We start from the raw sequence: 57,671 nt of genomic DNA on the forward strand, positions 1-57,671 counted from the left end.
TGCCTTCTGATTGTTTAAATACAGTGTCGTTACGACCTACAAGTACAGTACCAGCGGCGCTCTTAAGGCCTAGGAAAGTGTTACGCGCCTTAAATACATCACCTTTAGATGAAGTGTTCTCTACTTGGAATTCCATTTGGTAAACAACGTCGAAGCCGTCTGCAATCTTCTCGCTACCCTTAACACCTAGGTTGGAAAAGTTGTTTTCTAGAATGGTGCCTTTTTTACCTTCTTGTGTAGTTAGACCCGTGTCTGAGTTTGTCACGGTTAGGTCTAAACGACCGTAAAAGTTAGGGCCATCGGCTAGCGCACCGAATGAAGCCAAAGTGAGTACTGAGGCGATTGATGCAGAGATTAAAGATTTTTTCATGTGTTGTGCTCCCAAGAACTGAGTTCTGTTCCATTTTGTAATGGTTATTAACATCGTTTCCATATTTTGTTACGAGCATCCCTACTCGCAACAAGATGGTCTGCAGTGTACCTTTTTGTGGTTTTAAAATTGTGGCTTAGATCAAACTTTTACCGATTGAGAAAGCTTTTTAGTCAAGTTTTGCAAACAATTTGCTCATCTTGTGTAAAAAGTAATCGCTAGGCGTAAGCCGCATTTGTTCTCCTGCTGACACACTCAAGCGACTAATTAACAAGGTTAATTAAGTTTTTCTGAATAAGTAGCAGCTAACATTGTAGTTTATTTACAGAGTAATGCAGCCTAGTGGTGTGATAATTCTGTTGAACAGTTGTATTTTGATCAACAAAGTGTGTTTTTCTTAGTATCAAGTCGAATAAATGCGGTTGAAAAGGCACCATGTAATACATGGTGAGTAAGAGTTTTGGCTGTGTACGTAGTAAATATAAGGTTAATCGCCTGCATTGAGTTAAGGTTAACTCAGCGTATATTGCACGGGTTTCGTTTTCGCTTTGCTAGGGTTTAGGATAAAATCGACACGTTTTTTAATCTCTATTTTGGAGTACAGCTTGAGCTTGCCAACACATACAGATGCATACTTAAATCGATTCGCCGGCATAGGTCGCCTTTATGGTGCTAAGGCATTAACCCTGTTTGCACAGTCCCATGTGGCAGTGGTGGGAATTGGTGGGGTAGGCACCTGGGCTGCAGAGTCATTAGCACGCAGCGGTATAGGTGAAATTACCTTAATCGATCTCGATGATATCTGCGTGACTAATACCAACAGACAGTTGCATGCACTAAAAGAGACTGTTGGTGAGTCTAAGGTTGCGGTGATGGCAGAGCGTATTCGGCAGATAAACCCTGAGTGTCGAGTTAATGAGGTGGAAGACTTCATCACTCTCGATAATCTTGCTGAGTATTTTAACGGTAAAAAGGCCGGTGGCTCGCTCGATTACGTCATCGATTGTATTGATGCGGTAAAACCTAAGGCGGCGCTTATTGCTTGGTGCAAGCGGCAAAAACTCCCCATCGTTACAGTCGGTGGTGCGGGAGGGCAAACGGACCCCACTCAAATACAGGTAACTGATTTAGCAAAGACCTACCAAGATCCCTTGCTGGCTAAAGTCAGAAATATACTGCGCCGTGAGTACCATTTTTCCAAAAACCTGCAGCGGCGCTTTAGTATTGAAGCCGTGTTCTCGACTGAGCAATTGGTTTATCCTCAAGGTGATGGTAGCGTTTGTAATACCAAGGCGACGGCCGAAGGTAGTATGCGTATGGACTGCGCATCAGGTTTTGGTGCAGTAACGGTAGTGACTGGCACCTTTGGTTTTGTCGCCGTCAGTAGAGTGCTGAGCAAGCTTGCGGCTAAAGCTTATAACAAGTAAAGCCTGCAATATGAGCTGATAAGTGACTGGTCGGTGTTAGTTAGTGGTGACGCAAGCAAACTGGTTTAACTGCGACTGTCAGTATATTGGCTCAAATGATGGCGATTAAGAGCGCCTATCGATGCCAATGGCATCCCATTGTGCGATTCGCCTTTAATGATTGACCCTTGGGTTGCTAGTTGAGCTGCTTAAAGGGATAAGGCATTTGTCTTTGAGCTATAGATCTCTATAAATGATAGATAAGCTCAGATCCAACGGCGTTCTATTTCGCTCACCATCGCATACACTTCATATAAAGCCGATAAAGTACATCTCTTTTAGGCTCTCGCTACATTACGTAATATAGCGTTGAAACCAGTCTATTTTTAGTGAGTTACCTTTATTTTATCTTAGGCGTAATTCAACTCATTTTTGGTATCTAATTTGCATTATTTAACTACTGCAGATTTTTTGACACTGGATAATACAATGGAAAAGTTGAATTTAACTCTTTTTAAACATGCAACGCCAAAGCAAGTGATGTTTAACTTAATCCTATGGCTGACATTAGTTAGTGCGGCTTTGATGTTCGCGCCGCTATCGGTGATTAGTACGCTTAAGTTAGAAGGGTTGGTTAATCAGCACGCACATATTATTGGATTAGGGCTGCTGCTTGGTATGGCTTATCTGTTGATGAAAGTCGCGAACTACTTTATCGACGAGGCGATTACACACCTCAAAGGGAAGCGCACCCTTGAAGTCATTGAAAAGAAGGTGCTGTTACTCGATCCGACGGAGCGGGCATTACTGCGCGAGTTTTTCTTACAAGGTGAAACCATTTTGACCCTGCCTGAAAATGAGGCGGCAGTAAAAAGCTTACTCGAGAGTAATATTTTAGAGTATTTAGGTAATAAGAAACATTATGCAATTCAAGGGCCCACTGCCGATTATAAAATCTCAATGGCAGCAAGGAGTCACCTTAATCGTCAAGTTCTACGCTTGCCGCAAGGTGAGCCTAATCAAGAGCAGATCCAGTTGTTGATGAAAGCTAGACCGCACTTTATTCATAGTATGGTGCCAAGCCGCAAACACGCTGCTTGAGTGATGTTGAGATAAAAAGAGGGGGCGTAAGCCCCCTTTGCATTAGAAATGTGTATTAACACTGAGCCTTAAAAGACCCTATCTATTCTGGTTTTGACTTCGATATAAACAGCCACATGATGTATGACATTATTCCAATGGTGGTGAAGATAACTAACATAGACATTAAACCAATGGGGTTACCGAACATTAAATCTAACCAAAATGCCATTTGAGAAGTCCTCTTTCGCAGATGTTTATAAAGATGTCACAGCTAAATTAGCGCTATTAGATATGCAGTATGCTGATCTTGATCAATTAATGATGCCAAAGCGTTTCTGATCTGCATTAATTTGGTTAAATCTGTGCTGGTGATCGTGTTGTTATTTATTCGCAAGGTTGATGTTGGGTTTATCCACTTCCCAGGCGAGTGAAATTTGCTCATTCGATAATTAATCGTGTTCAAAAGACTTGCCATTGGCTAAAGCGAAGGTATAATTCTGTTCACTTGCTAAGGAGATGTTGTTTAGCAAAGTCTATTTGATAAGCCGGAGTGGTGGAATTGGTAGACACGACGGATTCAAAATCCGTTTCCTTCGGGAGTGACGGTTCAAGTCCGTCCTTCGGTACCATTATCAAATACTCTCATAGAGAGATAATTAACCTGCTCTATAGCAGGTTTTTTTGTTGATGACATTGCAGATGTGGTGGAATTGGTAGACACGCTAGCTTCAGGTGCTAGTGGCCTAACGGCCGTGCGAGTTCAAGTCTCGCCATCTGTACCAAATCGCTTGATGAGAGACACTTGCCTGCTTTTTAGCAGGTTTTTTTATGCCTGTAATTTGCTCTTATCATGGCCATGCATAAGAAAGCAGGGCTAGGCCTACTTTCTTATTGCCGATTTCAGTGGCTTAACTTTGTAGTATTTTCAATGGCAGGCCGAGCATGTCGTCGCCGCTACCCGCGAAATACCAGATGATAGCTACCAAGGCCCCAACCGTTAGCAGATACCAAATCGCCGAGAAGAGTTGTCCGTATCTGTCTAATGGCAATAGATGACTCTGATGACGCGTTTTCCATTCAAACACTATCTCCATGCTGCCGATTAAGAGTAAGAAACCCAGTAGTGCTAACCCTAGTGTATAGCTGATAAACACACCCACTGCGGCGCCAGCGATACAGGCCATAAGCCCCAGCGTACTATTCATCGAAAAACTGATGCTTTTAAGAATATGGCCGCCATCTAAGGGTAAAATTGGCAATAGGTTAAATAGGTTTAGTAGTGCGTTAAAGGTGGCTAATCCGGCAAAAAAGATATTGCCAGTGGCCCAGTAAGCCAATAATGCCGCCAGCGACATCAATAGGCCGAAGGTGGGCCCCATGATAGAGATCACCACATCTTGCCAACGGGTATTGATTTTTTCGTCACTAAGCGCCAAGCCGCCCATGAAAGGGATAAGGTAAATCCCTTTTGTTTTCATACCGAAATATTGCATGGCGCGGATATGACCATATTCATGAAACACTAAGCAGGCGATAAGCGCTAAAGCAAATTGCAGCGAAAAGAGCCAAGAGTATGCGGCCACACTGGCACCAGCAAGTACCACCTTGATCACCTTGGCACTCTTAAATAACTTAAATCCCAATGAGCCTAAACCAACCCAGCTAAATTGTGGCTTGGCTGCTATCGGTTGTACCGGTGTTTGTTGTTCTATGTCTTTGCTGTTACGGCTGCCTTGAGTGATGATGTCATCGTCTTTTAATAGGCTGTATTCTAAATGAAAAGGTTGCCATGCTAGGTCAATAGATAGGGTGATTATGATGCTCGGCTGGCCATCAGCTAATGGATTTTTTAGTTCAAACTGATGCTGTTTTAAGCCCTCATTATTGGCAGATGCCGGTAGCGCCGACACTAATTGTCCGCCCCAATACAGTTGTTGCCAGCCCGCCATTGAGCCCTCTAATCTTAGCTCTTTACCTAAACAGTCTATCTTAAGGAGTTCCACGTCATATCTCTTGTTGATTGGGCATCATATGGGCGAATTATGCCTGTAAATATGCTAAATATGAAACAGGTATAACACTAAGTTATACCTGAGAATATTGAGACAGAGATGACACTGGTCAATGACGGCTATAGTCGAAGCTGATCTCATGATTATGATTGTTCACAATGCAGGGGCCATGTTCGCGCTGGGTTCGCTGGTGAGCTGGGCCTATATGCAGCTCAACATTGGCAAAAATATGTTTACTGGCTTCGATCCGATATTGCTGATAATAATCTTCCACTTCTCGTTGCAGTAAGGTGTATTCCACCTCCTCACGGGCGCATTCGGCGGTAATACGATGTTTCTCTTCGAGCATTCCTTTGACTTGTTCAACCATCAACTCATCATCTTGCCAACTGGCTTTTGGTGGCAACTTGTTTAACCTTGACTCAATATTGAGCCTAGCGACCACCATCTGTTTGATACCTTGATCCAGCTGTTTTAATGCCTCTTTCAGCTCACCTAAGTGCATGGCGCAATAGGTTTCTGTTTTGGTGCCCGCGGTGGCACCGATGATCACCGCCTTGATGCCTTTATTCGCTTTGGCTATGCCACCAACTAAATCGCCTCGACGACCATTGGCATCACTGACGGTGAGCCGAGATTGAGTTTCGGTGTGACTGTGCAGCAGTTGTTTGGTGATCAGGATATCTTTGTCGGCCGTAACATTTGAATACTGTACAAATTGTGCCGAGATCTGCCCCTTCGCCTCTAAAGTGGTCGACAGTCGCTCATCTTTTAGCTGGCGGCCGATCACCCCTTTACTGACGGTGATATCCCCTTGCGCAATAAGGTGGGCCGAATCGACAAAGCCCATGACGGTAATATCGCCACTGCTTTTAACGACCATTCCTTCATGGACGTCACCTGTGATTAAGATGCTGCCTTTAAAATCGACATTACCATAACCGATATCGACATTTTTTATTTGCAGTACATCGTCAACCTGCATGCCGTTAGTGGTTTCGACAGGCTGGCCAGCTTTACTGGCGATAAGCGTGTTGTGGCAATCTCTTAAGAAGTGAGTTCCATTGCCAGCGACCATTTTTATATCTTTGCCTATCACTGGGGTGAGCTTTTCGCCGTTGACTTTATAACCCTCAGAGCCATGAGTTGCAGGTGTTTTAATCATTAAAACGTCATTCGGTTTGACCATGATGACCTCACCGAGATTGCGCATATCGACGGTGCCATCTTCGCGCTTTTGTGGCTGCAGTAAACGTTCTCTCGCCAGGGGCACTTTACGTTCAATGCTGGCGTGGACACCGTTAATTGCTGCTTTGCCGTGGGCTATCACTTCGGTGCACTGCTCACCCGGACGCAGCTGGGTTAATTGCTGCAGTGCTGATTGAATTTTTAACTTGCTTAACCCCATACAGATAGCTTGTTGCTTTAATGCGTTAAGAATATTGGGCAAGCTGATCTCCTTGCCACCCCATGCTGCGGTGAGGGTCATTGCAGCGCTCATCTTGTCTTCGGCAAGCTTAAATTCAAGCTTGCCATCACGGCGCTCTGCAATGTTAAACAGTTGGGGGCTGTGGCCGTCATCTTGATCGATAAGTTGGTTGACTTGTATGACGGCTTTATCGATAACAGGTTTCAGTGGATATAGCTGACAAAATTCGCTCAACGAAAGTAGTTGGTTAATCATCTCGACGGAAATGGGGCCGTGGATAGCCGGGGTCACTTTGAGTTGAGCTAATGTACCATCACTGCTTAGTTCGATTAGTTCAGGGGACAGCATAAGTGTTTCCACAAGTTGACTCTTATTATTAGTCACTCGAGTATAACAGCATAAAGTTTAGCCAATGAAGCCTTAATTTGCTAAGTGTTGAGCTGGGTCTCGCAATACTAATCAAATTAAATCATTAAATTATTTATCAATACGCCATGATAACAGCAGTGGGTGTTAAGGCTTGATGGGGGGCGGTTGAATTCACTTTTCCGCCAGTGGGCTACAGTGAAAAAAGCTAGGCGACAGGGGGGCGGCTAGCTAATCTCTTCATCCTAGCGTTAACAATAGGTCATTTGCGTTGCGAGTAAACCTTGTACTTATTGTTTTCAGCGCTGACATTGACGCCCTTAAAAGTGCCAGCGATAGCCTCACTATAGGGCAGGTGGCGATTGGCGACGATATGCCATTGTCCACCGCGAGTGAGTTTTTGTGCGCTATCTTGTACAAATTGGGTGGCGATATTCGTGGTGCGATGTAAGCCATCATGAAACGGCGGGTTAGAGATAATCGCGTCAAATTGCCCCTGGGTTTGTGCTAAGCCGTCTGATGGATAGATTTTAGCGGTCATATTATTGGCCGCGAGCGTCAGCTCACATGAGGCTAGTGCCATGGCGTTAATATCGACACACTCCATTGTGATAGCGGGGTCTGCTTTGAGTAAGGCGGCGCTAATCACGCCGGCGCCGCAGCCAAAATCGAGCACTCTACCCGAGAGTTTCGGCAAATGTTCAAGCAGTAACTTCGTGCCTTCATCTAAACGTTTTTCGCTAAATACTCCCACCAAATTACAGATGGTTAATGCGCCTTGTGGAGTATCGAGTGTATAGCGGCTGACCCAGTCATTGAGATTCATTTGCGGTGCGGCTTCTATTAGCTCGGCGCTAAATAACAAACAGTGGCGAGCGTTATCCAGTTTGCTAACTGCATCAAAGTAGTTTGGTAGCTGTTTAGTTAGTGAGCGCACTCCACCCTTATTTTCACCCACTACCAGCAGTTGCCCACCTGGTTTAAGGTGCAGACCGGCTAAATTCAGTAGGTAGGGCGCTAAGCTTTTAGACTTAGGATAAAACAGCACGACACAATCGAATCGCTCATCATTGGTCATTTGATGGCCAAAATTCAGTTGTAGCCGCTCAGAGCCGTAGGGTAATAGTGGTAAATGGTGGTTGAAATCCAGTGCTAAGGTGCTGACCTTATTCGCGACGCTCAGTAGCTCTTTTGCTAATAAGTCGCCTTCGATGTTGAGCAGTAAAACATCTTTTGATTCAAGTAGATGACTGTTTCTTACGATCAGTTGTGATGGATTAGATAGCACGAATAACCAATATCATAGGGAAAATTTGCAGGGATTATATCCCATGGGCAGAGATTATAAATAATCATTTTATTCTGCTGCTGAGCTGATTTTTGGCTAACCTATTAATTATATGGAGTTAAGTCTCTTTTTAGTCTGGAGACGCCATGTGTTAACGCTTCACATCTTACAGCTTCACCATCATCTTTATATTGTGCTTGGAGCATAAATTGAAGGTGACGATTCATCATCACTAGCTAATGTTAAGCGCATCTGGCGTGCAGCTTTAACCATACAGCACGCCAGAGTGAAGTCGCCAACGCCTATAGGTCAAAACTAAGTTCAGCACTTAAGCCCCTCATGTATTTTGCCAACTTAAACTGAAAAGTTAAGCACATTAGGGACTAATCACGCTGTGGTAAGTGCCTGTTACTGGACGAGTGTGACGTTAGCGGCGTTAGGCTTTTGTGTTGGTGATTGCACTTTGTCCTCTACGGTTGCTGGCGTTATCACCGCCGCTTTTGGGGCGTCTTGAGTATGCGATTGCTGAGCTGGCATCACCTTGGGTAATAGGCTTATTATTTTGTTGGCAATATCAGTATTATCTTGATGCCCAGCAAATATCGTAGCCGCAGGGCCTGTGGCAAAGACTTGCACATCCATGCCAGTATGGCCATCGGTTGTCCAGCCAGTGTTAGAGCGGGTATCGATAAGGCGTTTAATGGCGTTATCGAGCACCTTGTGTCCTTGCATTCGAGCGTTGGCCAGTTGGCGTGTTTCAGGCTCATTCAGTGATAAACCTAAGCGACTTTCAACCACGGTGCGCCAGTCATCGGCGGCTATCGCTTCGGTGGCAATCGTCGCAGGGTTGGCACTGATGTTACGCAATACTTGGCTGTCCCAGCGATAGTCGCCATTGGCACCTATCGATAATCCGCCCGTGTTGTGATCAGCCGTCACCACTAACAAGGTGTCGTTGTGGTGACGAATGTACTGCTCAACCACCTCGATGGCTTTGGCAAATTCATGCATCTCCGCCATTGCGCTTGCAATATCCTTGTTATGGCCGGCCCAGTCGATAAGGCTACCTTCGACTAATAAGACAAAACCTTGCTGGTTAGTTGAGAGTAATTCAAGGGCTTTACTGGTCATCTCACTAAGGCGGTTGGCATCTGGCTCATCAATCGCCCAAGGCAATTGCACCTCGGCAAAGAGCCCGATAACCTTAGGTTGCGTCACCTGTGATAGCTGGCTGAAATCGGCAAGATAATGATAACCCTTGGCCTCAAACTCTTTAATCAGCGCGGCGGGGAAATACTTTTGCCCACCACCGAGCATGACATCGGCATCGGTATTGAGGTAGCTTTTGGCTAATGCTTCGTAGTTACGGCGACTCTCATTATGGCTTAAAAAAGCCGCGGGAGTGGCGTGATTGATTTGTGAGGTGACCGCTACACCAGTACTCATATGGCGTTTTTTAGCTAGCTCCATGATGGTCGCTATCGGTTGCTTATCGGTATCGACCGACACGGCGCCATTATAACTTTTGACCCCAGTCGCCAGTGCGGTGGCGGCTGCGGCGGAATCGGTTACTACGCCGCTAACCGCTGCCGGATAAGTACTGGCATTGCCGATGGCGAGACGATCGAACACCGTCTGCTCAACCTCTTGAGTGCTAGGGTTATCCTGATAATAACGGTAGGCGCTGGTATAAGCGGGCCCCATACCATCACCCACCATGATCACGATATTTTTGGGACGGCTAGGGGCCGCCTCTGGCGATAATGGATTAGCACTTATCACGCTGCTGTGCAGCAGCACTGTAGCAAGTGAGCAGGTGGCTATAAGCGTTGATAACTTCATCATGGCTCCAGATTATGACTTTATACGGGCTTCGATAGCGTCCATCAACATGCCGGTAATATCGACGTCATAGGCTGCCTGGATCTCTTTAATACAGGTTGGGCTAGTGACATTAATTTCGGTTAGTTTGTCGCCAATCACATCTAAACCGACGAAGATCAGTCCACGTTTTTTCAACTCAGGGCCAATCGCATTGGCAATGGCCCAATCGCTTGCAGACAAAGGCTGCGCCACGCCTCTACCGCCAGCCGCTAAGTTGCCACGGGTTTCCCCATTTTGTGGGATCCGCGCCAAGCTATAGGGCACAGGTTGGCCATCGACTACTAAGATCCGTTTGTCACCCGAGGTGATATCCGGGATAAAGGCTTGTGCCATGGCATATTGCTGACCATGGTTAGTTAAGGTTTCGATGATCACCCCAAGGTTAGGATCGTTTTGCTTCACGCGGAAAATCGAGCTCCCACCCATACCATCCAATGGCTTTAAGATGATATCGCCTTTTTGTTGATAAAAAGCACGAATACGCGCAGCATCGCGCGTGACTATGGTTTCTGGAGTAAACTCGCTAAACCAAGCGGTAAACAGTTTCTCATTGGCATCACGCAAGCTTTGCGGTTTGTTGACGATTAACACGCCTTGCTCTTCGGCGCGCTCCAGCATATAAGTGGCGTAGATGAATTCAGTATCAAACGGCGGATCTTTGCGCATTAAGATGACATCGAGCTCAGCCATTGGGGTGTCGACGGCGTCACCTAACTGATACCAGTTTTGCTCATCTTGCTGCACTGTTAATGGGCGCATAGTCGCCATGGCGTCGCCATTGACCATGGCAAGATCATGCATCTCCATATAGAACAGCTGATAACCTCGAGATTGGGCCGCCATCAGCATGGCGAAACTAGAGTCTTTCTTGATGTTGATGTCGCTGATGGGGTCCATCACGATGCCAAGCTTAATCATCTCTCTTTCCTTATTCAATTGTGACGCATTCGTTATGGCGAGTGGGTTAGCCCAAGTCGCCGAAATTAAGTTGTAGTGCACTAATGGCGGTTAAGGCTGCGGTTTCGGTGCGCAGTACTCGTGGGGTCCTAGCAGTACATCAGTAAAATTATCTTGTTCCGTCATCGCGATCTCCTGCTCCGACAGTCCGCCTTCGGGACCAATCAGCAGGCGTACACGCGTGGTATTCAGTGCTAAGCCTTTGATACCGTGCGAGGCTCTTGGATGTAAATTGAGCTTAATGGCGGTGCTGCTTTCATGGCTCCAGTCTGCTAATGCCATGGCGGGGCGTACGATGGGGACCACGCTACGGCCTGACTGCTCGCAAGCACTGATCACAATTTTCTGCCATTGTTGAATCTTTTTCTCTAAGCGTTCACCCGCTAATTTAACGCCGCAACGCTCTGAAAATAGCGGTGTAATGGTATTCACGCCCAGTTCAACTGACTTTTGTATGGTGAAGTCCATCCTATCGCCGCGGGAGATCACTTGCCCAAGATGCAGGTGCAGTGGTGATTCATTGTCGTTAACCGTTTTAGTTAAGACCTTCACTTCGACATTTTTCTTACTGGCACTGACGATCTCGGCGACATAATTGTGACCATCACCATTGAACAGTTCAAGCTGTTCACCTGGGCCCATTCGTAGTACGCGGCCTACATGCCCAGCCGCTTCAGCATCGAGCATGACGCTAGAGGCTAGGTCTAAGGAGCCTGCTTGGTAAATTCTGGGTATTCTCATCTGCTACTCCGCAGTTTGCTGTATCTTGGCTTGTTGCTGACACTGGCTTTGCACAAATGGGTTATGGTTGCCCTGACGTGTGGCAATGGCGTTATCGCGTCGGCACTCAATAGTATCAACTGGATAGGTTTTATCCCATGCTTTAAATAGCTTTAGCTGACTTTTGGCAATTTGTAAGCCGTAAGTTTGCTGCATATAAAGGTAAGTGCGCGCGATCTGTCCACGGGTATGGGGTGGTGGTTCCACTTTACGAGACTTGAAATCGACGACCATGGCACATTGACCATACTGCTCAGGCGTAGCATTCCACTGGCTAAAGCGGTAGTTGCTGCGATCGCCATTGACTTCGCCGATAGCGGGCACCAAATTATGCAGGTCACTTTCCATTTTTTTAAACAGGTTATCGCTTTTGCCGCAATATTTACGGCCACCTTGTTGCCAACATTGGCGTTGATGACCAAACTCCCAAGCGGGGACTATGTGCTCCCATTCAATTCTGCTGGCGCGCTTTTGTTGCTTGCGCACCTGATAACCGCAGCGATTAAAGTCCGGTTGCCACAACTTGCCATTGATGGTGATGTCGCAGCCGCAATAAAAGCTAGTGGTGTTAAGGTCTTGGCTGTAAATCGTGCGCGCAATGTTTTTGGCTTGGTTAAAACTCGTGGGGTGCGAGGCAAGTGTATTGGCCGACGCCAGCGATAATGCCAGCAACGCCATTGCCCTCAGCGCCACAAGGCGCCGAGTATAGATATTCTTTAACACATTTAATCCCTAAAAAAGATAACAAAGCTTGCGTAGACACCGTGGCGATTAACACGAAAGCGGTCTGGGCAAGCTTACTAACAGCACTTTGGCCGTTTGGTGCCGATTTTACGGGATGGGACGCAGCTTAAGCAAGGGGCGAGATGAACAGGTGTTGGTTGCCTCTTAGTCCAACTGTCGAGTAGGTATGCTACCTCGTGGCTGGCTATGCTAAGGTGAGGGTCTGTTTGCAGCGTCGGCAGCGATAGTGAGTTTGCTCTCGCATGACTTTATTATGGCGGCGAACACTCAAAGCTATCGGACCACAAGCACATTGATAAGCGAAGGTTTTTCCTTGTACTGAGCGGGTATCTAAGCTGTGAGTCGTACTCGGAGTCAGCTTAAACAGGGTTATCATCAGGGTTTGCCACTCAATGCCGTGGGGTTTGACTCGACCATAAAGCTGGTGGGCGAGCAGGTGACATACCTCATGGGGGACGACTTGAGTTAAAAACGCCTCTGGATTTTCTTCGAGTAAAACGGCATTAAATCTCAATTTATTGAGTTGTAAATGCGCTGTGCCAGCGCTTTTACCCCTGAGTTTAAAGTTAACTTGTGGGCGAGGGAATCGGCGCTGTAATTGATGCTCAGCCTGTTGATAACAAAGGTCAACTTGGGCCAGTATTCGTGCTTGGTTGTCTGTCTGTGGCAATGGTGTTACAGCAGGTGATAAGGGAGCCTTGAGCATCATAGCTTTATTAATCAGTCTTTTAATACGTTGATACATCTAACATCTTATATTTGCGCCCCTATTTGATTGTCGGGGCGCTGTTGAGTGTGCTGATTATAACCGAGTTGCTGCGGCTTCGACCATAGTGGTTATCTGGTTGACAATAGCCATCTCGGTGGCGGCGTCGTAGCGGCTGACGCGCGGGGTGTGTATATGGCCAACCTTAATGCCACTATTAAATTGCAGCCCTAAGAGCACTGCACGGTAGGAGATCTCATTGGAGAGATAACCGCCGCCGGAACCCTCAACCGAAGTAGCGTTTTGCAGCTCCAGCAATGAATCGGCGCTAAAAGTCCCTCTTGCCAAAGTGGCCACAGTGCGATTGTCATTAATAGGCCATTGTTTTTCGATGTTTTGCATCGCACCCACAGGCAGTGAAAATTCAACAAATTCTGGGCCGTTTAAGGTGTTGCCCTCTAGTAATGGTGCTTTAGGTGCGGTTGGTGTGGCTCCGGTCAGGACGTTGAGGTTGTCGGGAGCGTCGGCACTGCGGTTACGGCCTGGAAAGCGTTCTAAATCGAAGTTCTCTCGACCCATGCTGACGGTAACAATGGCATCGACGCTATTATCGCGATAAATCGGTGTGAGCAGTGATTCAATGATCCCTTGGTCAAAGTCGGCAAATCTAACTGGTATCATGACGGTCTCAATTTGAGCTTGCTTGCCATTAACCGTGAAACTGTAGCCATCGAGAGCTAAAGCGGCTAAGCCCGAAGGGTTACTTTGGTCAATATTGCGATCGAGAAAGAAGGGGTCGAAGCCAGTTAATAATATGCGGATTTGGCTTTGCTTATTGAAGTTGATATCGCTAAAACCACGTGAGGATTTCTCAACAGCATTGAGTAATATGGTGCGCTGCCAAGGGGCAATGTTAAATGCAGGCTGATGTTGTTTTAACTGAATTTTCATTGCTAGGCGACTCCAGTAGAGTGGTCTATCATCTTGACCGCCAGATTGTACGTCTCTGACTGCTTGCTGCCATAAGCGCTCGCCTTGACGAGCGACCATTTGGGTCATCACCAACTCATCTGATTGACGCCGAAATTTTTGTTGTAAATCCTCTACCATCGCCTGATATCGGTTGACCACATTCGGCATGGCAGCACTCGCTTTGGGTAATCGCGCCTCTTCAATATCCGTTTTAGCAGCTACGGGCAAAGCGATAATGTGGGTTGCAAGCAGAGTACATAACAGTGCCGAGCGCAAGTGAGTCATTGCCATATCCTTTCAATTGTTAACTGTACGGTAAACATACGCAATATCAGGTGACTAAGCACCAACATGGGGCGTATTTTTGGGCTTCAGTATGCACCAGAATAGTGGTGATGGAAAGTTGCCTAAACTTGACGCTGATAATGGATAAAGTAAATAACAATCACTCGTTTTAGTTAGCTTTTTCAAGTAGGTGGCTATTATATAGCAGATGGATGACGAATAATTTAATCGCTCGCTCCGTCTAATCGGTTTTTTATTACTATACTTTCTTACTCTAAATTATGCGTGAAATCGTTTTGTTATGGTTATATCGATAATTAACTTTGATAGAAAAAGTTAATTATCTAAACACTCGTTTAATAAGGAGTGGTCATAGGGTTGTGGCCCTTAAAGGGAGTTTCGATATGAGATGTCTTAGCATTATCGGTCATGATTATGACGATGTGTTATGTCGTGGTTTAAAAAAGTACGATATTTATTCAGAGTTTTATGTGGCTGAAAATTTACAAAGCTTTAGCATTAATACCGATATATTACTACTCGACTTAAGGGGCGGGGATAAAATTGCTTGGGCTGAATTGATTTTGAATCGATTAAATAAAAATACTTTAGTGTTGATGATGGTTGAAAAGGAGCAACTTCAAGTTGATGATATTCAAATGCTTATTGCTCAATATGCTTGGGATTATCATACTGCACCATTTGAGTTAGAGCGATTGGCTCGCATTCTAGGGCATGCATTAGGCTTGATTAGAATGCGCTTAAGGTGTGCGACTCAAGCCGATAGTGCAAAGCTGTTGCAGCCCAAAACCATCATGTGCTCACGGATAATGAAGGCCTTGGGTAAGCAAATTTATCGTGCGGCACCAACCGACATCCCTATTCTGATCCGTGGGGAAAGTGGCACGGGTAAAGAGCTGATCGCAAGAGATATTCATCAAAAATCCCAGCGAGCATCAGGGGCATTTGTGGCGGTTAATTGTGGCTCATTAATTTCAGGTGTAGTGCAATCTGAGTTATTTGGCCATGAAAAAGGGGCCTTTACAGGCGCAGTGAATCGCCATAAAGGTAAGATCAGCCAAGCCCATGGCGGCACGCTATTTTTAGATGAAGTGGGTGACTTACCATTAGATCAGCAGGTTAATCTGCTGCGTTTTTTACAGGAAGGCACTTTTGACGCTGTCGGTGGCAGTAAGCCAACCTCTGTCGATGTACGAATTGTGGCTGCAACACATATCGATTTAGACGCAGCGATTAAACGCGGTGAGTTTCGTTTAGATCTGTTTTATCGGTTAAATGGACTAACGCTTGAGTTGCCAGCGCTGCGTGATCGCAAGGAGGATATTATCTCGCTTGCGGAGCACTTTTGTCATAAATATGCCTCAGAGTATGCTGTAGGAGTTTGTCATTTTAGCGAGCAAGCTAAAGTCGCTATGTTAGAGCACCAGTGGACAGGTAATGTGCGTGAATTAATCAATCGTATTCGTCGGGCGGTATTACTATGCGAAACTGGAATTATACAAGCCTCTGATTTAGAGCTTGATAATTCAATGAATAGTGATTGTTTTGCTAGAGGATTGAAGAAAATTAAAGATGAAGTGGAAAAGAATACGCTTATCCAAGTGATGGAAAAACACAGTGGAAAAATGGATGTTGTCGCAAATGACCTGCAAATATCAAGAGCGACACTATACCGCCTAATTGATAAGCATGACATTTATGCAATCGATTCTTAATGTCTCATAATTAAGACTCGATAATCAATTTTGAAAAATAACAAGATCAAGGTCTTGTTATTTTTTTGTCTTAATATTGAGATTGTTTTTATTATGAAAAATATAAGTTCTTGATATTTATCTTTTCAATTATTGGCCTGTTGTTTGCCTTATTCATTGAACGCTGATGATTAATCTTAAATGAAGAGGGCTAAATGAGACTACGTTATGGACAACGGTGTTTATGTTTATTGTTTGGCACAATTGCCTTTACCGTTGCAGCCGATGGTAACGGCTCTGATAAGGAGAGCCCTAACGACGGTAGTTTAAATGGGGGCTATCAGAGTTATAGCCTTAGTTCGCCTAGTAATATCGCTATTGTTGCGCCTCAGGCTTTTTTTAATGTTCAGGGCCGAGTGGCAATTAATCAGTCCGCAGGTGAAATAAACCTGCAAACCAATAGTCACGCTATTGGTGGGCAAGTGGTCATCCTTTCTCATCAGAAAAACCCTTACATAGCCGACAGCACTTACGGTGACGCTATCAATCAAACGTCAATCGAAGAGTTAGCGTTCGAAAATAGCCAAGGATTGATCAGTATCAATCAGGTCAGTGGACAAGGAAACATGCAAGCCAATCTTGGGGCCATTGGGCTCCAAGCGGTTGTCGGTCTTGGATTGGATGATAAGTCCCTTGAAAACGTGACCAGCCTAAGTGCCTTACCTATGGGTCATCTTGATAATCATCAGTCTTTTATCGCGCCTGATAGCTTTGAAAATGTGCAAGGCATAGTGCAAATCAACCAAATTTCTGGCGATGGTAACACCGCCATAAATCAGTTCTCGCTGCAGTTACCAAGTGGGAATTAAATCATCCTAATGGAGAAATGGAAAATGGAAATGAAAATGAAGAAATTAACCTTAGTAATGTGTATTAGTGCAGCAATTAGTGCCAATGCGTTCGCTAACGGTGAAACAGATTCAGATAGTTCTGTTGAGCTTAAAAAGGAAGTGAGTGTCACTAAAGAACTTGAGTATAAAGGTAAAGTTAAAATCTCAGGTGATATTGGGGTCAACGGACTAGGTATGGCAGTGATTGAGAACAATCAAGAAACCGGAGCTAATTTAGTTGGTAATTCTTACGTTGATAATGCCGCTTCAGTTTCAGATTCCGCCTTTAGTAATGCCAGCGGTAATATTGGCGTCAACCAGGCGGCAGGCGATCATAATGTGCAAGGGAATTCAGCTGCGCTTGCATCGATAGATGCCTCATTTGCATTTGGTTCTGGCGATGCTGAAATTTTCAGTAGCCAACGTGGCACCTTTAATGTAACGGGTAATTATGCCTCCACCAATAGTGCCAGCATTAGCGGCTCAGCATTCAGTGGGGCTTCGGGTAACATAGGAGTCAATATCGCCTCTGGTGCTAACAATGTTCAAGCCAATAATATGGCGGCATCTGCACACACGGGTAGCTTAGGTGAAGCGACAGTCTCAAACACCCAAGTTTCAGGTCATAATATGACCTTGAATGAAAGTGTTGTGCAGAATTCGGTTGAGTATGCAGATGTGACGTTATCAATGGGGGCGACGGGCACTTATGATGGCAATATCGATCAAGATGGCCCATTCTATCCAACGATTTGGCAAGATGATGGTACTCATGACAACGGTGATGATGCCTTTTTGTGGGGGCATATTGATATGGACGGTGAAAACCCTGACGGAGATACCCATGCTTTCACTGAGACCGGTACGCAGACTTTAGCCGGCACAGTGTCTGGTCAGTTGCCTTTCTTTATTGAAACCGTCACCCAGAAAACCACTAATACAGTGGCCATAGCGAGTGGTGCTTTCCAAAATGCGTCAGGTAATATTGGCGTAAATATGGCATCGGGTAATGGTAACCTGCAGTCAAATAACTTGTCTCTTACAAGCATGACTGGAGGCGCGATCCTTTCTGAACAATAATTATTCACTGCATTCTTTTTGTATCGCAGCGGTTCAAGATGCTTTGAGCTGCTGCATCACTAAGGACAACTAGATGAAATATTTATTGTTATGCCTGTGCTTAAGCATTCATCAACATGCGATTTCAGCCGAAATAATGTTAACCGGCATGATCCCCGGCATGGGGAATTACACTAAAAATATCCAAAGTATCAGAGAACGTAAGTTTGAGTTTGTGGTACCGCAGAGAACAGACTTTTCATGTGGCGCCGCGAGTTTAGCAAGCATTCTTAAGTATGGTTATGGTCAGGAAGAGATAACCGAAGAACATGTACTGTTAGGAATGCTAGAGGTTGCCGATATTAACATCGTGCAAGAACAAGGTTTTTCTTTGTTAGATATGAAACGCTATTTAGCGACGCAGAACATGCGTGGCAGAGGATATAGGGTAGGAATTAAAGAGCTTCTACAGTTAAAAATACCGGCGATAGTGCTGTTAAATGATGGTGGATACAGCCATTTTGTTGTAATGAGGCGGTTTGCTGATAACCAAGTTTTTCTTGGCGATCCCGCACTTGGAAATCGTATTCTAGAGTATGAAGAGTTTGCTAATAAATGGAACGGAATTGTCTTTGTCGTTATCGGTAATCAATACATTAAAGACAATCCATTGATGACGCCTAGAAATAGATTAACTTACAACGTATTAAGTCCTATGCAGCCATTAACCGATGCTGAACTTTTAGAGTTTGGTTTTCAATATGCAGACATGCTTTAGGAGGCAAAATGAAATTTTGCTTAGTAACAGGGATCTTGTTGGTCAATTCTGCTTTAGCATCTGATTTGCCATTAGATGCTTTTGATGAAAAAGCGCCATTGTCTGATCATGAATTGGCCCAGCAAAGGGGTAAGTATACCCAGAACGGTCAAGATTTTTATTTTGGTTTATTGATGCAGACTCAATATCTCAATGCTCAAGGAGTCGCTCAGCAGGTGAGTATGCAAATTGAGATGTCGGCGTCAAATGATCGTCCTAGGCTCGTCATTACTATTGCTGATGACGGGGCATTAACCGACAACTCACTAGGGTTGTCTTCGTCTGGGCAGGCGAGTGGTTTACAGCAAAAAATTCAGATCACAGGTGATTTTAATAATGTTAATAATCAACTTGATATTACACAGGGTGCGTTAGATCCATTAGCTAACGGCGTCGAAATCATTTTAGGACAAACCTTAGTAAATAGCAGTGGTAACGTGCTCTATTCTGCTAAAAGTGGTGAATTGGGTTATCGGGTCGATTTGCAATCAGCATCGTTTGCGCAGGGGGTCTTATCCCAGGAGGGGAATGGCCAGTTGATGCAATCAATCAATATTATTGGTGGGTTTAATCAAATCACTAATAGTTCATTAATACGCTATCAAGGAATTGATATTGGAATAAAAGAACGTCAATTAATGGGCTTGCAGGTACGCGACATCATGGGTATTGGTCTATAGTTTTTAGGGCTAATGCTTTGCCTAAGATCACACAAGTTTATCAAGGATATCTATCAATGGACGTCAAATGGACTGAGATTGCCCTGCTAGTATCGATTGCGTGTATGCCCCCCCTAAGTTTTGCTGCCGATAATGACCCTAATCAAGCGGCCATGACCGAAGCTGAAGAGCTTCAATTGTTAAAAAAGCAGCTTATCTTACTCAATAAACAAGCACAGATGCAGCAGCAAGCCATTAACCAGATGGCGCAAAAAATATTAGCTAAAGAAGCAACGCTTAAGCAACCTCAGCCTAATCACAGCGATGCGCAGGAACAAGCAGCGCAATCTATTGAGCGCCAATCGCAATCCCCTCGCGTTCAAGAGTCAGATGCGGTTGCACAGGTAAAAAAGGAGCCTGATCGCTCTCGCAGCACAGATGACGTGTTGCAAGAAGCCCATAATGTGTTTGATCGTAAGTTAACCGTCGAATCCTCTATAACCTACAGTTATTATGGGCGTAAAGACTTAGTTTTACGTGGTTTTCTTGCCTTGGATGCCATATTTTTAGGTAACTTAAACCTCGACAGAATACGCTCTAATACGGTTCAACTTGATTTAACTACGCGCTATACACTCAATGACCAATGGCAGTTCGAAATGGGTTTTCCCTATGTGTATCGCCTTAATAAATATGAGTCGGTAGGTGAGGGGAATTCGAGCCAGTTATATGAGTCTGCCAAGGTTGAAGGTGGGCAAATTGGAGATATGAGTTTAGCCGCTTACTATCGGGTGATGACCGAAGGCAACGGTTGGCCCGATTGGGTTTGGAATGTCAGAGTACGCCTGCCCACCGGAACAGATCCTTATGGTATCGAGCTAGAGTCGTCAGAGTCGGGCAATTTAACCTACCCTGTTGATATCGCCACGGGTGCTGGCGTGGTAGGGCTTTCAACCGGCTTTAGTTTAGCTAAAACCTACGATCCCGCGATTGTATTTTTTAATCTCAACTACGGCACCTTTATCCCTGAAGAATATGGCGATCTATCAGGGCTACCTGGATTATCGCCCGGTGATATCGATTTGGGGGACTACATTGATTACAGTTTGGGGTTTGCATTTGCGGTGTCAGAAAGAATGAGTATTGGCATGAGCTTTAACCAGAGGTTTTTCGCTAAAACTCAGCAGCGTCCTAAAGGCAGTGATTGGCAAGATATCACGAGGACAGATACCAATACCGCATCGCTTGGCCTTGGCGCGACATTGGCGCTAACTGAGAACTTGTCTATGGTCACAAGCATTGGTGCTGGCTTAACCGAAGACTCGCCCGATTATCAATTAAGCTTACGTTTCCCGTATCGTTTCTAACGGTTAAGACTTTATCGAGATAATATTGTTTAAGGGATGACCATAGTGATGGCAAGGCTATGGTCATTATTTTGTTGTGCACTTGAGTTAAGCGGCAGGCTAATCTTAGGTGGGCTAGTAACTAAAAGCGCTAGCCATTTTGCTGTTAGTTATCAATGAGTCTATTATTTTATAGAACAAGGCATCGCTGCGGTTGAGAGAAGGTTGGTTGTTCTGATGACCCTCTAGCGATGAATCGTCGGCGATGCTACATCATTAACGATTGTAATGATTCATGGCTACTAAAGCGTTTGGTAAAAAAATCTAAAAATACGCTAATGTTCGTCGCTAATTGCCGTCTGCTCGAATAGACCCCGTATACTTTAAAGGGTTCGATGGGCCAGTCTTGTAAAAGTGGCACTAGGCTGCCGCTAGCTAATTCCGTTTTACACACAGAATTAGACAGCATGGCAATACCAAAATCATCCAATACTAATTGTTTGACCATTACGGCACTGTTGACTCTGACTTTACGTTTAAAGTTAACCATGGTCTTACGTTGACCTTTACCTAGCGGCCAAATAGGGGCTGAGCGCGAGGTGCCAAGCAAAATACCATGATGGTCGCTCAGTTCCTGTGGCGTGGCAGGAGTGCCTTTGGCTTTTAAATATGCTGGACTGGCTACTAATATAGGTTGGCGCTCTAACAGTAAGCGGGCCACCAAGTCAGAGGATTGCAGTGGGCCGTATTTGATGGCGATGTCATAGCCTTCACCCACTAAGCCGACATCATTGTCGGTAAATTGGACGTCGAGTGCCACGTTGGGATATAAGCGCATAAAGCTACTGCATAGGTTGGCGATGAGCTCTTGGCTAAACGAAACCGGAATAGCGATACGCAGTGAACCAGATACATCATTATGAGTATTTTCAATGGTTGCCTTGGCAGCTTCGACTTCATCGTTAATACTACTGCAGTGTTGATAAAATAATGCACCCACTTGAGTAAGGCTTAAATTACGCGTATCACGCTGCAATAAACGCACGCCTAACTGCTCTTCGAGTTGGGCGACTTTACGACTGATGGTCGACTTTGGCATGCCGATATCGCGAGCCGCTTGAGAGAAACTCTTAGCTCTCACTACCGCTGCGAATAGCATCATACCGTTCAAATCTGGCATTATTTTATCACTGTCTCAAAAATGGAACATAGCGTCTAAGCCAGTTTAATAGCATTTGACCCTATAACAAAGTTATATTTATTGGCTAAAAATTTTAGAGGCTAAAGCAGAGGATCAATTGATGACCAGCACCAATCAGCCCACAAACACGACTCAGGTTCAAACTGCCGATCCGCTTTTTCTTCAAGCGGAGCATTTGGCACAAGATTTTTCTTTGTTTCCAAAACACAGTAAGCAGAGTCTGTCAGAGCAGATTAACGGTTTATTAAGTGAAGAGACTATTCAGTCTAATCTTAAGGAATTGGAACAATTAGACGTAGATGGTTATGTCGCTAAAGTGATTCAACCCACCTTAGATAAAAACCGTCTTGGTGCCAAGCGCGTTATTGCCGATCTCAAAGGCAAGCTGATCACCGATAAACACTTAGGCCCATTTTACAGTGCTGAGGTTGAACTCAATTTTGGTACTCGCACTCGCCGTATCGGTTTTATTGCCCAAGAGCGTACCACCAGTAATGGTGCATGGATGCCTGAGCATCATCTAGCCGCTTGTGCTGCTATTCGCCATTTTGCTGAATTAGCTATGCCTATCGTTTACCTTATCGACACCCCAGGTGCCGATGCGGGTGAAGTGGCTAACAGTCAAAACCAAGCGCACACAATTTCTAAAGCCATTGCCGAAAGTGCCAACGTCGATGTCCCTACGGTGGGTATCGTGATTGGCGCTGGCTACTCTGGTGGTGCCATCCCCTTAGCTGCGGCTAACATTTTGTTGTCACTGCGTGATGGTATTTTTAACACCATTCAGCCTCAAGGGCTGCAAAGCATTGCGCGTAAGTACAACTTATCATGGCAAGAGTGTGCTAAGTCGGTAGGTGTATCGCCAGAAGAGCTTTACACCTCGGGTTGTATTGATGGCATTATCGATTTTTCTCCGTCAGATAAAGATGAGCGTCAGCATAATCTTCGCCGTGCGATCATTAGTAGTATTGAAGCGGTTGAGAATGCCGCAGTGCAGTTTGTGCGCGAGTCGAAAGATTTACGTGAACATTATGACCGCAGCTTAAATCGTTTCTTGCACCCGTCAAAGAACCTTTCTGCTCTAGAAGAGCAGGCGGGGTTATCGGTTGCTGATAATCCAACGATGCACCTTAATTTATTCGGTAGTTCATACCGTTACCTACGTTACTTAACCTTACGTAGCCGTATTCATTCTATTTCTCAAGAGCAATATGGCCGTTTATCTAAGGTGAGCGTGCCTGAAGGCGATCTGCTGGCGCGTATCCAGCAAGAGCAAGATAAGGTATTCCAGTCTTGGTTATCTAGCCCAGATAAACTGGTTTACGACGAAGATCTCAATAAGTTATGGAGCAACTTTACCGCCAAGCGCGATGATGTGTCTACCGAACGTAACATGCTGACGCGGTTTATTTTAGGTGAGCCTAAAGAGAATTATAAAAAGGCGCGTAAGGCACTGTTATTCAATATCGGTTGGTCGTTATACCATCGCTGGAAAGGCAACGCCGAAAACAATTTCAAAGGCTTGATCCACTATCTAGAAAGCTTGCCTGATGAAGTGACGCAAGCTGACTGGCCAGAGCTTAATCAACTGACAGTTCTGGATGTGATCGTCCATGACGAGCTACGCGAAGATTTTATTTGGCAATGTTATAACATCTTAATTTTCAATGCGCTGTATGACAACGTGGTGGGCAACCTCGCCTCAATCGCGAAAGAAGCCATGATGACGAAGAGTTTATCGCGCGCCTCTGTCGACAAGCTGCTGCATGACTCAATCGATCGCGCTATCTCTAAGCAAGATACCGCTAACGATAAGAACAAGTTCTATAAGTGGCTGAAGTATTTTATGTCGCAGTCAAACCGTGCCGATCTACTGACCAAAACTGAACAGTGGAAGAGCGTTGGTTTCCCGCAACTTAACGACAGTCTATTCGTTATCTTGACCTATTTCTTCGAGCGTCTACTGCCTGAGTATTTTGCCAGCGAAGAGAAGAGCAGCGATTACACTGGTGCCATCAACCCTGTGCGTATTGGTCGTCGTAAAGACTTCTGGAACCGTTTGACCATGGGTTATCAAGATCTGCTTATCCAGAAAGTGCTTCGCGATGAGAAGCGCAAGGGTAAGATGACTTGGGAAAATGTCATTGCTAAATTCTTCAGTGATTTTGATGAGCTAAATGGCGACAAAATGTCGGCTAACCTACTCAATTTCCCAGGTTTCCGTTTATCAATTGAAGATGCACTCGATAAAGGCATTCGTCCGTGTGGCTTGATCACCGGTACCGCTAACGTTGAGTACAAGGGACAAACCATTCGCGCAGGTGTGGCGGTATCCAATACCGCATTCCAAGCGGGTGCGTTCGATATGGCTAGCGCCGAGAAATTCAGCGCGCTGTTGATCGAATGTGCTAAACGCAGACTGCCGGTTATCTGTTTCATCAGTTCTGGTGGTATGCAGACTAAAGAAGGGGCGGCAGCGCTGTTCTCTATGGCCGTGGTAAACGATCGTATTACCCGTTTCATTCGTGATAATGAACTGCCAGTGTTGATGTTTGGTTTCGGTGACTGTACCGGTGGGGCTCAAGCCAGTTTTGTGACCCATCCTTTGGTGCAAACATATTACCTGTCTGGCACTAACATGCCATTTGCAGGTCAGATGGTGGTACCCGCCTACTTGCCATCGACCTCGACACTGTCGAACTACCTATCTAAGGTTCCGGGCGCAATGAACGCCTTGGTCACTAATCCATTTAGTGACACCATAGATGACCAACTCAGCGGTATCGATCCACTAATGCCTAAACCGACGGCTAAAATTGAAGATGTGATCGGCAATGCTATTTCGACCTTAGTGCCTGAAATGCAAGTGGCGGTGGAAGAGATTGTTCAAGACGATCCTCGTCAGTTGATGAAGCCGATTGAAAAGGTACTGGTGCATGCGCGTGGTTGTACCGCGGTTAAACTTATCCGTAAGGCCCACGACAACAACATCAATGTAGTCTTGGTGGCATCAGATCCTGATATGACCTCGGTGCCGGCCGACATGCTTAATGAAAATGATAAGCTGGTCTGTATCGGTGGTAATACTTCAGATGAAAGTTACCTTAACGCCTATTCAGTGCTGAAAGTGGCTGAATATGAGAACGTTGATGCGCTGCACCCTGGTATTGGCTTCCTGTCTGAAAGCCCACAGTTTGCCGCATTGTGTGTCAACAACGGCGTTAACTTCATCGGTCCTAGCGTACACAGCATGACCACCATGGGTAACAAGTCGAATGCGATTAAAACCTCGCAATCGCAAAATGTCCCCGTGGTCCCTGGTAGTCACGGTATCTTGACCAACGCAGAGCAAGCGGTCAACGTGGCCAGTGAAATTGGTTACCCAGTGCTGCTCAAAGCGGTACAAGGTGGTGGCGGTAAGGGTATTCAAGTTGTTGAACGCCCAGAAGATATGATCTCTCTATTCCAAAAGACCTCTACCGAAGCGGCTGCGGCATTTGGTAATGGAGACCTTTACCTAGAGAAATACGTTACCTCTTTGCGTCATATTGAAGTGCAGTTACTGCGAGATCAGTTTGGTAATACTAAGGTACTGGGCTTACGAGATTGTTCGGTACAACGTAACAACCAGAAAGTGATTGAAGAGTCTGGCTCAACGATGTTGCCAGATGAGCTTAAGCAAAAGGTGATGGAATACACCCGTGCATTAGGCGATGCTACCGATTACATGGGCGCAGGTACGGTAGAATTTATCTACAACCTCGATACCAATGAAGTGTACTTCATGGAGATGAATACTCGTCTGCAGGTTGAGCATCCTGTCACCGAAGCCACCTCAGGCATTGATATTGTCAGCGCCGGTTTCGACATTGCCGCAGGTCGCTCTATTGAGCACCTTGAGCCACAAGAGATTGGTTATGCTATCGAAGTGCGTGTCACCGCCGAGAAAGCGGCATTAGACAGCAATGGCATATTGCAGTTATTACCGCACCCAGGGGTGATCACCGAATATGCGATGCCTGAGCGCGATGATATCGAGATCATCTCAATTGCCGGCGAAGGCAAAGAGGTATCACCATACTATGACAGCTTGATCGCCCAGATCATCTGCCGTGGTGAGTCGCGCGAAGATGTGATCAACAAGCTGCATGACTATCTTGCCAACGAAGTGGTCATTAAAGGTATTGCGACCAATATTCCGTTGCTTACACGTATCTTAAAAGATGGCACCTTCAACGAAGGCGTGTATGACACTAACTATCTACCACGCTTCATGGCTGAGCTGGATATTCCTGAGCTGATTGCCGAAATGGAAGCTGCAGCGGAAACCGTGGGTGTCGATACCGAATCGCTACGAGTTGGTGAGAGCAATGAGCTAAAAGTATTAGCACAAGGCGCGGGTATCTTCTATACCTCGCCAGCACCGGGTGAAGCTGACTTCGTTAAAGAGGGTGACATTGTCACGGTCGATCAAACGCTTGCGTTAACCGAAGCGATGAAGATGTTCTCTCAGGTGACGCTGGCAGGCTTTAATCGCCAAGGAGCAGTGTTGTACCCAGAAGATAAGCAATATCGCATTGAGCGTATTCTTAACAGCAATGGGCAGCAGGTCTCACAAGGCGAACTCCTGTTTGTAGTATCACCCGTTAACTGATGCCATTGAGCGCCAGCTAAGCTAATTAAAATACCCATCGTTTGATGGGTATTTTTTTAGCTGTTGTTTAGTCACGTGCTACAAGGTATCAGTTAGAGGAGCCTTTGGACGTCGCCTGAGGGGAAGATTGCAGCGCCCATTTGAGTAACAAGGGGCCAACAATGGTGGTAATGGCGATCACTAATACCAGTTCGGTAAAAAGCTTTGCGCTGATGATGTTCATCTGAAGCCCCATCTCGGCAAACACCAGCCCCACTTCTCCCCTTGGCACCATAGCACTACCAACAATCAATTTAGACCGCATAGGGCCATTGATAAAGGCGCCGGCTGCGACTTTTGCGACAATGGCTAAAAGTGACAGTGTGATTAGAATTAACATACCACTGACACTGCTATCGACTTGGCTTAAGTCGAGACTGATCCCCACATAGACAAAGAAGATAGGCGCAAATACATCGACCAAGGGTTTCGATGCCTCTTCCATCTTATGGGTAAACGGGAAGGGATTTTTTAAATAACGCTGCAGCGGCGACACAAATTGACGGCTTAATGCCAAGCCAACGGCGAACCCGCCGAGCAGCGCTGGTGCGCCAAACGCATGGGCTATCCAAGCAAATAGACAGATAAGGCTTAAGGTAATTATCGCCTCATAGCCGCTGTGATGGTCGGTGGGTCTGATGGCTCTGAACAGGTACAAGAGTCCGCGCGCTAGTGGGGGGGCTAACAGTAAAAAACCGACCACTTTGATAATAAGCAGCAAGGTCGCCGCGAGACTAAGTTCGCCAGAGGTGGCGAATTTAAACAGTATGCTGAGTAAAATCACCCCAGCAATATCATCGATCACCGCCGCCCCCAAAATAATATGACCCTCGCGGGTTTGGGCCTGTTTAGCCTGCGCCAGTACGCGCACCGAGATACCAATACTGGTCGCCGTGAGGGCGCAGCCTAAGTAAATGGCGGTAAAACTGGGTTGATTAAGCCAGAGTACGGCGCAGATCCCTACAACGACGGCGGGCAGGATGATACCGATGAAGGCGACGCCAATGGCGCTGCCGCCGGCTTGATAAAGGTGCTTTATTGAGGTTTCGCAGCCGATAGAAAACAGCAGTAGTATCACCCCCAGCTCAGCCATAATCGCCAAGGTGTCATTGGGAGAGATCCAGTTAAGCAAGGTTGGACCAATTAGAATGCCTGCCAGCATTTCGCCCACCACAGCAGGCAATTGCCAGCGCTTAAACAGTTCACCCAGTAGGCGACCACAGAGCAAGATTAAAAAGAGTGACAGCACAAAGCTATCTATGGCCATATTGGCCTCCTGCCGCAATGGTGTATATGATAGTGAGCTTGGTCAATTTTATGACCAAGATCAAGGCACAAGTCACAAACCGTGACTAAGCTCAACTTAAGGTTTAGCGGTAGGAGAGAACCATGGATAAGGTGTTTATCATTTCGCAAAAAGAGCAGCAACAAGCCGATGCAATCGCCACAGGAGTGGAGCTTGCGAGGGCCTTGGACAAAACGGCCGAGGTGTTTGCCTATAGTTATGAGTCTTTTAGTGGCAAAGAGCACTATAACCCTCGGCTTGCTGCCGTGGCGAAGCAGCATATTATGAAGCAACGTAACAGCGACATTGAAGCGCAGCTGCAATCGCTTAAAGCCGATGATATCCCCGTCAATACGGTGTGGACTAAAGATCTGTTCGAACATGCTTGTCATCACTCTATTCGCCATGGCTTTGATTTAATGGTTAAAGCGGTTCATGATGCCGAGCACTATTTACCTGTGGATTGGCACCTGATCCGCCATGTTAAAATTCCGCTGATGTTACTGACCGATAATCCGGTTAACCGCGCCAACAGTGTGCTAATGGCCGTCGATTTAGGGAGCGATAAAGCCATAAAACAGCAGCTTAACCATAGTGTAATTACACATGCCCGCCAACTGGCTAAGGCTACAGGTTGCGCCTTGCATCTGGCTTATGTGGTACGGGTGCCGAAGATCCTCAGAGATATGGATCTCATCAATACTCGCACTCTGATTAAAGAGGCTTATCAGCGTTATCAGTCGCAGCTCGATGAGCTTGGCTTGCCGCAAGATAATATTCATATCTTAGCGGGCGAGCCCGATCTCTGTTTATATGAGCTTGCCTGCCGTTTACGGGCTCGTTATGTGGTGCTTGGGGCGCGCCAGCGTCGCGGCCTACTGGGTTATGTTATCGGTAATACTGCTGAAGCCATGTTGAGCCGTATCCGCAGTAATGTATTGGTGATCCCCGCGGATGACCAGTTACTGTCCTCGCCAGCTTAACGCCTATGTGATGGGCAGTAGTTGACGTTGACGGCGCCAATGGCGTTTATGCCATTCATCTATCAGTAATAGTGTAAGTGCAGTGGTTAAGAGTATTAGCCACTGCGATACACTGATAGGGCTGATTCCAAGTGCTTGGCTAATACCGGGTAAATAGCCGGCGCTAATATGAATGCTCTGAGCAAGCACAATCCCCAGTAACAGCAGTGGATTACTGAGCCAAGGCATAGCAAATAGTGAGTTATGCTCCGAGCGACTGTTAAGGGCATGCACATTTTCAAATAAGACCATCAACATTAAGGTGAGGTTACGCGCGGCTTCTTCGCTAGCGCCCATTTTTAAGTTTAAGGCAAACAAGCCAAAAGCGATTATCCCCATCCATAAAGCACTCACTAACACACGCTCTAGCATAAGACGATCGAATATCGGCTCAGTAGGTTTTCGTGGCGGTTGTTCTATCTCATGGCCTTCGGCGGGTTCAAACGCCAGCGCCACATCTTGCACGCCGTTGGTAACTAGGTTGAGCCATAAAATTTGCAGAGGAAACAGCGGGATGGGCAGGGCAAACAGGACACTCAAAATAAACAGCAGTAGCTCTGCGGCGCCAGTACTGATCAGCAGATAGATCACCTTGCGGATATTGTTGTAAACGATGCGCCCCTCAATAATGCCTTTAACAATGGAGCTAAATTTATCATCGGTTAACACTAAGTCGGCACTCTCGCGCGCCACATCGGTGCCTTTACGTCCCATGGCAATGCCCACATGGGCATGTTTAAGCGCTGGAGCATCGTTGACGCCATCGCCTGTCATGGCGACGAATTCTCCTTGGCGAATCAGTGATTCAGTGATCTCCATCTTCTGCTTAGGCTGCACCCGTGCAAACACGCGGTGGCGCGCTACCAAGGCATCAAACTGAGCTATGCCAGCTTGTTGTGCCTGGCTGAGTTGCTCACCCGTGACAACGTCATCATTCTTGCCTGATACCAATTTAAGTTGATGGGATAGGGCAAGGGCGGTCACGGGATGATCGCCAGTGATCATCGCCACCTTGATGTGGGCCCGCTGGCAAAGATCAACTGCCGCTATCGCATCATCCCTCAGCGGATCGCTCATGGCGACCAGTCCCAAAAATGACAGCTCAGTAAAAGGGTGACCGGGATGTTTCAGTTTAGCCGACGCCACCGCCAATACCCGATAGCCATGCTGAGCCATATAGTGAGTTTGCTGATGGATCTGGGCAAGCTGCGCTTCGGTCAGGCTGCACATGGGGAGCAGTTTCTCCACCGCCCCCTTTACCGATACCACCAGTTCGCTTTCTATTAGATTAATGCTGGCACTAAATTGGTTTTCAGACTCATAGGGAAACAGCTGCTCTTGCTGTGGCTGCAGCGAAGGCGCCATAGGTAAATTGAGCTTATAACCCAAGGCGAGAAATGCCAGATCGACCCCATCGCCATCGGCGTGGATGGTGTTATGGTCAAACTCAAGGTGGGCTTCGTTGGCTAATATGCCGCTCAATCCAAGTTGGCACAGTGCTGGTGCGTTATCAAGATTGATGGGATCTGTGTCATCCCCCTTATGGATCAAGCCGCTGGGAGATAAGCCCGCGCCCGCTACGTGATATTTATCGCCATTGAGTAGCCACACTTGGTTAATGGTCATCTCGTTAACCGTCAATGTGCCTGTCTTGTCTGAGGCGATATAAGTGCACGAACCTAATGATTCGACCGCGACTAATTTGCGCACAATGACATTGGCTTTCGACATGCGTTTCATGCCTATGGCTAAAGCCACGGTGATCGCCGCAGGCAGACCTTCGGGGATCGCCGAAACTGCCAGTGCCACCCCAAGCAGGAATACCTGCGACAGATCGGCGCCACGCAGCAGGGTGAGACCAAAGATCAGCGCAATAATCACCAAGGTGGCGACGGCGATTATCAAAGTAAAGCGCTCAATACGCTGCATCAGTGGCGGTTTGGTGTGACCGCCGCTGTGAACCATATCGGCAATTTGACCAATTTGAGTTTGCTGTCCAGTGGCAATGACCTCGCCTTCAGCGCGCCCATGGGTGACTAAGGTGCCAGCAAAGGCTAAATCGTTCTTGCTAACCGCTACCGACTCGCCAGTTAACGCCGACTCATCCACCTTAAATTGGTCTTGTTTTTCAATGCGAATATCGGCGCCAATGCGATCGCCATTGCCAAGCATCACATAGTCTCCGGGGACTAAGGTGCTGCTGTTGATGGTCACTGGGTGGCCGTCGCGGTAGACACGGCTTTGCTGCGGCACCATATTGCCTAGGGCATCGGCCGCTTGCTGGGCTGAGTATTCTTGCAGCGTCCCTATGATGGCGTTGAGCAGCAGCACGGCAAAAATAAAGATGGCATTAATGAATTGGCCTAATAGTAAACAGACTAAAAAAGCCGCCAATAGCACATAGATAAAGGCGCTCTTAAACTGGGTCACAAACAGTTGTAAGAAGCTTAATTTGGGCGGTTTAGGCAGGCAGTTTTCACCGTATTGTTGTAAGAGTGTCTGTGCTTGCTGACTGGTGAGTCCGCGCAGTGCCACTGCAGATCCTTAAGTTAAGAGCGGGGGATATGCTTGATCTATAGCTGATCTTTATCCACTTTGCAGGGAATTACTTTGCTTGTTGATGGAGATCAAATGGTCAATATGCCGCCCACCAAGCTTGGCGGCGGTCAGCTGTGACCCAGTCAGTTGGTGGAACGAGAGATGGGGCAAGTGGAGGTTCGAGAGAATAGGCATCAGCTTAGTTATCCAGACAATGCCTAGGATCGGGCTTAGTTAAGCAGCGGATGATCTTCAGGTAGTTGACGACTGATCCATAAGATCAATTTGTGCTTCATATTAGGGCCATCTTCTTTGTCTGTGGCCAAGGGCTGGATCAGTTTATCTTGCACTAACAGTCGGTAGATACATTCGACTTTATCTTTAGGGGAGATGCCTTTGCCAAAATCGGCAAAGCCACGTTTTTTTGCGTAACCTACACCAATATCCATGGCGAGTTTTAACAGTTGGGCGTCGTGCTTACCTTGTTTCATAAAAGGCTCCATCAAAGCTGATAATCACAAGCTACCCTAAATCACATCAATAACAAAATAGCTAAGCCCCATTTTTGAATCATAGGGGCTATTTGTGTTTAACTGGGCAATCAACTGGTTACTCTTTCAGCAACCAGCAATGAATAACGGCACCAAAACATAGGAGGTTAACGCGCATGATAGAGGTTAACGGAGTGGATCATGTGGTTTTTCGTACCACCAAGCTTGAGGCTATGCTGCATTTTTATACCCAGGTACTTGGCTGCCATCTGGAGCGGCAGCTGGCAGAAGAGGGCTTAACTCAGCTGCGCGCAGGCACCGCCCTCATTGATATTGTCACCTGCGATAGTGAACTCGGCCGCCTCGGTGGTAAAGCACCGCAGCAAGATGGCCGTAATGTCGACCATGTATGCCTGCTCATCACCTCAATGGATGAGCAGGCATTACTGGATTATCTCGCAAAATTTGGTATCACCACCGAGGGATTTGCCAAGCGTTATGGCGCCCAAGGTTTCGGACGCTCGGTTTATATCAACGACCCAGAGGGTAATGTCATCGAACTCAAGTTTTCGAATTAGTGCTGTCGAAAGGGCAGCTTACAGCATTTTGCCTTCGGCTAAGTGGGTGTTGGTGATTGTTTTGTGAACCATAGCTTCATGGTTTATCAATTGCCTTCGAATGAAGGTGTTGGCATTTTTGGCTTGTAGCATTTAGTCGAGTTAGTTTTTATTTATTGATGGTAGCGTTAACCTTCATGGCAACCAATTGCCTGCAGCATGCCTTTCGTGCAGGTATTTCGGTGGGGCGCTGCAAGTATATCCCTATACGTTCGACGGTGGCATCCATGCCACCAACCCCCACCGCCATACCTACACCGACTTATCACTCTCTTCGATTTGACCGTAATTGGTATCCACAGAACCGTTAAAAGCTAAATTATTTTTGGACAAAAGTGTGCTTGCCTTCGAATGAAGGTGTTGGCATTTTTGGTTGGTAGCATTTAGTCGAGTTAGGTTTTATTGATTGATGGTAGCGTTAACCTTCTATGGCAACCCATTGCCTGCAGCATGCCTTCCGTGCAGGTATTTCGGTGGGGCGCTGCAAGTATATCCCTATACGCTCGACGGTGGCATCCATGCCACCAACCCCCACCGCCATACCTACACCGACTTATCTATCACTTGGGCAATCAAAAAGTTTTCACTGACGCCAAATACTCAAGCATCCTATTAAATTTGTGTGGGGGGGGGAGCTCGTGGGCTCCTTCATCAAATTAGCTAGTTTAATAAACAACCAAAACTGTCTAAAATCTCCTCTTCAGTAGTTAAGAGATTATTGATGTAACATAAATCTTCCTCAGGAAAATTTATATCATTGGCTTTTAAGGATTTAATTGCATTGTGAATAATCTTGAGTGGCATAGCTATAACTGCGTGGTCTTTATCATATGTATATAGATTTTGAAGGTCGTTAACATAACTACATAACATATTTCGGGCTGATATCGAGGTGGACGTGAAAATTCTTAAATGCTCTGGAGGAGTGGGTTCACAATGTTTTGGTTCTTTATAATTGGCTTGTTCTCTAAGAATTGTTAACCAATCAAATGGTAACTCTAGATCAATTTTTTGGGTATGCTCGTCGGCCGATGAGTAATACTTTTTATGTGCATTAATTATACATTTATGTGTATTTCCAGCTTCTTTAACAGGATTTTCATTGTGATTAGCTTTAATAGAATATGGCTTATTTCCTACATAAAAAATGCAAATATTACGAAATGCCAACTGAGCTCTTAGTGCATAAAACGCGGAGTAATATAATTTAACCGTTGGCCATGAGTAAAAGCCCTGCTCGATACTATTAAGAGCACTGACAAACGTTACAATAGACGAATAGAGGTAGTCTAGACCATCTTTATAAAGCTCTTGTTTTAGTCTGCTAGCTTGCACCATTGTCAATGAGTGTTGAAGCACATCCTCCTTACTTAAGCTTTCACCGATAATAATATGATCACGTAAATATACATTGGCTTTATGCATAACTAGAAACTTAGCTCAGATGTATTATCCTCCACTGGGATAAATGCAGAATCTATACGATTATAGATAATTTTCATTGATTCCTTACCGCCTTGACCTGAAACTTCATCTTGTTTAATTAGGCCATTTTCTTTGATATTAAGAGCTTCACTGATAGTTTCTGACTTAAATGAGTTCTTCATTTTGCAATAAGGTAATAGTTTTAGCTTGAAAAATTCACATGCAGCGGAGAATCCAGCGGAATACTGAAAAGCGTTCGTATTTAAATCCCACTCAGAACCATACTCTAATTGGATCGATGAAAAATAGTTACTGAGACATTTTATTTGAAGTTGAAGTTCATGAACTCCAATTTGTTCAAACGAAGCATTTGGTTCAACTAATTGTTTTATAGCACTTACGGCTGTTGATAAGGCTATACCACCTTTGCGGCGCTTTTCTCCAGGAAACTTGATCTTGCCATAATATGGTGACGTAACTTCGGTATTTAAATATTCTGCAATATCTCTAGCTCGAGCTGCTGCATGATCAATAGCTACATCAGATCCAACACCATATAAATCGTAAACCAAACTCTTTGGAGCAGGCTTTTGTTCTGTGTTGATTGCTATAAATATATCTGCACATTCTTGTGTAGTTAATCCGCTATAAATCACTACAGGTATGTTGATATCACCTATATCTGGATTTTCTTTTATAGCTTCTTTGATGCCGGCAATACGATGTTGACCATCAATAATCTGAGCTAACCTTGGATTAATTTCAAATTCAAAAGTAGTATTTTTTTCATCAACAGATAGCTTTTCATCCACCCAGTTTAAAACCATGCTCCCCGGAAAATCACCACCACTAAGAGCAAAGTCTTTTAAGCTTTTAATTCTTCTTTCTGTTAGAACCCGCTGTACCGCTCCAGGTTCATCGTCTACTCCTCGAACGGAAGAATAAGCAATTTTCGCTAATACCGATGCTTTTAAGGTTGTAAGCATGAAATTATGATGGATTTGTTTTACTAGAGTGTAGTGTTCTTTAATCATTATTATCTTACTGACATGAATTTATCTTACCATTTTCATTGATTGCCTACATATTAGTCAATCAATACTTCCATTTAATATTTATTGATCAATGTTTTATGGATACTTAATGATAGCGGGGCACAAATCAAGTTAGCTTTTAAACTCGCTATTCACAGCAAATGAAGCTAAATCGAAGAGGCGTTAGATATAGGTGTAAGCGCGGTTTTGGCCCTTGGCGGCATGGCCAAAAATGTTCCTTACATTTTTTGGCATTCCCTCCATCCATGGAGGTCAGATACCGCCGTGGAGCGTATAGGGACGGCGCACAACGATATCCCTATCTAAAAGCCAGTTCGACAATCCCTGTCTCTCGTTCATAAGCACGAAGCTATGCTTCACTCACCGAGCCAAAAGAGTGCTTACACATAAAGCCTGCTGCAAGCAATTAACACCTATTGAAGGTGCGACCTTCAAAATAGGCCGCCAAGTAATACTTGAGCTAGATGCTACAACAACTGCTATCAGCATTCACAGGCAGAATACCGTCGTGCTAGCAGACAACTCACCATGAAGGTGAAACCTTCAAACACTTTGCCATTATTGCAAACACAATAAAAAACCACCTATTGCTAGGTGGCCTTTGCTTGTAACAATAGGCTAGTTTTCAAGCCTGCTCGAATCTCGCACCTTATTGGTTAGAAAAGTTATTCTCAACCAACTTCTGCTTGTTCTCCGCTTGCGGTACGTGGCACGTAGTACAGTTGAAATACTCATTGTTGAGTTGGCTATCGGCCTGCATATGCGAGTCATGAATTGGGGTTGCTTTCATGCGCACGGCTTTTTCTGGGCTGTGGCAAGTCATGCAGCCGTTTTTCTTAATGGTAATTTTATAATCAGCCTTATGGGGAATTAGCGGGGGCTGGTGGACAAAGCTGCGGGCTATCGGCTCTCCCTTTTTAGGGTAAGTGGGCATCGCATCGGCAGCGCGTACCTCAGTGATCGCCGCGTGGCTGAGCGAGCTCACATTAACGGGCTCTGTTTTGGTTGGTGCGAGTTCAGTAGCGCTGGCATTGAGCGCCATGAGCGCGACTAAAGTGAGTGCTTTTTTCATTGGTTGTTCTCCGCCTTTAGGGCAATTCGATTTTGATACTGAAATACGCGTGGAGCACAGACATCGATGCAGCGACCACATAGAGTGCAGTCACTGTCGGTTATCATGGGATTTTTCCCTTTTAGTGCAGGTTTTAATACTTGGCGCTCGGGGCAGACCTCAAAACAGGCCATGCAGTTATCGCAGCTGCTGGCGTTAACTGCGCTGATTTTGATTGGGCTGGTTTTACCCAGTAGGGCAAACATCGCCCCGGTTGGGCAGAGGTGACCACACCAGGCTCGCTCGCAAATGAAGAGATCGAGCAAAAAGATGGCGGCTAATATCCACAAGCCACTCCCTGCGCCAAACAAGAGGGCGCGATAGAGTATGGGCACCGGGTTCACCCATTCCCACACCGCAATACCGGTGAGCAGCGGCAGTATGAGTACCACGGCTAATAGGTAATAGCGTAAATGCCGTGGCATTTCGCTTGTGCGTGGTAAATGTAACTTACGCCTTAGCCAGCTGGCGGCATCAGTCACTAGGTTGACTGGGCATACCCAGCTGCAAAATACCCGCCCACCTGCTAGCCAATAGAAGATGGCGATAACCGCGGCGCCAAGTAGCAAACTGAGCTCTGGCCAGTGGCCGCTCATCAGCACTTGCAGTGTCGCTAGCGGGTCGGCCAAGTGGACGGCACCTAATAACTCACTGCTAGACAGATTCCCCTTAAGCAGCCAGAAGCCAAACCAAGGGCCAATCGCAAAGGCAAACAGCACACCTAGCTGGCAAGCGCGGCGCAGCAATAGAAACTTGTGGGCGCGCCACCAGCCGAATTGGTCAATCGCGGCTTGGTCAAAGCGCGTCTTGGCACCTTTGTTTGTGGTATGACCCATGCTGTTATGCGTCATGGCGTGACCCCTTGTTTAACATCTCAAGCGTGGTCTCTTCGGTATTGATATAGGTATCGTGGGTGGCGGTTTTGCCCTTGGCAATATGGGGCGGTAGCACTTTGATCGCCGCTTCTTGCAACACGCAAGCATGCTCACACTTCCCACAGCCGGTGCAGCTGTCGCTGTTGACCGTGGGGATAAACAGGGCGTGATGGTTGCTACGTTGATTGTGCTGGCGCTTAAGGGTGATTGCTTCATCAATCAATGGGCAAACGCGATAACACACATCGCAGCGAAGCCCCTTAAAGTTGAGGCAATTTTCTTGGTCGATAAGCACCGCAACCCCCATTTTTGCTTGGGTGATATCCGTCAAGTTGTGATCCAGCGAGCCCGAGGGGCAGGCTTTAACACAGGGGATATCTTCACACATTTCGCAGGGGATCTTGCGCGCCGTAAAGTAAGGTGTCCCCGTCGGCGCACCCTCAAACCAGCGGGCCAGTTTCAGGGTGTCGTACGGGCAAGCCTCAACACACAGACCACAGCGCACGCAGGCAGATAAGAAGTCATCTTCTGCTAATGCGCCTGGGGGCCTTATTGCTAACGGGTCAAGGTGCGATGATTGCTTCGCCACGCCGGTGATCCCTAATCCCAATAATCCCATCGCACAGCCAGCCTTAGCCGAGGTGGCTAAAAACTGGCGGCGATTAACGCCTTTGGCTTGGGTGTGTCGATTGACCTTACTCATAGCGTACTGCTTAAACCTCTTTTAGTGGTGCAAACTCATGGTTAAATAACATGCCTTAGGCCTTCATCACTTTTACCGGACACTTCTTGTAATCGGTCTCTTTCGATAACGGATCGGTCGCGTCGAGCATCAGCTTATTCACCAGTTGGCGAGCATCGAAAAACGGCATAAACACCACGCCTCTTGGCGGCTTGTTACGGCCTTTGGTTTCGACGCGGGTTTTGACTTCACCGCGAGGTGAGGCAACGATCACCTCATCGCCGCGCTGTAGGCCTCGGGCTTTGGCGTCTTCTGGATGCATAAAAATTTGTGCATCGGGATAGGCGCGGTAAAGCTCTGGCACGCGAGCGGTCATGGAGCCGGTATGCCAGTGCTCTAGTACGCGACCAGTTGACATCCATAAGTCATATTCTGCGTTTGGCTCTTCGGCAGCGGGTTCATAAGGCAGGGCGAAAATCACCGCTTTGCCATCAGGCTTACCGTAGAAGCGAAAGCCTTCGCCAGCCTTAACGTAAGGATCGCTGCCTTCGACAAAGCGGCGCAGGGTTTCTTTGCCCTTAACGACAGGCCAGCGCAGACCGCGAGAGGCATGGTAGGCATCAAAGTCCGCCAAGTCGTGGCCATGACCGCGACCAAACTGGGCATACTCCTCGAACAGGCCTTTTTGCAGGTAATAACCCACGGCCGCAGACTCATCGTTAAGCTCGCCTTTGCAGTCTGACAGCGGGTACTTGTTGACCACACCGTTAGCAAATAACACCTCATACAGGGTTTTATCGGCGTACTCAGGCTTCTTGGCTATTAGCTCAGCTGGCCATACTTCTGACACTTTAAAGCGCTTCGAAAACTCAATTAATTGCCATAAGTCAGACTTAGCCCCTTCTGGCGCTTGAACTTGCTGATGCCACATATGGGTACGACGCTCGGCATTACCATAGGCGCCCTCTTTTTCAACCCACATGGCCGTTGGCAGAATCAAATCTGCTGCCATGGCAGTGACGGTTGGGTAAGGGTCAGAGACCACAATGAAATTGTCTGGGTTACGGAAACCGGGGTAAATTTCATCGTTAATATTGGGGCCTGCCTGCATGTTGTTGGTGCACATGGTCCAGTAACAGTTAAGCTTGCCATCTTTGAGCATACGGCTTTGTAATACCGCGTGATAACCCGGCTTGGGCGGAATAGTACCTTCGGGCAACTGCCAACGTTGCTCTGTGATGGCGCGATGCTCTGGATTGGCGACCACCATGTCAGCAGGTAGGCGGTGAGCAAAAGTACCCACTTCACGAGCGGTACCACAGGCCGAAGGTTGGCCTGTGAGTGAGAACGGGCTGTTACCCGGTGTGGCAATTTTACCTGTGAGTAGATGAATGTTGTAGAGCATGTTATTGGCCCAAACACCACGGACGTGCTGGTTGATCCCCATGGTCCACAGACTCATGATTTTCACATTGGGATCGGCGTAGGCTTTGGCCATGATGTCGAGCTTTTCAGGTTCAACGCCACTCATCTTGGCGGCGTATTCCAAGGTGTAGGTGCTAACAAACTTAGCGTACTCATCGAAGCTGATTGGCGTCGACTTGCCATTACCTGGGTTTTTGGCTTGTTGCTCTAACGGATGCTCTGGACGTAAGCCGTAACCTATATCTGTGATGCCTAAGGCAAACTTGGTGTGCTTGTTAACAAAGTCCTTGTTAACCGCATCGTTTTGGATGATGTAGTTGGCTATGTAGTTCAAAATCACCAGATCGGATTGCGGCTTAAACACCATGGCATTATCGGCGAGGTCGAAGCTGCGGTTTTCGAAGGTGGATAATACATGTACCCGACAATCGGCATTACTGAGGCGGCGATCTGACAAACGTGCCCACAAAATGGGATGCATCTCGGCCATGTTGGCGCCCCACAACACAAAGTGGTCGGCCGCTTCTAAATCATCATAACAACCCATGGGCTCATCGATACCAAAGGTACGCATAAAGCCACCCACGGCAGATGCCATACAGTGACGCGCGTTGGGGTCGATGTTGTTGGTGAGAAAACCCGCTTTGTGCAGTTTCGAGGCGGCATAACCTTCCCAAATGGTCCATTGGCCTGAGCCAAACATACCTACCGCGGTCGGCCCTTTGGTCTTGAGGGTGTGTTTCCATTTTTCAGCCATGGTATCTAAAGCGACATCCCAGCTGACAGGGGTAAATTCGCCCTCTTTATGATATTGGCCATCCTTCATGCGCAGCAGTGGCGTAGTGAGTCTGTCTTTGCCATACATGATTTTTGATAGAAAGTAGCCCTTAATACAGTTAAGGCCTTTGTTAACCGGGCTTTCTGGATCGCCCTTAGTGGCGACCACTTTGCCGTTATTGGTGCCCACTAATACGCTACAGCCCACGCCACAAAAACGGCAGGGGGCTTTATCCCACTTGATGGTGTCCTTCTGCTCAGCGGCTTCAACGATCTTCACTGGCAGAGTGACCCCAACAGCGGTCGCAGCGGCAACTGCGGCGTTGGCTTTGAGAAACTCGCGGCGGCTAATGCTCATGGTGTTTCCTCACTCTTTTCTGCTATAGGTTCAACTTGATGGTAGACAAGGCTGCTCGATAGCACCCCGTTGAGGGCGTTAATGGCTTCGATGTTTTTGAGTATAGATGCTTGTGACTCACCCTCTAGGGTGACCACAAATTTTGCTTGGTCGCTGATAGCGTGGATATCGGCGCCAGTTAGGGCCTCGATACCAGCTGTCACTTGTGTCACCGCGCTCGGCGCGGCATGTACCACTAAGCTTGTAACGTGATATTCCTGACGCATGGGGTTTACCTTGTTATTCGCAGTAACAGTAGCCAACTCAGTTGGTTAGTTATGGTGACCGCCTTAGGATTAAATTGAGTTTAAACCGTGTTTTTTTTGTGGGTATACCTCCAGAGAGGTAACTGAGCGGTTTGTCGATCAAGATCAAGTTTTTAAGCGTGATCTAACGCTCAGTTCGTTATTTATGGGGCTGCGCTTTCGTTGTAATTAATCAGCTTAGTAAGTCGATGGGGACTTCGCCACTTCAATGATTAACAAGATAGATATGCCGGTGAGGACGCTTAAGCGGGCAGTTTGTCGCGCCCTGCGAGTAAGGGAGGGAGTGAGCACGCCTATCTATGGCTGGGCCACTCCTTATCCGTCAATAGCCTGTCAGTTCCATATAGCCAGTGCCTTGGTGACTCCCCGATATGCTAATGGGCCCTTCCCAATAACTCACGCTCAATGGCATATGGCTGTCACGATTTAATGGCTTAATCGTCAGTTGCAGTTGTTCACTTGCAATGGCGATACGCCAAGCCACTGGGTATCGACCCGACGGCGTTTGTTGCCAGTCGGTGGGTGTCATCTCAATGTCTGCCGGGGCGCTGGTGGAGTCGATATTACGGCCGCTGCCATCGGCATACATGCGTCTGGCGCTGTAGAAATGACTCGCCTGATTATCGCCGCTGCGCAACTGAAACAGCATCAGCGCCGAGCCATCGTCTAAACGCAGCGCAAACCAATCCCAGCCCTGTTGATGTTTATTGAGAAACTGTGAGCTCCACTCTCTGTCGAGCCAAGCATCGCCTGAGACATTAACTGACTTCCCCTCTAGGGTGACTTCGCCAGTGACTTGGATGAAAGGCTGGCTATAGTAATAAGAGGCGACGCTGCCATCACCGCTTTTAATGCTGTAGCCCTTATCGCCCTGTAATTGATAAGGGGCGCTAGTTGTAAGTGACAATCGATAACTGAGCTGCTCATCGCTGACGGTTAAGGTTGCCGGAAACAGGTCTTGGCTTTGGCTCTGCCACTGCCAGTTGTCGAGTTTAATCGTCAGTGGCGCGGCATCGCTGCCGGCTAATTGAGGTTGGGCACGTGACCAGCGCTCTTTTGCCACATGTTGCTGTGCGGTGGTCACCGCGCTGTGGGCCATATACAGCTGGTTAGTGGCCCAGTCTGATGAGGACTCACTCGCCTTGGGCGATAGGGCTATCCTAAATTGTGTCCATTGCAGCCCCAGAGGTTGGCCCGATGCCGTGGTGAGATTGGCGGTCAAATACCACCATTCTTGGCGAAAATCGTTATGGGCTTGGTGATCTTCAGGAAAGCGCAGGGTTTGCCCTGGGGTGACCTGAGTATAGCCCTGTAGATTATCGCCCATCAGTGAGCCCATTGCGCTTTGAGGGTTGGTGTCTGGTGCATCGCAGCCAAGCAGTAAGAGTAATAGGATAAACAGGCCCGCGCGGGGCGAGGATAATAGTGTCATAACACATCACTCTGTAGGCTACTGATGAGAGGGCGGCGAGTTTGCTGATACAAGGGCAGGGCTACGGCAAAGCCGCTAGCGACGAGGGCGAGCAGAGTCACGTCGAAGTAGGCTTGCCAATCCCATATCATGGCAATGCTCCAACCAAAGGCTTGTAGGGTCACTTTATTGATCAGCAAGTAGCCTAGTAGCGCACCAGTCGGCAGGGCAACAATACTGGTGAGTATGACCATTAGTAGCATCTGGCTGGTGACCATTAGGGAGAGTTGACGGCGATTAACCCCTAAGGTGTACAGGCGTGCAATCGGCGCCATACGGGCTTGGGTCAACATATAACAGGCGCTAAACAATCCTATGGCGGCCACCAATAAGGTTAAGCTATTAAGCACCTTAGTAATAGAAAAGGTGCGTTTAAACATCTCTATCGCTTGCGCCTTAATACGGGCTTGGCTGTATATCTGTGCATCTGACAGTGAAAACCTTTGCATCAAGCGCTGGCTTAATTGCGCTAAGTCGCCCTGATAGGTGACCGCTAGGCTAATGGGTAAGGTGGACAGCATGGCTTGGTGCCAGGTGACAGTCGAGACGATCACCTCCCCATAGGGATTGCCATAGTCGTAGTAAATCGCCCCTACTCTGAGGGGGATATCGCCAAGCACATCGACCTTTATGGTGTCGTTTAACCGCAACTGGTGTTTGATGGCAAAAGGTTCACTTATCATCACCACATCAGCGATTAAAAAGCGTTGCCATAAGTTATCGACCGCAGTTTTAAGCACTGTGGTGTGCTCAACTGAGTAGTCATCGCGGGCCACTAAATAGATAGGCTGCTGCTCAGCGCGGCTCTTAATCGACCACTGCTCATAAATGCCAGTGACCTGTTTATCGGCGGCTAAATAATCTGCAATTTGCTGCATCTGGCTAGCAGGTGGGCGGATATAAAGGTCGGCATGCAAACGCGCATTGAGCCACTGTTTGAGCGTGAGCTCGAAACTGCTCACTAGGCTATTCATCGAAATATTGGCCGTGAGTGCCAGCAGAATGGCCATCATGGCAAGAGAGAGCGGCGGGATCAGCTCCTTGGTCTCGGCAATTTGATAACCAATTAACCCTTTGGGTGCCACTCGCTCAATAACTTGAATTAATTGCTGCAATAACCAAGGCAGGGCCAGCGGGATACTGAGCACCACTAAGCCTAATAACGCCATGGTGATCCGATAATTGTCGGTTAATGCCATGCCGGTTAAGGCGACGGTTGCTAAGCATAGCGACACCCATAGTTGCCGCTTATGGGCGCGATGGGCACTGGCTTGTTGATGAAATTGCCCAGCGCTCTGGGCCAGCGGTTGGCGCAGCAGCTCAATAAACAGCGAGCTACAGGCCAGTAAGGCGGCGATAAAGGTTAATAAGGTCGCCTGAGCGAGCCATTGCCATTGCCATATTCCCGGTAAAATGGTGGCCCCATAGAGCTGTTCTAGGGTCACTGAGACCATAGGTTGTAACCAGTAACTGAGCTGCAAGCCGCCAATAAAGCCGATGAGCGAACCTACCACAACCAACACCAGCAGCTCGCTGGCTAATGCCGACATGATTGACAGTTTCATGATGCCTTGCTGCTGCAACTGAGTGATCAGTCGTTTACGTTTAAGCAGGCTGTAACGCACGCCGTTATAGGCGATAAACAGGCCGACAATAAAGGCCAGTAAACTCATGGCGGTGAGGTTCAGGTGAAAGCTGTTTGTGAGCGCCTTCATGCTGTCGCCATTGTCACTTGGGCTGAGATGAGCCTTATCCTCAAGCCACTGCTCTATTTGGGCTTTTTGTGCGCTAACATCGTTAAAAATGGCGATATAACTCAGTTGCTGCGGTTTATTGAGCAGTTGCTGCGCCAGTGAGATATCCATCAGTAGGCGGTTGCCTAAATTAAGTTGGTCATCCACGGCGATAACGCTGAGCGTTTGCCCTTCGACAGTCAGCGTCGGTTGATTGAGCTGCTCGGCGTTTGATTGACTCATTAATACGATAGGCTCACCAGCGATAAGTTTTGCCAGTGGCAGCGCGTTACCGTTAAAGCGATGCCGACTTGCGGTGTTCTCGTCATTTGAGCTATGGCCGCGGGCTGCGCTCATGGCGGCGATAATATCACTGCCTTGAACTTGCCAGTTCCGTGCCTGTTCATCCACCAGTATGCCTTGCACCACCGCCAAACTGTGGGTGACCCCCTGTTGGCGCAAGGTAAAATAGAGTTGTTCATTTAAGGGGTGATTGGGCAGTGGGGTGATAAACCACTTGGCTTGCTGGCTTAACAGTTCGGTGGCGTTACTGTAGCTGTTGATCGCATTTTCATTGGTGGCACGCACGCCTGTGAGCAGGGTGACCGCGAGGATAATGCCGATAATAATCGCGCCTGCTTGCAGCGGTGATTGTCGATAATGAGCCAAGAACACCCGCAGGGTGAGTAGCCAACCTTTTAGGGCTTGAGGGTTAATGGTATGACGGCGACTGGGCGGGTTATTCATGAACCTTACCCAAATCCAGGTGCCAGCGGCGCTGCATAAACTCGGCGCACTCTTGGCTATGGGTCACCATTAAAATACTGGTGTGGTGCTCTGCTGCGAGCGTGCAAATCAGGCGCATCACCTCAAGGCTGGCCTGTTGATCTAAATTGCCCGTGGGTTCATCGGCGAGTAACAGTGCAGGTTTATGCGCCAGCGCCCTTGCAATGGCCACACGCTGCTGTTGTCCACCGGACAGGGTTTCCACATGGCGTTTACGCAAGGCGCTAAGTCCCAAGGTGTCGACGAGGTGATCGCACCAAGGGTTCCAGCACTCGTTATTGAGGTGCAAGGGGAAAGCGATATTGTCTTCAACATTCAGCGGGGTGAGTAGATTAAACTGCTGAAAAACAACTCCTAGTTGCTGGTGGCGAAATTCACTCCAGTTGGCATCATTCCACTGGGTGGTTGGTGTTCCCAACAGGGATAAGGTGCCCGAGGTCGGCCGCTCAAAGCCGGCGATAATATTGAGCAAGGTGCTTTTACCACAGCCACTGGGGCCGGTTAAGGCTACGGTATCGCCTCGGTGCAGGTGTAAATCGATATGATCGAGTACCTGATGAAACTTATCGCCGTCGGTAAATCCTTTGCAGATCTTATCCAGCGTAATAACGCTTGTACTCATGACAACTCCTGTTGTGCATCACGTTAAGGGTAACCCTTGGTTAAATAATGCGCGAGTAAGATATTGGTAACACATTGCAATTTTACATTCATCTTCTAATTGCATCGATTGTCGATTACATCAAATAATCAGGTTGGTCTCGACCATGGCCCTATACGGGGGATAACCCATAATGGATCGACTTTGCGCTATAGATAGTCTGATAAGCATAGTAGCAAGCTAGTTTAAGCTTTTGCTTTTATTGGTATAGTTAATTACGCCAAGGTCAGTTATGTTAAATGTGCAGGATAAAAATGCCTTATCACTTGGAGTAAAGCGCATTCTCAAGTAATTCAGCTTGTCGATGCGCTGGCTTTCTTGTTACCTTTGTTTAAATTTAAGTGTAATTAAGTGGCTCCATGAACAATCTTGTGATCAAACCCAATTATGTCAGTCTATTTAACTGTGTTGGCCCCGAATGTGAAGACAGTTGCTGTAACGATTGGACCATTACGTTTGACAAGAAAAGTTATAAAAAAACCGTCAGCCATCCTCAGTTTGCCTCGCTTGCCAAGATAGCCTTTACCGAAGTGAAAAAAAATGCGGCTAACTGGGCTACGGTAAAGCTTGATGAGCAAGGAGGCTGTCCGTTTCTTGATGAGCAAAAGCTGTGCAATATTCATAAACATGCTGGTGAAGCGGCCTTAAGTGACACTTGTAAGACCTACCCTAAACTCGACCGTCATCTTGGCGGTAACAAATACCGCTCGCTGCATATGTCTTGTCCAGAAGTTGCGCGTATCGTGTTGTTTCATCCCGATGCGTTTCAATTTGATGCACAACACAGTGGTCATAAGGCGGTGGTTAAGCCCTCTCCGATTTGGCTGGAAAAGAGTTATGAGTACAGCCTAGAGTTGTTAGTGGGTTTAGGACTCGATTGGGAGCCGGCGCTGCTGGCCATTGGTTTATTAATGAAAACCAGTGAACAGGTGCGAGCGGGCCTGTTACCCGACAGCGCCCTCGATGAGCGTTTTTTGCAGCTGAAGCAATTTGCCGAGGCGGGATTATTGGTCGAGCAATACGCTAAATTGCCTTATGCCCCTATCCCGCAGTCGCACGCCTTTTTTGGGGTTCACTCCACTTTTTGTCAAATTCATTCTCGGGCCACAAGGGCGCGTTTTTCGCGCTTAAATGAGGCGGTTTCGGCCATCTGCAATGAAGGCAATGAGTTTAGTATCGCGGCCATGAATCAGGCGTGGAATGCTATTGCGCTCCCCGCCTTAGGTGAGCATCGCGATCTGTTTGAGCGTTATATTCTCTACGCCATTTTTCATCATCACTTTCCTCTACTTGGCGAAGAGGCGCCGCTGAAAGCCTTTAGGCTGTTGGTGCTCGATTGCTTTATCATGCGCGGTTATCTCTCGGCGATGGCGCACCAACATAAGCAGCTTACTGAGAGTGACATCATCTTGTGTTTTCAGCTCTATCAGGTGGTCAGGCAACATCGTCCAGTTATGGCACAAACTATTGAAGAGGTGATGCAAGAGTGTGAAATTGAGTCGGTGCCTGCGGTGATGAGCTTATTAAAAACGCAGTAGTCATCAAGAGACTAAGGATTAAAGAGCAATAAAAATGGGGCAATTATGCCCCATTTTTATTGGGTGTAGCCGAGATAATTCAATGAACTAATGAACTTACGCAGTTACCTGCTCAGCCACAAGCTGTTTGCGCTTAGTAAAGTAGTGGCGGGTTTCAGCCAAAATCACATCTCTTAAGCCGATGATCGCAATGAGGTTAGGGATCGCCATTAGGCCATTGACGGTATCGGCCAGCATCCAAATTAAGTCCAGTTGGATAAAGGCGCCGGCGGCGATTAAGCCTAAAAATAACCATTGATAGATTTTAATGCCGTGCTGGCCGAGGCGGTTACCCGTGAGGTAGTGCCAGCAGCGTTCGCCATAATAGTGCCAGCCTAAGATAGTGGTAAAGGCAAAACAGACCAGCGCGATAGTCACCACATATTGACCGACGATGACCGAGCCACCAGAGGCAAATGCGGCGCTGGTCATGGCGGCGCCAGCAGTGTCGCCATTCCAGACGCCGGTGATGATCAATACTAAGCCTGTCATGGTACAAATTAAGATGGTGTCGAAAAACGTGCCCGTCATGCTCACCAGCCCTTGCTCAACCGGCTCGTTGGTTTTCGCCGCCGCGGCGGCAATGGGCGCACTCCCTAGACCAGACTCATTGGAAAATACTCCGCGAGCAATACCAATTTGCAGTGCTTGGGCCACAGTGGCGCCAAGGAATCCACCGGCGGCCGAGATCGGGGTGAAGGCTGAGTGCAATACCAATTCAAAGGCTGGAATTATTTGCTCTGAAAAGCTAAATAAAATCCAAATGCAAGCTAATACATAGCCTATTGCCATAGTGGGTACTAACTTTTGTGCGACATTGGCGATACGTTTAACCCCGCCCAAGGTGACGGCGGCGACCAGCAGGGTTAAGACCACGGCGGTACTCCAAGTGGGAACGTCGAAGGCAATGGTTAAGGCATCGCTAATCGCATTGACTTGGGCGAAGGTGCCGATCCCAAAGAAAGCCACGCCAATACCAAATAGGGCAAAGAGTTTTGCCAGCCAAGGTAGCCCCAAGCCGCGTTCAATATAGTACATGGGGCCACCGGCAATATTGCCACGTTCATCGACCGTGCGGTATTTCACCGCCAGCATGCATTCGGCGTATTTGGTCGCCATGCCAAAAAAAGCGGCCAGCCACATCCAAAAGAGGGCGCCAGGTCCACCAATTTTTATGGCGGTAGCGACGCCAACAATATTACCTGTACCTATGGTGGCCGATAGGGCGGTGCACAGCGCTGCAAAAGATGACAGATCCCCTTTACCGCTGGCGGGTTTAAATAACAGGCTTAACGCCAAGGGTAATTTAAACACCTGTAATAGCCGCAGTCGCAGGGTGAGGTATAGACCTGTACCAACCAATAAACATAGGGTAATGGGGCCCCATACAATGGCATTGATATCTGTGAGTAAAGCGTGAAAGTTCATGTTGTTCCTCGAGTATTAAACTGCTTGACGATTCGTCTTAATAATCGGAGGAGGAAAAGAAATGGCTGAATTTCGGTATCGTAAAGTGCAGATGTGCTGTTTCGGCCAAGCGATGGCAAAAAATGGGCAGCGGCAAATGACGACGCATACAGTCATCCTCTCCTCTGTCCTTTTGCCTGAGCGTTTCGCGGTGATGGATTGATACCATCGCCACTTTCGCCTTCGGCGCTGTGTCATATTTAGGTAAACGCTCACCTATCTGTGCACAGTCTCTCCAGAGGCTCGTCCAGTAACAGTCCTCACCACCTAAGTGGTACCTGAAAGAGTGCTCTGTACGTTAAGCGCTGAGCTTATGCATGCAGAGTTGCCTCGTCGGTGTGGGGTTAATCCCCGCTCTCCTGCTACCTTCATCCGAACGGATCCCTTTTACAGATAAAGTGATACCACTTGAGTCTGTAAAGGGGCTGATATCATGCGCTAATTGCGGTTGTGGCTCAAGGGTGTAACTTCACATTTGTGTATTATCTCGGCCGCTCGCTGATTTTTTGAGCGGGTGTCAGTAGCGGTTAATGACCTTAGTGAATCTTGGCTTTATCTAGGCTTAAAGCCTCAGTGGTAAATTATTTATGCCCAGCCCCTTACATCCATGCGTGCTGTAGGTTTACAATAAAAAACCATAATCACGCTGTGGTTATAAAACTCTTATGTTGCTAAGCGCTTTTGCTTTTTCGCACACAGAGACTCTAAGGTGTATCGTCACCTCATTGACTTGCCCAAACTTGCCCTAGCGCAAACAAGCCGTGATCTGGACTCATTACACTCGATAGCCCGTTAGTGTGTTGCAAGCGTTAGCGTTACATTATCGGGATTAAGATGTTATCAGCACTGAAAAAATCATTGAGTAAACCGCTTTCTGGCGTCGAGTTGCAAGCCAATGTGTTGGCGGGCTTAACCGTTGGCGTCATCGCGCTGCCCTTATCTATGGCACTGGCTATTGCTAGCGGTGTGCCGCCGCAACATGGCCTGTATACCGCTATGGTCGCTGGGGCAATTATCGCCATTACCGGGGGCTCTAAAGTCAATATTTCGGGGCCAACAGCAGCCTTTGTGGTGATTTTGCTGCCGATAGTACAGCAGTTTGGCTTAGGCGGTTTGCTGCTGAGCGGTTTTATGGCGGGCATGATTTTAGTGCTGATGGGCATGGCGCGGCTGGGTAGGCTGATTGAGATAGTTCCCTATCCTGTCACGATAGGCTTTACCGCTGGTATCGGGGTGGTGATCGCCACATTACAAATTAAAGACTTTTTTGGTTTGAGTGTGGCGCCTGTAGAAGGTCACTATTTACAACAGGTGTCGGCCATAGGCTCGGCGTTTTCTAGTATCACTTGGCAGGAAACCTTGATTGGTGCAATCACTTTAATGGTGTTATTGCTGTGGCCAAAGTTGCGCTCAAAAATACCGGCACACTTAGTGGCACTGACCGTTGGCGCCGTCGTGGCGTGGTTATTAACCCAAGGGCTAACGGATTTTAGTGTGGCGACCATAGGTAGCCGTTTTCATTATGAAATTGGTGGGGTGGCAGGGCAAGGGATCCCGCCGTTATTGCCCAGCTTTACTTGGCCATGGGAGCTTCCCGATGCCAGTGGCGCTCCCATAGGATTGAGTTTTGAGCTGATTAGGCAGCTGTTACCTTCAGCAATCACCATCGCCATATTAGGCGCATTAGAGTCTTTGTTATGTGCGGTAGTAGCCGATGGGATGTCGGGCAAACGGCATCACTCTAATGATGAGCTGATTGGTCAGGGGATAGGCAATATGGTGGCGCCCCTGTTTGGGGGGATCCCCGCCACGGCAGCCATTGCCCGCACGGCGGCGAATGTGAAAGCGGGGGGGAGCTTGCCACTGTCGGCGGTGGTGCATAGCGGGTTTATCTTATTAAGCATCTTAATGTTGTCCCCGTTATTAGCTTACATTCCGATGGCGTCGATGGCGGCATTACTGTTAGTGGTTGCCTGGAATATGAGTGAGGCGCGCCATTTTATGCGCACGCTCAAGATCGCGCCTAGAGACGATGTGGTGATTTTACTCGCCTGTTTTTTACTGACCGTGTTATTTGATATGACCATTGCCGTTGCGGTCGGTATGGGAATGGCGGCAATCTTGTTTATCCGCCGCAGCATAAGGTTGAGTGGTCCTAAAGCGATGAAGCTCGACCATGAACAGTATGCGATTCCTGAGCAAGTGGTTATTTACGATATCGATGGGCCGCTGTTTTTTGGCTCGGCGCAAAAGGCGCTGCAAACCATCACGGCGGTGCGCCCTGACGTACGAGTGGTGATTTTAGATATGTCCCATGTCACCTTGCTCGATATGAGTGCCATTGTCGCGATGGAATCGATAGCTCAGCAACTGCAGAGCAAAAATGTGGCGCTGATCATTAACAATCTGCAGCCGAGAATGATCCTTAAATTACGCCGCGCAGGCATAAGAAAGCGCCAGGGTAAGGTGGCCTATGCGCGCCACCTTGAGGACAGTTTAACGCTCGCCAAAACCTTATTATAAAGGATAGTAGACCGCTTAGGTTACTGTTACCTAAGCGGTTATGTTTATCCCTGTTTAGCTTACTTCTCGATGAAACCCTGCTATAGAGAATTAAAAATTTAACCTTGGTAACTGTTATTGTTAATGTTATTTCTTGCGCCGCTGTAGTAGGATTCAGCAACCTCGTTACAAGCCGTTTGCAGGATGCTTACAAGTGACGACGGTGTAAAACTGAGTGCTATCCTGTTGAAGGGGGCATGAGCTATTCAACCTTTCACCAGTAGACCGCTTAGTATAAGTTACTGAAAATATAAAAATTAAAACCTACTCATAAATACGGATGGTGATAACAATGCTAATATTCTTTATTTGTATTGGGTTACTCCTACTGGCTTATAAATTTTACAGTCCTTTTGTAGAACGTCAGGCGGGTATTGACCCTAACGCAAAAACTCCTCAATCTCGTTTCAATGATGGCGTCGATTATGTCGAAGTGCATCCGGTTAAGGCGTTCTTAATTCAATTTTTGAACGTGGCGGGTGTAGGGCCGATTTTCGGTCCTATCTTGGGGGCGTTATACGGTCCAGTAGCGCTCGTCTGGATTGTACTGGGTAACATTATTGGTGGTGCGGTGCATGACTACTTCTCTGGTGTATTAAGCATCAAAGAGGACGGTAAGAGTCTGCCTGAAATTGCCGGTCATTATTTTAATATCTATTTTAAAGCCATCATGTTGATCTTTACCGCCATGCTGCTGTTTTTTGTGGGCGTGGTCTTTATCATGAGCCCAGCAGGATTGCTGAGTAATTTGGATTTTTTCAAAGACACCATCTTTGCTGAAAATACCTTTTGGGTATTGGTTATCTTGGGCTATTACTTTTTAGCAACCTTGCTACCAATCGATAAAATCATCACTAAACTCTATCCATTTTTTGGATTACTGATGATTGTTATGACAGTATCGATTGCCGTAGCTTTGTTGTTCAGTGCGCCGCAACTGCCAGAGATGGGCGATATCTTTGCTTATTTCGATCACAGCCATTACAACAACGACCTGTTGGCGCCCAACCCTGATGGATTACCAGTTTGGCCCCTGCTGTTTGTGACTATTACTTGTGGTGCGATCAGTGGTTTCCACTCGACACAGGCTCCTATCATGGCGCGTTGCTTAACCAATGAAAAATATGTGCGTCCAGTGTACTACGGCGCAATGATGTCAGAAGGTATTGTGGCGTGTGTGTGGGCTATGGCAGGTATTGCGGCGTTCCCGGGCGGTTATGTTGAGCTAAAAAGTATTCTCGATGCAGGCGGCCCTGGCCTAGTGGTAAATCAGGTAGCGACCACTTACCTAGGCGTTGCTGGCGGTATTATGGCGATTATTGCCGTGGCCGTGTTTCCTATCACCTCGGGTGATACTGCGTTTCGCTCATTGCGATTAACCATTATCGATGCCTTTAAGATCCCACAGAGCATTCGTAATCGTCTCTTTGTTGCTGTCCCTATCTTGGTGATCGCCTACTTTATGACCAAAATTGACTTCTCTTTGGTATGGCGTTATTTCGCCTTCTCTAACATGTTGTTATCGACCAGTGTGTTGTGGTTAGCGACGAAGTACTTGTTCGATCGTGGCACCATCCACTGGATCGTCAGTCTACCGGCGACCGTAGGTACCAGTGTGACCGTCTCTTATATCGCCACGGCAGGGATAGGTTTAGGGCTTGAGCAATCATTGAGTCAGCCCATCGGTATCGCGGCTGGGGTGATCTCCTTAGTTGGTATCATCATCGCAGACAGAAGACGTAAAGTCGCAGTCGCATAAGCGGTCTGAGTGACTCTTGTTAACAACCGCTCCATGTTGCATGGGGCGGTTTTTTTATGGGTAGTCATTGTAGTCAGATTAAAATGCAGTAGGACGAGTTAAGTCGAAACGCTGCGCTTCTGAAATACCGTAATAAGCCGATGGGCCGCCGGCTCGCAGCACAGGCTCGGCCAGCGCCGTTTGATAAACACCTTGAGCGTCAAGCAGATGCGGTGCAATATGCACCGCAACCACTTCGCCAAGTACTAACCAAGTATCAATTTTGTCCCCGTTAGCCGCCTGCAGTTGAATGCATTGCGATAGCTTACATTCAAAATTCACTGGGCTTTGTGCCACCCTATCGGCCGCCACGAGAACGCCTGGGGCAGGAGTGAGCCCGGCAAACTCAAATTCATCTCGCCCATGGGGTAAGGCCGCCGAAGTTTGGTTCATCTGCTCGGCTAAGGGGCGCGTTGCTAAATTCCAGACAAATTGACCCGTATCGACAATATTGGCCACGCTGTCTTTATAGCCGACGCTGGCAAAGCCGATGATGGGCGGATGATAGTTAAAGCAGTTAAAAAAGCTATAAGGTGCCAGATTGCGATCACCTTGCGCATTGCGTGAGGCGATCCAGCCAATAGGGCGCGGGCCAATAATGGCATTTAAGGGGTCATGGGCTAGGCCGTGGCCGTTGCGGGGTTCATAAAAGTAACGCTTATCTGTACTCATATTGCACCTAAAGTGATTGCCTGTAAGAGCCATTTAAGCGCCAATTGCGACTGAATACAAACAGCGCAGGGCTGTTTATTCCAGTGGGCTGCGCGATGTTGCCAGGAGTGTTCTCGTCATCTGAGGGCTGCGCTATACTCGCAGGCATCTTATGTCACAGGACACCTGTTTAATGATTATTTTGACCACCAATTTAGGTGATATAGAGATTGAGCTCGATATGCAACGGGCGCCGATCAGCAGTAAAAACTTTCTCAAATATTGCCAAGAGGGATTTTTTGAGGGGACCATTTTTCATCGAGTGATTAAAGGTTTTATGATCCAAGGTGGCGGTTTTAGCGTCGATATGCAGGAGAAGCCAACGCGAGCGGCTATCGTTAATGAAGCCAATCGTGGCCTTAGCAATGTAAAAGGCACCATTGCCATGGCGCGTACCGATGCGCCTCATTCGGCCACCGCTGAGTTTTTTATTAATCTGGCCGATAACACCTTTTTGGATCATGTGGCCACGACTAATGCCGGCTGGGGATATGCGGTGTTCGGTCGGGTGCAAGCGGGTATGGATGTGGTCAATCAAATTGCCTTGCAAAAGACTCAGTCGCAAGGCAAGCATGATGATGTTCCTGTTAAGGCGATAGTGATTGAAAAGGTCACCATTGTTAATTAGTCCAACATGTAATAGGGGCGAGCAATCGCCTCTTTGAGCTCCCTTATCGAAAACACCTTAGAGAAACGACCAAAAGCTTGCCCCTGGAAATAGAGTTCTACTACAGGCAGGCTAAATACATGGTGCGCCGCTGCAATGGCGGGGTGTGCATGGCAGTCGATATAAGCCCACTTCATCTGACTAAACTCATCCCTCAGCATGTCACCTATTCGCGGTTTAATGCTCTGACAAACCCCGCAATGAGTGGCACCAAACAATAACAGCACAGCATTATTTTGTTGCAGCAACTGGCTAAGTTCAGTGGCGCAGTGGATCTCAATTAGCGTGGTCATGATGATTAACCTTGTGGGTTTGCGAGGCGATATAAGTCGGCATCATCGAGGCTACGACCTGACTTTTAACTACCTCTAAAGCGGTATTTTTGCGACATATGATAGCGTAATTTGTCTAGGCAGATCACACTTCTCAATATAGGAAAGTTTATCGGTTGTCGCTGATGGCAGCTGTGGATACACTTAAATTATAAGTTGCATTTATAATGTGTGTTTATTTGGGCGCTGAGCCACAGTATTAATGGACATGCCTGACTGAATACGTCAAGAATGGCCATTCAATGAGGTTAAGTGATTTTTAATCAGCTAATTATGTTGAATGTTATATTGGAATAGTCATGTTGAATATCGATGATCCACGCGCAACAGAACAAACACCAGCCATATGGCGTTTAGGCTTTCGGCCATTTTTCCTCGGGGGAGCCATACTGGCCACTTTGTATATCCCTTTGTGGTTGGTGACTTGGTTTTTGCCGCAATTTAGCCTGTTTTCCAATCAATTCTGGCTTAAGGTGGTGCCATTATGGTGGCATCCCCATGAGATGCTATTTGGTTTTGCCTTGGCGATTGTCTGCGGTTTCTTACTGACATCGGTGCAAACGTGGACCAATCAACCTAGCTTAAAAGGGTATCGATTGGCATTGACGTTCGGTTGTTGGTTGATGGCTAGGTTATTGTTGTTATTGCCTATGGCGCTGCCGCTATGGTTACCGTCGTTATTCGATTCACTGTTTTTAGCCATCACGGCTATAACCTTATGGCGCTGTATTTATAAAGTTAAGCAGTGGAATAACATTGGTTTTCCCATCATGTTACTGCTTGCCTTAGTGATTAATTTACTCAGTTACTACGCGCTCAGTGAGCGTAATTTCACCCTTAGTCAGCAGATTTGGCAGGCGATGTTATGGTGGCTGGGACTGTTGATCACCATAGTGGGTGGGCGCGTTATCCCCTTCTTTACGGCTATGCGCATTAAGCAGTCTAAGCCCAATCCCATCGTCATCTTAGACCGTTGCCTCATCCTGTTAATGCTGACGCTTGTGCTGCAGGCAATGGTGAAGGTCATACCAGCTAATATCGAGCAAGGCTTGCTGGTCGTTGCCGCCCTGCTGCATTTCGTGCGCTGGTCTCGTTGGTATCCTCATAAAACCTTGGGTGAACCTTTGTTGTGGTCGCTGCACAGTGCTTACTTATTTTTGCCCATTACCTTGGCTGCACTGGCGTGGAATATTGATGATGAGAATGCTTACCGTCAACTACTGCACCTATTTGCCATCGGCACGCTCGCCGGGATCTGTTTGTCGATGATCTCGAGGGTATCGCTGGGTCACACCAGTCGCAATATTTATCAGGGGCCCAATATGGCTATCGCCTTTATCGGATTGATCCTCGCGGCCTTACTGCGTGCGGTTTTACCACTGCTGTGGCCGCAATATGCTCAGACCTGGCTATGGTTAGCGGCGGGGTGTTGGACCGTCTCCTTTGGGTTGTTTGTGTGGTTTTATCTGCCGATCCTCACTCAGCCCAGAATAGACGGACGCCCTGGCTAGCAGGTGCTGCTCGATATCGGTATGAATATTGTGTTAAACGTTGTTAAAGAGGGATGATTTATAATGTTGTTTAATAAAGGGTTATTCGGCTCTGCCCTAGGGCGAAACAAAGGCTTGCTATTAACGCTATTGGGTAGCGCTATGTGGATAAATTATGGCTACGCCCTGGCAGAGTCAGCCAGTCCTGAAACGATGCAGGCTAAGTTTCCTAATCAATATACGAGCTGGGCGGCGACATCAGAGCAGGAGGAGCGGACCGATATGCTGGCCAGCTACCCAGCTGCTATTGTTTTATGGGCTGGCTCTGCATACGCCAAAGAATATCACAGCCCTCGCGGTCATCATTTTGCGGTGGCCGATGTCAGTCATACTTTACGTACGGGCGTGGCGCCAGCTGCTGGGGAGCAAGGCCTATCGGCGAGTTGCTGGACCTGCAAATCACCGGATGTGCCGAGATTAATCGATAAGCTGGGTGTAGAAGGATTTTCGGCGCAAAACTTTACCGATCTCGGCAGCGAAATGAACAGCGTGGTGTATTGTACTGATTGCCATGTCAGTGGCTCTGCCGAATTAAACTTACCGCGCCCGCACGCTCAAGATGCCATGGCTAAGGTGCACCTGCCGTTTGATAAACAAGACAGTAATATGCAGGGAGCCCAGGTGTGTGGCCAATGTCATGTGACCTATTATTTTCAGCCTGAGCGCAGTAATAAGGTTAACATTCCGTGGATATTTGGCAGCACCGCCGACCTTATCGAGAAATATTATGATGCGCGTCGTTTTTACGAGTGGATCCATCCCATCTCGAAAACCCCTATTTTAAAAGCGCGCCACCCTGAATTTGAACACTGGAGTCGCAGCCAACATGCTGAAGCAGGCGTCACCTGTATTAGTTGTCATATGCCACCGGCAAAAGATGCTACGGGGAAAGAGTTCACTAATCATCAAGTGAGTGACGCGTTATCGAATTATGAGCAAGTGTGCCAAGACTGTCATGCTAATAAGACCGATTTGGTTGGCCGGTTGCAACGGGCCAAGATGCAAATTGACGCTAAGGCTCGTGAGGTAGAAGATTTGTTGGTAAAGGCACATTATGAAGCGGGCGCCGCCTGGGATGCGGGCGCGAATTGGCCGATGATGAATGATGCCATCATGGCTATTCGGCATGCACAGTGGCGCTGGGATTTTGCCATGTCGTCACATGGTTTGTACGCTCATAATCCTCAAGAGGGCAATGCGTTACTCGACAAGGCGATTAATCAGGCTAATGAGGCGCGCGGCCATTTGGCTGGTGTGCTGAAAGAGTTAGCTGTCATCCAAGTCAGCTACCCCGATATATCGACGAAACAGGCGGCTCAGCAGGCGGTTGGTATTGATTTAGACAAGTTAAATGCACAGAAGCGAGCTTTTATTAAACAAGAGGTTGATAAGCATTGGTCTGCAGTGAGTCGTCATGGTTATTAACTTGATGGATTAACGGCTGTTAATTATAACAAGGGATCAAAGATGGGTGAGCTTCGCCAAGAGAGTCGCCTGTGATAGGCGCAATCGTCATCATGATTGCGCCTTTTTATTGCATCGGGCTTATAGGGTAAGGCCGTAATGTATGCTGCAGTTGAGGCGGTTGTTTAATATGACGATTATTGAAAGGTATAGAGTAGGTTGAAAGTGGTTACGGTATCGGTTTGTTTCGAGCCTTCGGGCACCACTTCGGTGTACTTAACGTTCATGCCGATTTTAAAGGCCCAATCTTGGAACAGGGTATTC

46 protein-coding genes, 2 tRNA genes, 1 pseudogene and 1 riboswitch (2 of these 50 cut by a window edge) are annotated in these 57,671 nt (G+C 47.2%); of the genes and pseudogenes, 20 read left to right on the forward strand and 29 right to left on the reverse strand.

Annotation, left to right across the window (positions count from 1 at the left end; translation table 11 throughout):
- A protein-coding gene (locus AC5YBZ_RS02625; RefSeq protein WP_494520105.1) for a porin crosses the window boundary here: on the reverse strand, nt 1–370 show its 5' portion. It extends 638 nt beyond the left edge of the window; the window shows 370 of its 1,008 coding nt (coding positions 1–370); it begins with the start codon at nt 368–370; its stop codon lies off the left edge, out of view.
- Between the two features lie 605 nt (nt 371–975).
- On the opposite strand from AC5YBZ_RS02625, the gene tcdA reads away from it, so the two are divergent.
- Nucleotides 976–1,797, forward strand: coding sequence for a tRNA cyclic N6-threonylcarbamoyladenosine(37) synthase TcdA (gene tcdA / locus AC5YBZ_RS02630; protein WP_494520104.1), 822 nt, complete (start codon nt 976–978; stop codon nt 1,795–1,797).
- A 468-nt stretch (nt 1,798–2,265) separates the two neighbouring features.
- Complete coding sequence (locus AC5YBZ_RS02635; RefSeq protein WP_494520103.1) at nt 2,266–2,877, forward strand: superinfection exclusion B family protein; 612 nt, start codon at nt 2,266–2,268, stop codon at nt 2,875–2,877.
- Nucleotides 2,878–2,959: 82 nt separating this feature from the next.
- On the opposite strand, the gene AC5YBZ_RS02640 is transcribed toward AC5YBZ_RS02635, so the two are convergent.
- The gene (locus tag AC5YBZ_RS02640) at nt 2,960–3,088 is read right to left on the reverse strand and encodes a DUF3149 domain-containing protein (protein WP_110455829.1); all 129 of its coding nucleotides are present in this window, start codon (nt 3,086–3,088) and stop codon (nt 2,960–2,962) included.
- 315 nt (nt 3,089–3,403) lie between these two features.
- Between AC5YBZ_RS02640 and AC5YBZ_RS02645 the strand changes: the two genes are divergently transcribed.
- A tRNA-Leu gene (locus tag AC5YBZ_RS02645) sits at nt 3,404–3,488 on the forward strand.
- A gap of 66 nt (nt 3,489–3,554) precedes the next feature.
- Nucleotides 3,555–3,641 (forward strand) — tRNA-Leu (locus tag AC5YBZ_RS02650).
- A 126-nt stretch (nt 3,642–3,767) separates the two neighbouring features.
- Here the strand turns inward: AC5YBZ_RS02650 and AC5YBZ_RS02655 are convergent.
- From AC5YBZ_RS02655 to AC5YBZ_RS02695, 9 genes and pseudogenes are all read right to left on the reverse strand, one after another.
- The gene (locus AC5YBZ_RS02655) at nt 3,768–4,808 is read right to left on the reverse strand and encodes a site-2 protease family protein (RefSeq protein ID WP_475516917.1); all 1,041 of its coding nucleotides are present in this window, start codon (nt 4,806–4,808) and stop codon (nt 3,768–3,770) included.
- A 172-nt stretch (nt 4,809–4,980) separates the two neighbouring features.
- On the reverse strand, nt 4,981–6,648 hold the full coding sequence (locus AC5YBZ_RS02660) for a flagellar assembly protein A (protein ID WP_494543391.1): 1,668 nt from the start codon (nt 6,646–6,648) through the stop codon (nt 4,981–4,983).
- A gap of 280 nt (nt 6,649–6,928) precedes the next feature.
- Entirely contained in the window at nt 6,929–7,954 is a 1,026-nt protein-coding gene (locus AC5YBZ_RS02665; RefSeq protein ID WP_494520102.1) for a methyltransferase, read from the reverse strand.
- Nucleotides 7,955–8,362: 408 nt separating this feature from the next.
- Nucleotides 8,363–9,796, reverse strand: a complete 1,434-nt coding sequence (locus AC5YBZ_RS02670; RefSeq protein WP_494524309.1) for an alkaline phosphatase — start codon at nt 9,794–9,796, stop codon at nt 8,363–8,365.
- A gap of 12 nt (nt 9,797–9,808) precedes the next feature.
- Nucleotides 9,809–10,756: a glutathione synthase gene (gene gshB / locus AC5YBZ_RS02675; RefSeq protein WP_494524310.1), complete on the reverse strand. Its 948-nt coding sequence runs from the start codon at nt 10,754–10,756 to the stop codon at nt 9,809–9,811.
- Between the two features lie 46 nt (nt 10,757–10,802).
- Nucleotides 10,803–11,536 (reverse strand): annotated as a pseudogene (rsmE, locus tag AC5YBZ_RS02680) (16S rRNA (uracil(1498)-N(3))-methyltransferase).
- Nucleotides 11,537–11,539: 3 nt separating this feature from the next.
- Complete coding sequence (locus AC5YBZ_RS02685; protein WP_494524787.1) at nt 11,540–12,253, reverse strand: endonuclease; 714 nt, start codon at nt 12,251–12,253, stop codon at nt 11,540–11,542.
- 250 nt (nt 12,254–12,503) lie between these two features.
- Nucleotides 12,504–13,064 carry a SprT family zinc-dependent metalloprotease gene (locus AC5YBZ_RS02690; protein ID WP_494524312.1) on the reverse strand — a complete coding sequence of 187 codons (561 nt, stop codon included), beginning with the start codon at nt 13,062–13,064 and terminating at the stop codon, nt 12,504–12,506.
- A 57-nt stretch (nt 13,065–13,121) separates the two neighbouring features.
- On the reverse strand, nt 13,122–14,282 hold the full coding sequence (locus AC5YBZ_RS02695; RefSeq protein ID WP_494524313.1) for a PA0049 C-terminal domain-containing protein: 1,161 nt from the start codon (nt 14,280–14,282) through the stop codon (nt 13,122–13,124).
- 404 nt (nt 14,283–14,686) lie between these two features.
- On the opposite strand from AC5YBZ_RS02695, the gene AC5YBZ_RS02700 reads away from it, so the two are divergent.
- From AC5YBZ_RS02700 to AC5YBZ_RS02725, 6 genes are all read left to right on the forward strand, one after another.
- Nucleotides 14,687–16,018 (forward strand): sigma-54-dependent transcriptional regulator, encoded by a 1,332-nt coding sequence (locus tag AC5YBZ_RS02700; protein ID WP_494524314.1) that lies wholly within the window; start codon nt 14,687–14,689, stop codon nt 16,016–16,018.
- Between the two features lie 194 nt (nt 16,019–16,212).
- A complete protein-coding gene (locus tag AC5YBZ_RS02705; protein ID WP_494524315.1) occupies nt 16,213–16,866 on the forward strand; it encodes a FapB/FapC family functional amyloid domain-containing protein in 654 nt (217 codons plus the stop codon).
- A gap of 36 nt (nt 16,867–16,902) precedes the next feature.
- The gene (locus AC5YBZ_RS02710) at nt 16,903–17,967 is read left to right on the forward strand and encodes a FapB/FapC family functional amyloid domain-containing protein (protein WP_494543392.1); all 1,065 of its coding nucleotides are present in this window, start codon (nt 16,903–16,905) and stop codon (nt 17,965–17,967) included.
- Between the two features lie 73 nt (nt 17,968–18,040).
- Nucleotides 18,041–18,724, forward strand: coding sequence for a C39 family peptidase (locus tag AC5YBZ_RS02715; protein WP_494524317.1), 684 nt, complete (start codon nt 18,041–18,043; stop codon nt 18,722–18,724).
- An 8-nt stretch (nt 18,725–18,732) separates the two neighbouring features.
- On the forward strand, nt 18,733–19,443 hold the full coding sequence (locus AC5YBZ_RS02720; protein WP_494524318.1) for a hypothetical protein: 711 nt from the start codon (nt 18,733–18,735) through the stop codon (nt 19,441–19,443).
- A 56-nt stretch (nt 19,444–19,499) separates the two neighbouring features.
- The gene (locus tag AC5YBZ_RS02725; RefSeq protein ID WP_494524319.1) at nt 19,500–20,789 is read left to right on the forward strand and encodes a transporter; all 1,290 of its coding nucleotides are present in this window, start codon (nt 19,500–19,502) and stop codon (nt 20,787–20,789) included.
- A gap of 247 nt (nt 20,790–21,036) precedes the next feature.
- Here AC5YBZ_RS02725 and AC5YBZ_RS02730 read toward each other — a convergent pair whose 3' ends face one another.
- Nucleotides 21,037–21,948 carry a LysR family transcriptional regulator gene (locus AC5YBZ_RS02730; RefSeq protein WP_494520097.1) on the reverse strand — a complete coding sequence of 304 codons (912 nt, stop codon included), beginning with the start codon at nt 21,946–21,948 and terminating at the stop codon, nt 21,037–21,039.
- A gap of 121 nt (nt 21,949–22,069) precedes the next feature.
- Here AC5YBZ_RS02730 and AC5YBZ_RS02735 point away from each other — a divergent pair, with 121 nt between their 5' ends.
- Nucleotides 22,070–26,623: an ATP-binding protein gene (locus tag AC5YBZ_RS02735; protein WP_494520096.1), complete on the forward strand. Its 4,554-nt coding sequence runs from the start codon at nt 22,070–22,072 to the stop codon at nt 26,621–26,623.
- Between the two features lie 88 nt (nt 26,624–26,711).
- On the opposite strand, the gene AC5YBZ_RS02740 is transcribed toward AC5YBZ_RS02735, so the two are convergent.
- Nucleotides 26,712–27,929: a cation:proton antiporter gene (locus tag AC5YBZ_RS02740; protein ID WP_494524320.1), complete on the reverse strand. Its 1,218-nt coding sequence runs from the start codon at nt 27,927–27,929 to the stop codon at nt 26,712–26,714.
- Between the two features lie 122 nt (nt 27,930–28,051).
- On the opposite strand from AC5YBZ_RS02740, the gene AC5YBZ_RS02745 reads away from it, so the two are divergent.
- Nucleotides 28,052–28,930: a universal stress protein gene (locus AC5YBZ_RS02745; RefSeq protein WP_494520094.1), complete on the forward strand. Its 879-nt coding sequence runs from the start codon at nt 28,052–28,054 to the stop codon at nt 28,928–28,930.
- A gap of 3 nt (nt 28,931–28,933) precedes the next feature.
- Here AC5YBZ_RS02745 and AC5YBZ_RS02750 read toward each other — a convergent pair whose 3' ends face one another.
- Both AC5YBZ_RS02750 and AC5YBZ_RS02755 read right to left on the reverse strand, forming a co-directional pair.
- Nucleotides 28,934–31,504: a cation-translocating P-type ATPase gene (locus AC5YBZ_RS02750; protein WP_494520093.1), complete on the reverse strand. Its 2,571-nt coding sequence runs from the start codon at nt 31,502–31,504 to the stop codon at nt 28,934–28,936.
- A gap of 233 nt (nt 31,505–31,737) precedes the next feature.
- On the reverse strand, nt 31,738–31,998 hold the full coding sequence (locus AC5YBZ_RS02755) for a DUF5062 family protein (protein ID WP_110455847.1): 261 nt from the start codon (nt 31,996–31,998) through the stop codon (nt 31,738–31,740).
- 176 nt (nt 31,999–32,174) lie between these two features.
- On the opposite strand from AC5YBZ_RS02755, the gene AC5YBZ_RS02760 reads away from it, so the two are divergent.
- Together AC5YBZ_RS02760 and AC5YBZ_RS02765 are read left to right on the forward strand one after the other, a co-directional pair.
- On the forward strand, nt 32,175–32,576 hold the full coding sequence (locus AC5YBZ_RS02760; protein ID WP_494520092.1) for a VOC family protein: 402 nt from the start codon (nt 32,175–32,177) through the stop codon (nt 32,574–32,576).
- 445 nt (nt 32,577–33,021) lie between these two features.
- A complete protein-coding gene (locus AC5YBZ_RS02765; protein WP_494543393.1) occupies nt 33,022–33,231 on the forward strand; it encodes a hypothetical protein in 210 nt (69 codons plus the stop codon).
- Between the two features lie 44 nt (nt 33,232–33,275).
- Here the strand turns inward: AC5YBZ_RS02765 and AC5YBZ_RS02770 are convergent, their stop codons facing one another.
- The 10 genes from AC5YBZ_RS02770 to AC5YBZ_RS02815 form a co-directional block, all read right to left on the reverse strand.
- Nucleotides 33,276–34,040, reverse strand: coding sequence for a hypothetical protein (locus AC5YBZ_RS02770; protein WP_494543394.1), 765 nt, complete (start codon nt 34,038–34,040; stop codon nt 33,276–33,278).
- Between the two features lie 2 nt (nt 34,041–34,042).
- On the reverse strand, nt 34,043–35,074 hold the full coding sequence (locus AC5YBZ_RS02775; protein WP_494543395.1) for a DGQHR domain-containing protein: 1,032 nt from the start codon (nt 35,072–35,074) through the stop codon (nt 34,043–34,045).
- Nucleotides 35,075–35,744: 670 nt separating this feature from the next.
- Entirely contained in the window at nt 35,745–36,167 is a 423-nt protein-coding gene (locus AC5YBZ_RS02780; protein ID WP_494520089.1) for a nitrate reductase cytochrome c-type subunit, read from the reverse strand.
- Nucleotides 36,164–37,057: a quinol dehydrogenase ferredoxin subunit NapH gene (gene napH / locus AC5YBZ_RS02785; RefSeq protein WP_494520088.1), complete on the reverse strand. Its 894-nt coding sequence runs from the start codon at nt 37,055–37,057 to the stop codon at nt 36,164–36,166. Before napH ends, AC5YBZ_RS02780 begins: the two co-directional genes overlap by 4 nt.
- Nucleotides 37,047–37,784, reverse strand: coding sequence for a ferredoxin-type protein NapG (napG, locus tag AC5YBZ_RS02790; protein ID WP_494520087.1), 738 nt, complete (start codon nt 37,782–37,784; stop codon nt 37,047–37,049). Before napG ends, napH begins: the two co-directional genes overlap by 11 nt.
- A gap of 55 nt (nt 37,785–37,839) precedes the next feature.
- On the reverse strand, nt 37,840–40,323 hold the full coding sequence (napA, locus tag AC5YBZ_RS02795) for a nitrate reductase catalytic subunit NapA (protein WP_494520086.1): 2,484 nt from the start codon (nt 40,321–40,323) through the stop codon (nt 37,840–37,842).
- Complete coding sequence (locus tag AC5YBZ_RS02800) at nt 40,320–40,589, reverse strand: chaperone NapD (RefSeq protein WP_494520085.1); 270 nt, start codon at nt 40,587–40,589, stop codon at nt 40,320–40,322. Before AC5YBZ_RS02800 ends, napA begins: the two co-directional genes overlap by 4 nt.
- A gap of 361 nt (nt 40,590–40,950) precedes the next feature.
- Nucleotides 40,951–42,060 carry a lipocalin-like domain-containing protein gene (locus tag AC5YBZ_RS02805; protein ID WP_494543396.1) on the reverse strand — a complete coding sequence of 370 codons (1,110 nt, stop codon included), beginning with the start codon at nt 42,058–42,060 and terminating at the stop codon, nt 40,951–40,953.
- Nucleotides 42,057–44,579: an ABC transporter permease gene (locus AC5YBZ_RS02810; RefSeq protein ID WP_494524327.1), complete on the reverse strand. Its 2,523-nt coding sequence runs from the start codon at nt 44,577–44,579 to the stop codon at nt 42,057–42,059. Before AC5YBZ_RS02810 ends, AC5YBZ_RS02805 begins: the two co-directional genes overlap by 4 nt.
- Nucleotides 44,572–45,240, reverse strand: coding sequence for an ABC transporter ATP-binding protein (locus AC5YBZ_RS02815; RefSeq protein ID WP_494543397.1), 669 nt, complete (start codon nt 45,238–45,240; stop codon nt 44,572–44,574). Before AC5YBZ_RS02815 ends, AC5YBZ_RS02810 begins: the two co-directional genes overlap by 8 nt.
- Before the next feature lie 398 nt (nt 45,241–45,638).
- On the opposite strand from AC5YBZ_RS02815, the gene fliB reads away from it, so the two are divergent.
- Complete coding sequence (fliB, locus tag AC5YBZ_RS02820; RefSeq protein WP_494524329.1) at nt 45,639–46,817, forward strand: flagellin lysine-N-methylase; 1,179 nt, start codon at nt 45,639–45,641, stop codon at nt 46,815–46,817.
- Between the two features lie 96 nt (nt 46,818–46,913).
- Here the strand turns inward: fliB and AC5YBZ_RS02825 are convergent, their stop codons facing one another.
- Nucleotides 46,914–48,284, reverse strand: coding sequence for an alanine/glycine:cation symporter family protein (locus AC5YBZ_RS02825; RefSeq protein WP_494543398.1), 1,371 nt, complete (start codon nt 48,282–48,284; stop codon nt 46,914–46,916).
- A gap of 154 nt (nt 48,285–48,438) precedes the next feature.
- Nucleotides 48,439–48,572, reverse strand: a riboswitch (glycine riboswitch).
- Between the two features lie 585 nt (nt 48,573–49,157).
- On the opposite strand from AC5YBZ_RS02825, the gene dauA reads away from it, so the two are divergent.
- Nucleotides 49,158–50,846: a C4-dicarboxylic acid transporter DauA gene (gene dauA, locus AC5YBZ_RS02830; protein WP_494543399.1), complete on the forward strand. Its 1,689-nt coding sequence runs from the start codon at nt 49,158–49,160 to the stop codon at nt 50,844–50,846.
- 331 nt (nt 50,847–51,177) lie between these two features.
- Entirely contained in the window at nt 51,178–52,644 is a 1,467-nt protein-coding gene (locus AC5YBZ_RS02835) for a carbon starvation CstA family protein (protein ID WP_475515823.1), read from the forward strand.
- 78 nt (nt 52,645–52,722) lie between these two features.
- On the opposite strand, the gene AC5YBZ_RS02840 is transcribed toward AC5YBZ_RS02835, so the two are convergent.
- Nucleotides 52,723–53,355: a flavin reductase family protein gene (locus tag AC5YBZ_RS02840; protein ID WP_475515824.1), complete on the reverse strand. Its 633-nt coding sequence runs from the start codon at nt 53,353–53,355 to the stop codon at nt 52,723–52,725.
- Nucleotides 53,356–53,527: 172 nt separating this feature from the next.
- On the opposite strand from AC5YBZ_RS02840, the gene AC5YBZ_RS02845 reads away from it, so the two are divergent.
- Nucleotides 53,528–54,022 (forward strand): peptidylprolyl isomerase, encoded by a 495-nt coding sequence (locus tag AC5YBZ_RS02845; protein ID WP_494520079.1) that lies wholly within the window; start codon nt 53,528–53,530, stop codon nt 54,020–54,022.
- Here AC5YBZ_RS02845 and AC5YBZ_RS02850 read toward each other — a convergent pair.
- Entirely contained in the window at nt 54,019–54,354 is a 336-nt protein-coding gene (locus AC5YBZ_RS02850) for a thioredoxin family protein (protein WP_475515826.1), read from the reverse strand. The two genes, AC5YBZ_RS02845 and AC5YBZ_RS02850, sit on opposite strands and share 4 nt — an antisense overlap.
- Before the next feature lie 338 nt (nt 54,355–54,692).
- Here AC5YBZ_RS02850 and AC5YBZ_RS02855 point away from each other — a divergent pair, with 338 nt between their 5' ends.
- Complete coding sequence (locus AC5YBZ_RS02855) at nt 54,693–55,904, forward strand: NnrS family protein (protein WP_475515827.1); 1,212 nt, start codon at nt 54,693–54,695, stop codon at nt 55,902–55,904.
- Nucleotides 55,905–56,045: 141 nt separating this feature from the next.
- Nucleotides 56,046–57,368: an ammonia-forming cytochrome c nitrite reductase subunit c552 gene (locus AC5YBZ_RS02860; RefSeq protein ID WP_494524788.1), complete on the forward strand. Its 1,323-nt coding sequence runs from the start codon at nt 56,046–56,048 to the stop codon at nt 57,366–57,368.
- 176 nt (nt 57,369–57,544) lie between these two features.
- Here AC5YBZ_RS02860 and AC5YBZ_RS02865 read toward each other — a convergent pair whose 3' ends face one another.
- Nucleotides 57,545–57,671: the final stretch of a DUF481 domain-containing protein gene (locus AC5YBZ_RS02865; protein ID WP_494520078.1), read on the reverse strand. Its footprint extends 617 nt past the window's final position; 127 of the gene's 744 nt are visible here — the last part of the coding sequence; the start codon falls outside the window, past its right edge — the gene reads right to left on this strand; it ends in the stop codon at nt 57,545–57,547.

The organism is Shewanella sp. 553 (assembly GCF_059338375.1).

What these genes read in the sequence shown, in the direction of transcription:
- AC5YBZ_RS02835 (WP_475515823.1), top strand. Translation starts at nt 51,178, where the DNA reads ATGCTAATATTCTTTATTTGTATTGGGTTACTCCTACTGGCTTATAAA.
- napA (WP_494520086.1), bottom strand. Translation starts at nt 40,323, where the DNA reads ATGAGCATTAGCCGCCGCGAGTTTCTCAAAGCCAACGCCGCAGTTGCC.
- AC5YBZ_RS02690 (WP_494524312.1), bottom strand. Translation starts at nt 13,064, where the DNA reads ATGTATCAACGTATTAAAAGACTGATTAATAAAGCTATGATGCTCAAG.
- AC5YBZ_RS02760 (WP_494520092.1), top strand. Translation starts at nt 32,175, where the DNA reads ATGATAGAGGTTAACGGAGTGGATCATGTGGTTTTTCGTACCACCAAG.
- AC5YBZ_RS02635 (WP_494520103.1), top strand. Translation starts at nt 2,266, where the DNA reads ATGGAAAAGTTGAATTTAACTCTTTTTAAACATGCAACGCCAAAGCAA.
- AC5YBZ_RS02685 (WP_494524787.1), bottom strand. Translation starts at nt 12,253, where the DNA reads ATGGCGTTGCTGGCATTATCGCTGGCGTCGGCCAATACACTTGCCTCG.
- AC5YBZ_RS02710 (WP_494543392.1), top strand. Translation starts at nt 16,903, where the DNA reads ATGAAGAAATTAACCTTAGTAATGTGTATTAGTGCAGCAATTAGTGCC.
- gshB (WP_494524310.1), bottom strand. Translation starts at nt 10,756, where the DNA reads ATGATTAAGCTTGGCATCGTGATGGACCCCATCAGCGACATCAACATC.
- AC5YBZ_RS02700 (WP_494524314.1), top strand. Translation starts at nt 14,687, where the DNA reads ATGAGATGTCTTAGCATTATCGGTCATGATTATGACGATGTGTTATGT.
- AC5YBZ_RS02640 (WP_110455829.1), bottom strand. Translation starts at nt 3,088, where the DNA reads ATGGCATTTTGGTTAGATTTAATGTTCGGTAACCCCATTGGTTTAATG.
- AC5YBZ_RS02810 (WP_494524327.1), bottom strand. Translation starts at nt 44,579, where the DNA reads ATGAATAACCCGCCCAGTCGCCGTCATACCATTAACCCTCAAGCCCTA.
- AC5YBZ_RS02800 (WP_494520085.1), bottom strand. Translation starts at nt 40,589, where the DNA reads ATGCGTCAGGAATATCACGTTACAAGCTTAGTGGTACATGCCGCGCCG.
- AC5YBZ_RS02825 (WP_494543398.1), bottom strand. Translation starts at nt 48,284, where the DNA reads ATGAACTTTCACGCTTTACTCACAGATATCAATGCCATTGTATGGGGC.
- fliB (WP_494524329.1), top strand. Translation starts at nt 45,639, where the DNA reads ATGAACAATCTTGTGATCAAACCCAATTATGTCAGTCTATTTAACTGT.
- AC5YBZ_RS02840 (WP_475515824.1), bottom strand. Translation starts at nt 53,355, where the DNA reads ATGAGTACAGATAAGCGTTACTTTTATGAACCCCGCAACGGCCACGGC.
- AC5YBZ_RS02720 (WP_494524318.1), top strand. Translation starts at nt 18,733, where the DNA reads ATGAAATTTTGCTTAGTAACAGGGATCTTGTTGGTCAATTCTGCTTTA.
- AC5YBZ_RS02725 (WP_494524319.1), top strand. Translation starts at nt 19,500, where the DNA reads ATGGACGTCAAATGGACTGAGATTGCCCTGCTAGTATCGATTGCGTGT.
- AC5YBZ_RS02660 (WP_494543391.1), bottom strand. Translation starts at nt 6,648, where the DNA reads ATGCTGTCCCCTGAACTAATCGAACTAAGCAGTGATGGTACATTAGCT.
- AC5YBZ_RS02755 (WP_110455847.1), bottom strand. Translation starts at nt 31,998, where the DNA reads ATGAAACAAGGTAAGCACGACGCCCAACTGTTAAAACTCGCCATGGAT.
- AC5YBZ_RS02805 (WP_494543396.1), bottom strand. Translation starts at nt 42,060, where the DNA reads ATGACACTATTATCCTCGCCCCGCGCGGGCCTGTTTATCCTATTACTC.
- napH (WP_494520088.1), bottom strand. Translation starts at nt 37,057, where the DNA reads ATGACGCATAACAGCATGGGTCATACCACAAACAAAGGTGCCAAGACG.
- AC5YBZ_RS02715 (WP_494524317.1), top strand. Translation starts at nt 18,041, where the DNA reads ATGAAATATTTATTGTTATGCCTGTGCTTAAGCATTCATCAACATGCG.
- napG (WP_494520087.1), bottom strand. Translation starts at nt 37,784, where the DNA reads ATGAGTAAGGTCAATCGACACACCCAAGCCAAAGGCGTTAATCGCCGC.
- AC5YBZ_RS02855 (WP_475515827.1), top strand. Translation starts at nt 54,693, where the DNA reads ATGTTGAATATCGATGATCCACGCGCAACAGAACAAACACCAGCCATA.
- AC5YBZ_RS02770 (WP_494543394.1), bottom strand. Translation starts at nt 34,040, where the DNA reads ATGCATAAAGCCAATGTATATTTACGTGATCATATTATTATCGGTGAA.
- AC5YBZ_RS02740 (WP_494524320.1), bottom strand. Translation starts at nt 27,929, where the DNA reads ATGGCCATAGATAGCTTTGTGCTGTCACTCTTTTTAATCTTGCTCTGT.
- AC5YBZ_RS02730 (WP_494520097.1), bottom strand. Translation starts at nt 21,948, where the DNA reads ATGCCAGATTTGAACGGTATGATGCTATTCGCAGCGGTAGTGAGAGCT.
- AC5YBZ_RS02775 (WP_494543395.1), bottom strand. Translation starts at nt 35,074, where the DNA reads ATGATTAAAGAACACTACACTCTAGTAAAACAAATCCATCATAATTTC.
- AC5YBZ_RS02860 (WP_494524788.1), top strand. Translation starts at nt 56,046, where the DNA reads ATGTGGATAAATTATGGCTACGCCCTGGCAGAGTCAGCCAGTCCTGAA.
- AC5YBZ_RS02670 (WP_494524309.1), bottom strand. Translation starts at nt 9,796, where the DNA reads ATGAAGTTATCAACGCTTATAGCCACCTGCTCACTTGCTACAGTGCTG.
- AC5YBZ_RS02845 (WP_494520079.1), top strand. Translation starts at nt 53,528, where the DNA reads ATGATTATTTTGACCACCAATTTAGGTGATATAGAGATTGAGCTCGAT.
- AC5YBZ_RS02780 (WP_494520089.1), bottom strand. Translation starts at nt 36,167, where the DNA reads ATGAAAAAAGCACTCACTTTAGTCGCGCTCATGGCGCTCAATGCCAGC.
- AC5YBZ_RS02695 (WP_494524313.1), bottom strand. Translation starts at nt 14,282, where the DNA reads ATGACTCACTTGCGCTCGGCACTGTTATGTACTCTGCTTGCAACCCAC.
- AC5YBZ_RS02745 (WP_494520094.1), top strand. Translation starts at nt 28,052, where the DNA reads ATGGATAAGGTGTTTATCATTTCGCAAAAAGAGCAGCAACAAGCCGAT.
- AC5YBZ_RS02655 (WP_475516917.1), bottom strand. Translation starts at nt 4,808, where the DNA reads ATGGCGGGCTGGCAACAACTGTATTGGGGCGGACAATTAGTGTCGGCG.
- AC5YBZ_RS02850 (WP_475515826.1), bottom strand. Translation starts at nt 54,354, where the DNA reads ATGACCACGCTAATTGAGATCCACTGCGCCACTGAACTTAGCCAGTTG.
- AC5YBZ_RS02705 (WP_494524315.1), top strand. Translation starts at nt 16,213, where the DNA reads ATGAGACTACGTTATGGACAACGGTGTTTATGTTTATTGTTTGGCACA.
- AC5YBZ_RS02735 (WP_494520096.1), top strand. Translation starts at nt 22,070, where the DNA reads ATGACCAGCACCAATCAGCCCACAAACACGACTCAGGTTCAAACTGCC.
- dauA (WP_494543399.1), top strand. Translation starts at nt 49,158, where the DNA reads ATGTTATCAGCACTGAAAAAATCATTGAGTAAACCGCTTTCTGGCGTC.
- AC5YBZ_RS02815 (WP_494543397.1), bottom strand. Translation starts at nt 45,240, where the DNA reads ATGAGTACAAGCGTTATTACGCTGGATAAGATCTGCAAAGGATTTACC.